The sequence below is a fragment of the Pseudomonas sp. S2_A10 genome (assembly GCF_054668465.1).
On the sequence record NZ_CP162773.1, the window covers coordinates 57672 to 115342 of the forward strand.

General features: G+C 60.7%; 47 protein-coding genes and 1 pseudogene (2 of these 48 cut by a window edge). 28 read left to right on the forward strand and 20 right to left on the reverse strand.

The window, feature by feature from the left end; translation table 11 throughout:
• On the reverse strand, positions 1-8666 hold the 5' portion of the coding sequence (locus AB4N41_RS00260; protein ID WP_460138309.1) for a non-ribosomal peptide synthetase. Its footprint begins 4333 nt before the window's first position; the window shows 8666 of its 12999 coding nt (coding positions 1-8666); the start codon lies at positions 8664-8666; its stop codon lies beyond the left edge, outside the window.
• Positions 8667-9036: 370 nt separating this feature from the next.
• On the opposite strand from AB4N41_RS00260, the gene AB4N41_RS00265 reads away from it, so the two are divergent.
• The gene (locus tag AB4N41_RS00265) at positions 9037-9591 is read left to right on the forward strand and encodes an RNA polymerase factor sigma-70 (RefSeq protein WP_008088195.1); all 555 of its coding nucleotides are present in this window, start codon (positions 9037-9039) and stop codon (positions 9589-9591) included.
• A gap of 136 nt (positions 9592-9727) precedes the next feature.
• Here the strand turns inward: AB4N41_RS00265 and AB4N41_RS00270 are convergent, their stop codons facing one another.
• The 3 genes from AB4N41_RS00270 to AB4N41_RS00280 form a co-directional block, all read right to left on the reverse strand.
• Complete coding sequence (locus AB4N41_RS00270; RefSeq protein ID WP_252876679.1) at positions 9728-10741, reverse strand: GNAT family N-acetyltransferase; 1014 nt, start codon at positions 10739-10741, stop codon at positions 9728-9730.
• A gap of 85 nt (positions 10742-10826) precedes the next feature.
• On the reverse strand, positions 10827-11624 hold the full coding sequence (locus AB4N41_RS00275; RefSeq protein WP_041478456.1) for a substrate-binding periplasmic protein: 798 nt from the start codon (positions 11622-11624) through the stop codon (positions 10827-10829).
• Between the two features lie 93 nt (positions 11625-11717).
• A complete protein-coding gene (locus AB4N41_RS00280; protein ID WP_125926324.1) occupies positions 11718-12341 on the reverse strand; it encodes a TetR/AcrR family transcriptional regulator in 624 nt (207 codons plus the stop codon).
• Between the two features lie 184 nt (positions 12342-12525).
• Here AB4N41_RS00280 and AB4N41_RS00285 point away from each other — a divergent pair.
• From AB4N41_RS00285 to ppnP, 8 genes and pseudogenes are all read left to right on the forward strand, one after another.
• Positions 12526-14308 (forward strand): annotated as a pseudogene (locus AB4N41_RS00285) (acyclic terpene utilization AtuA family protein).
• Between the two features lie 12 nt (positions 14309-14320).
• On the forward strand, positions 14321-15205 hold the full coding sequence (locus tag AB4N41_RS00290; protein ID WP_252876681.1) for an SDR family oxidoreductase: 885 nt from the start codon (positions 14321-14323) through the stop codon (positions 15203-15205).
• Positions 15206-15208: 3 nt separating this feature from the next.
• The gene (gene atuC, locus AB4N41_RS00295; RefSeq protein WP_150742496.1) at positions 15209-16825 is read left to right on the forward strand and encodes a geranyl-CoA carboxylase subunit beta; all 1617 of its coding nucleotides are present in this window, start codon (positions 15209-15211) and stop codon (positions 16823-16825) included.
• A gap of 30 nt (positions 16826-16855) precedes the next feature.
• Entirely contained in the window at positions 16856-18013 is a 1158-nt protein-coding gene (atuD, locus tag AB4N41_RS00300) for a citronellyl-CoA dehydrogenase (RefSeq protein ID WP_056788533.1), read from the forward strand.
• Positions 18010-18807, forward strand: a complete 798-nt coding sequence (locus AB4N41_RS00305; RefSeq protein ID WP_252876682.1) for an enoyl-CoA hydratase/isomerase family protein — start codon at positions 18010-18012, stop codon at positions 18805-18807. Before atuD ends, AB4N41_RS00305 begins: the two co-directional genes overlap by 4 nt.
• Positions 18808-19010: 203 nt before the next feature.
• Positions 19011-20972 (forward strand): acetyl/propionyl/methylcrotonyl-CoA carboxylase subunit alpha, encoded by a 1962-nt coding sequence (locus AB4N41_RS00310; RefSeq protein WP_252876683.1) that lies wholly within the window; start codon positions 19011-19013, stop codon positions 20970-20972.
• A 70-nt stretch (positions 20973-21042) separates the two neighbouring features.
• Complete coding sequence (locus AB4N41_RS00315; RefSeq protein ID WP_236168512.1) at positions 21043-21585, forward strand: 3'-5' exonuclease; 543 nt, start codon at positions 21043-21045, stop codon at positions 21583-21585.
• Positions 21586-21656: 71 nt separating this feature from the next.
• Positions 21657-21941 (forward strand): pyrimidine/purine nucleoside phosphorylase, encoded by a 285-nt coding sequence (ppnP, locus tag AB4N41_RS00320; protein WP_039759849.1) that lies wholly within the window; start codon positions 21657-21659, stop codon positions 21939-21941.
• Positions 21942-22013: 72 nt separating this feature from the next.
• Here the strand turns inward: ppnP and AB4N41_RS00325 are convergent, their stop codons facing one another.
• Positions 22014-22820 (reverse strand): MOSC domain-containing protein, encoded by an 807-nt coding sequence (locus AB4N41_RS00325; RefSeq protein ID WP_150637785.1) that lies wholly within the window; start codon positions 22818-22820, stop codon positions 22014-22016.
• 191 nt (positions 22821-23011) lie between these two features.
• Positions 23012-23947: a chemotaxis protein CheV gene (locus AB4N41_RS00330; protein ID WP_016770829.1), complete on the reverse strand. Its 936-nt coding sequence runs from the start codon at positions 23945-23947 to the stop codon at positions 23012-23014.
• A gap of 454 nt (positions 23948-24401) precedes the next feature.
• Here AB4N41_RS00330 and AB4N41_RS00335 point away from each other — a divergent pair, with 454 nt between their 5' ends.
• The 3 genes from AB4N41_RS00335 to AB4N41_RS00345 all read left to right on the forward strand — a co-directional run bounded on the left by AB4N41_RS00335 (position 24402) and on the right by AB4N41_RS00345 (position 26885).
• The gene (locus AB4N41_RS00335) at positions 24402-24872 is read left to right on the forward strand and encodes a hypothetical protein (RefSeq protein WP_095182263.1); all 471 of its coding nucleotides are present in this window, start codon (positions 24402-24404) and stop codon (positions 24870-24872) included.
• A gap of 463 nt (positions 24873-25335) precedes the next feature.
• On the forward strand, positions 25336-26229 hold the full coding sequence (locus AB4N41_RS00340; RefSeq protein WP_024013690.1) for a sensor histidine kinase: 894 nt from the start codon (positions 25336-25338) through the stop codon (positions 26227-26229).
• Positions 26226-26885: a response regulator gene (locus tag AB4N41_RS00345; RefSeq protein ID WP_041478445.1), complete on the forward strand. Its 660-nt coding sequence runs from the start codon at positions 26226-26228 to the stop codon at positions 26883-26885. Before AB4N41_RS00340 ends, AB4N41_RS00345 begins: the two co-directional genes overlap by 4 nt.
• On the opposite strand, the gene yegS is transcribed toward AB4N41_RS00345, so the two are convergent.
• Entirely contained in the window at positions 26869-27786 is a 918-nt protein-coding gene (yegS, locus tag AB4N41_RS00350) for a lipid kinase YegS (protein WP_252876684.1), read from the reverse strand. The genes AB4N41_RS00345 and yegS overlap by 17 nt on opposite strands.
• A gap of 315 nt (positions 27787-28101) precedes the next feature.
• Here yegS and AB4N41_RS00355 point away from each other — a divergent pair, with 315 nt between their 5' ends.
• Positions 28102-28410, forward strand: a complete 309-nt coding sequence (locus AB4N41_RS00355) for a hypothetical protein (RefSeq protein ID WP_172834003.1) — start codon at positions 28102-28104, stop codon at positions 28408-28410.
• 59 nt (positions 28411-28469) lie between these two features.
• On the opposite strand, the gene AB4N41_RS00360 is transcribed toward AB4N41_RS00355, so the two are convergent.
• Positions 28470-29696, reverse strand: coding sequence for a molybdopterin molybdotransferase MoeA (locus AB4N41_RS00360; protein WP_252876685.1), 1227 nt, complete (start codon positions 29694-29696; stop codon positions 28470-28472).
• Positions 29680-30219, reverse strand: coding sequence for a molybdenum cofactor biosynthesis protein B (gene moaB / locus AB4N41_RS00365; protein WP_016770598.1), 540 nt, complete (start codon positions 30217-30219; stop codon positions 29680-29682). Before moaB ends, AB4N41_RS00360 begins: the two co-directional genes overlap by 17 nt.
• A gap of 81 nt (positions 30220-30300) precedes the next feature.
• Here moaB and mobA point away from each other — a divergent pair, with 81 nt between their 5' ends.
• Together mobA and AB4N41_RS00375 are read left to right on the forward strand one after the other, a co-directional pair.
• Positions 30301-30903, forward strand: a complete 603-nt coding sequence (gene mobA, locus AB4N41_RS00370) for a molybdenum cofactor guanylyltransferase MobA (RefSeq protein ID WP_041478442.1) — start codon at positions 30301-30303, stop codon at positions 30901-30903.
• Between the two features lie 78 nt (positions 30904-30981).
• A complete protein-coding gene (locus AB4N41_RS00375; RefSeq protein WP_016770600.1) occupies positions 30982-31203 on the forward strand; it encodes a YgdI/YgdR family lipoprotein in 222 nt (73 codons plus the stop codon).
• Between the two features lie 82 nt (positions 31204-31285).
• Here the strand turns inward: AB4N41_RS00375 and AB4N41_RS00380 are convergent, their stop codons facing one another.
• The 3 genes from AB4N41_RS00380 to AB4N41_RS00390 all read right to left on the reverse strand — a co-directional run bounded on the left by AB4N41_RS00380 (position 31286) and on the right by AB4N41_RS00390 (position 32913).
• Positions 31286-32176 (reverse strand): pseudouridine synthase, encoded by an 891-nt coding sequence (locus AB4N41_RS00380; RefSeq protein ID WP_236168506.1) that lies wholly within the window; start codon positions 32174-32176, stop codon positions 31286-31288.
• Positions 32177-32246: 70 nt separating this feature from the next.
• Positions 32247-32564, reverse strand: a complete 318-nt coding sequence (locus tag AB4N41_RS00385) for a hypothetical protein (RefSeq protein WP_016770837.1) — start codon at positions 32562-32564, stop codon at positions 32247-32249.
• Between the two features lie 109 nt (positions 32565-32673).
• Positions 32674-32913: a glutaredoxin family protein gene (locus tag AB4N41_RS00390; RefSeq protein ID WP_122746645.1), complete on the reverse strand. Its 240-nt coding sequence runs from the start codon at positions 32911-32913 to the stop codon at positions 32674-32676.
• Between the two features lie 198 nt (positions 32914-33111).
• Here AB4N41_RS00390 and AB4N41_RS00395 point away from each other — a divergent pair, with 198 nt between their 5' ends.
• Positions 33112-34824 (forward strand): cation:proton antiporter, encoded by a 1713-nt coding sequence (locus AB4N41_RS00395; RefSeq protein WP_236168505.1) that lies wholly within the window; start codon positions 33112-33114, stop codon positions 34822-34824.
• Here the strand turns inward: AB4N41_RS00395 and AB4N41_RS00400 are convergent.
• Positions 34821-36029 (reverse strand): ammonium transporter, encoded by a 1209-nt coding sequence (locus AB4N41_RS00400; RefSeq protein WP_041478438.1) that lies wholly within the window; start codon positions 36027-36029, stop codon positions 34821-34823. The genes AB4N41_RS00395 and AB4N41_RS00400 overlap by 4 nt on opposite strands.
• A gap of 301 nt (positions 36030-36330) precedes the next feature.
• On the opposite strand from AB4N41_RS00400, the gene AB4N41_RS00405 reads away from it, so the two are divergent.
• The 8 genes from AB4N41_RS00405 to AB4N41_RS00440 all read left to right on the forward strand — a co-directional run bounded on the left by AB4N41_RS00405 (position 36331) and on the right by AB4N41_RS00440 (position 47706).
• Entirely contained in the window at positions 36331-36645 is a 315-nt protein-coding gene (locus AB4N41_RS00405; protein ID WP_016770842.1) for an ElaB/YgaM/YqjD family protein, read from the forward strand.
• Between the two features lie 2 nt (positions 36646-36647).
• Positions 36648-37034, forward strand: a complete 387-nt coding sequence (locus AB4N41_RS00410; protein ID WP_008079909.1) for a phage holin family protein — start codon at positions 36648-36650, stop codon at positions 37032-37034.
• Positions 37031-37369 (forward strand): hypothetical protein, encoded by a 339-nt coding sequence (locus AB4N41_RS00415; protein ID WP_016770844.1) that lies wholly within the window; start codon positions 37031-37033, stop codon positions 37367-37369. Before AB4N41_RS00410 ends, AB4N41_RS00415 begins: the two co-directional genes overlap by 4 nt.
• 120 nt (positions 37370-37489) lie before the next feature.
• Positions 37490-38653 carry an EAL domain-containing protein gene (locus AB4N41_RS00420; protein ID WP_041478435.1) on the forward strand — a complete coding sequence of 388 codons (1164 nt, stop codon included), beginning with the start codon at positions 37490-37492 and terminating at the stop codon, positions 38651-38653.
• A gap of 69 nt (positions 38654-38722) precedes the next feature.
• Positions 38723-40051, forward strand: coding sequence for a deoxyguanosinetriphosphate triphosphohydrolase (locus AB4N41_RS00425; protein WP_076563711.1), 1329 nt, complete (start codon positions 38723-38725; stop codon positions 40049-40051).
• Positions 40052-40431: 380 nt separating this feature from the next.
• Complete coding sequence (locus AB4N41_RS00430) at positions 40432-41058, forward strand: response regulator transcription factor (protein WP_041478434.1); 627 nt, start codon at positions 40432-40434, stop codon at positions 41056-41058.
• An 8-nt stretch (positions 41059-41066) separates the two neighbouring features.
• Positions 41067-44711, forward strand: a complete 3645-nt coding sequence (locus AB4N41_RS00435; RefSeq protein WP_252876686.1) for a transporter substrate-binding domain-containing protein — start codon at positions 41067-41069, stop codon at positions 44709-44711.
• A gap of 49 nt (positions 44712-44760) precedes the next feature.
• Positions 44761-47706 (forward strand): HD domain-containing phosphohydrolase, encoded by a 2946-nt coding sequence (locus AB4N41_RS00440; RefSeq protein ID WP_252876687.1) that lies wholly within the window; start codon positions 44761-44763, stop codon positions 47704-47706.
• Here AB4N41_RS00440 and AB4N41_RS00445 read toward each other — a convergent pair whose 3' ends face one another.
• Both AB4N41_RS00445 and AB4N41_RS00450 read right to left on the reverse strand, forming a co-directional pair.
• A complete protein-coding gene (locus AB4N41_RS00445) occupies positions 47707-48189 on the reverse strand; it encodes a GAF domain-containing protein (RefSeq protein ID WP_016770850.1) in 483 nt (160 codons plus the stop codon). It abuts the gene before it with no gap.
• Complete coding sequence (locus AB4N41_RS00450) at positions 48186-49076, reverse strand: ATP-binding protein (protein WP_041478431.1); 891 nt, start codon at positions 49074-49076, stop codon at positions 48186-48188. Before AB4N41_RS00450 ends, AB4N41_RS00445 begins: the two co-directional genes overlap by 4 nt.
• Positions 49077-49241: 165 nt before the next feature.
• Here AB4N41_RS00450 and AB4N41_RS00455 point away from each other — a divergent pair, with 165 nt between their 5' ends.
• On the forward strand, positions 49242-51563 hold the full coding sequence (locus AB4N41_RS00455) for a hybrid sensor histidine kinase/response regulator (RefSeq protein WP_056788504.1): 2322 nt from the start codon (positions 49242-49244) through the stop codon (positions 51561-51563).
• Here the strand turns inward: AB4N41_RS00455 and AB4N41_RS00460 are convergent.
• The 3 genes from AB4N41_RS00460 to msrB form a co-directional block, all read right to left on the reverse strand.
• Positions 51550-52005, reverse strand: a complete 456-nt coding sequence (locus tag AB4N41_RS00460) for a MarR family winged helix-turn-helix transcriptional regulator (RefSeq protein WP_056788501.1) — start codon at positions 52003-52005, stop codon at positions 51550-51552. The two genes, AB4N41_RS00455 and AB4N41_RS00460, sit on opposite strands and share 14 nt — an antisense overlap.
• Positions 52002-52487, reverse strand: a complete 486-nt coding sequence (locus AB4N41_RS00465; protein WP_252876688.1) for a glutathione peroxidase — start codon at positions 52485-52487, stop codon at positions 52002-52004. The genes AB4N41_RS00460 and AB4N41_RS00465 overlap by 4 nt, the downstream gene beginning before the upstream one ends.
• 106 nt (positions 52488-52593) lie before the next feature.
• Positions 52594-52989 (reverse strand): peptide-methionine (R)-S-oxide reductase MsrB, encoded by a 396-nt coding sequence (msrB, locus tag AB4N41_RS00470; protein WP_041478500.1) that lies wholly within the window; start codon positions 52987-52989, stop codon positions 52594-52596.
• 224 nt (positions 52990-53213) lie between these two features.
• Here msrB and AB4N41_RS00475 point away from each other — a divergent pair, with 224 nt between their 5' ends.
• The gene (locus AB4N41_RS00475; RefSeq protein ID WP_016770856.1) at positions 53214-54425 is read left to right on the forward strand and encodes a pyridoxal phosphate-dependent aminotransferase; all 1212 of its coding nucleotides are present in this window, start codon (positions 53214-53216) and stop codon (positions 54423-54425) included.
• A gap of 302 nt (positions 54426-54727) precedes the next feature.
• A complete protein-coding gene (gene htpX / locus AB4N41_RS00480; RefSeq protein ID WP_007908619.1) occupies positions 54728-55615 on the forward strand; it encodes a protease HtpX in 888 nt (295 codons plus the stop codon).
• Positions 55616-55787: 172 nt separating this feature from the next.
• Here the strand turns inward: htpX and AB4N41_RS00485 are convergent, their stop codons facing one another.
• Positions 55788-56444, reverse strand: coding sequence for a thiopurine S-methyltransferase (locus AB4N41_RS00485; RefSeq protein ID WP_041478428.1), 657 nt, complete (start codon positions 56442-56444; stop codon positions 55788-55790).
• Positions 56445-56547: 103 nt separating this feature from the next.
• On the opposite strand from AB4N41_RS00485, the gene AB4N41_RS00490 reads away from it, so the two are divergent.
• Positions 56548-57315, forward strand: coding sequence for a DODA-type extradiol aromatic ring-opening family dioxygenase (locus tag AB4N41_RS00490; RefSeq protein WP_056788497.1), 768 nt, complete (start codon positions 56548-56550; stop codon positions 57313-57315).
• Between the two features lie 117 nt (positions 57316-57432).
• Here AB4N41_RS00490 and AB4N41_RS00495 read toward each other — a convergent pair whose 3' ends face one another.
• On the reverse strand, positions 57433-57671 hold the final stretch of the coding sequence (locus AB4N41_RS00495; RefSeq protein ID WP_016770859.1) for a DEAD/DEAH box helicase. The gene runs 1435 nt beyond the window's last position; the window shows 239 of its 1674 coding nt (coding positions 1436-1674); its start codon lies off the right edge, out of view — the gene reads right to left on this strand; it ends in the stop codon at positions 57433-57435.

A 57671-nucleotide genomic window follows, 5' to 3' on the forward strand; every position in this document is an offset into this window, starting at 1 on the left:
TGCAGATGCAGACTGCGTTGCGCGTCGGCGAACAGGGCTTCGCACTGATCCAGCGAATCGACGCTGACTTGCCAGAGCACATCCTCATTCGTCAGCGCTTGATGCGTCGCTTGCCATGCATCATCGGTTTCAGTGAAACGCAGACGCAGCGCATCGTGCTGCTCGATCACTGCCAGCAGAGCTTGCTGCAATCGTTGCGGTTCGAAGCGCACAGTCGGTTCCAGCAACAGCGCCTGATTCCAGTGCTGGCGCTGGGGAATGTCCGTATCGAAGAACCAGTGCTGAATCGGTGTCAGGCGCGAGTCGCCGTCCACCAGACCCTGCTCGGCCGTCACCTGCTCGGTGCGGCTGGCGACTGCGGCGAGGGTCTGCACAGTCTGGTGCTGGAACAGGTCGCGCGGGCTGAAATGAATGCCCTGCTGACGCGCGCGACTGACCACCTGAATCGACAGAATCGAGTCGCCGCCGAGTTCGAAGAAGTTGTCGTTGAGGCCGACCTGCCTGACGTTAAGCACATCGCACCAGATCTGCGCCAGGGTCTGCTCCAGCTCATTGCTTGGCGCGACATAGTCCTGACGATTGAGCTGCGGATCCGGCGCCGGCAAGGCGCGGCGGTCGAGTTTGCCGTTGGCGGTCAGCGGCATGCTTGCCAGCAGCATCAGGTGGGTCGGCACCATGTAGTCCGGCAGTTGCGCCTTGAGGTGCGACTTGAGCGCTTCGCGCAGTTCAGCCTGTTGCGCTTCGCCGTGTCCGGCGACCTCCGTAACGAGGTAACCCACCAACTGCTTGCCACTCGGCGCATCCAGCGCCAGCACCACTGCTTCGCGGATCGAAGGGTGATCGAGCAGACGCGTTTCGATTTCGCCCAGTTCGATGCGGAAACCACGGATTTTCACTTGATGGTCGATCCGCCCCAGATACTCGACCAGACCATCGGCACGCTGGCGCACCAGGTCGCCGGTGCGGTACATGCGTCCGCCATCAGCGGCAAACGGGTCAGCGACAAAACGCTCGGCGCTGATGCCCGGGCGGTCGTGATAGGCCTGAGCCAGACCGGCGCCGCCGACAAACAATTCACCGGTCGCGCCTTGCGGCACCAAGGCCAGATCGGCATCGAGAATGTAGGCGACCCGTGCGCCGATCACGCTGCCGATCGGCACACTGCCGGCGCCCTCTTCCAGTACCTGCGGCGCCAGACTGGCCAGCGGCATGACCACGGTTTCGGTCGGGCCGTAAGCATTGAAAAACTGCGCCGGTTGGAATGCCGCGCGAATGCGCTGCAGATGCTCGCCGGTCAGCGCTTCACCGCCGGTGATGATCATGCGCACCGGCAGGACTTCATTCTGCGTGGCAAGGAACTGCGCCAACTGGCTGCCGTAGCTCGGCGTGAAACCGAGGACGTTGATCCGATGCGCACGAATCAAGCCGCAGATTTCTTCCGCGTCCCACTGCCCTTGCGCCCGCAGTACCACCTGCGCACCGCTGAGCAGCGGCACCAGTAGACGTTCGGTGGCAGCGTCGAAGTTGATCGAATAGAAATGCAGTTCACAGTCGTCCGGGCGCATGCCGAAGCGTTCGATCACGGCCTGGCAGTGCATGGCGATTTCACCGTGGGAGACCACCACACCTTTCGGTTTGCCGGTCGAGCCGGAGGTGTAAATCAGATAAGCCTGATGTTGCGGCAGGCTGATAAACGGCAACTCGCTGGCCGGGTAGTCGGCCAACCCGGCGCTGTCATCTTCCAAACACCAGCGCGCCACGCTTGGCGGCAACTCACCGAGGGCTTCGAACATCGCCCGATCGCTGAGCAGCAGGCCGATACGGCTGTCTTCGATCATGTAATGCAGGCGGTCGAGCGGGTATTCCGGATCCAGCGGCACATAGGCGCCGCCCGCCTTGAGAATCGCCAGCAGGCCGATGACCATTTCCAGCGAACGCTCCAGCGCCAGACCCACCCGCACCTGCGGGCCGACCCCACGCTCACGCAGCGCCCAAGCCAGACGATTGGCCCGGGCATCGAGTTCGGCGTAGCTCAGGGTCTGCCCAGCGAAAGTCAGTGCTGGTGCGTCTTTGCGCGCCAGTGCCAGTTCGGCAAACAGATGATGGATGCACTGATCGAGACGATGCTCGCCCGGCTCGATGCCGAGGCTGTCGAGCAGCTGCTGTTGCTCGGTGTTGTCGAGCAGCGGCAGTTCACTGAGCCGTTGCTGCGGATCAGCGATCAACGCTTCAAGCAGGTTGCGCCAATGCCTGGCCATGCGCGCGATGGTCGGTTCGTCGAACAGATCGGTGCTGTAAGTCAGGCAGCAGCCGAGGCGATGGTCGAGGTCGGTGACTTCCAGATTGAGATCGAACTTGGTCGCCCGCGCATCGTTGGCCAGGTACTCGACGGTCATCCCAGCGAGCGTGCGGCTCTGCTGGAATTCCCAGCGCTGCACGTTGCACATCACCTGGAACAGCGGGTTGTAAGCCGCGCTGCGTGGCGGCTGCAAGGCTTCGACCAGATGATCGAACGGCAGATCCTGATGGGACTGGCCCTCGATCACGGTGTGGCGCACCTGCTCGAACAGTTCGCCGACCGACATCTGCCCGTCGAGCCGGCAACGCAGCACTTGGGTGTTGAGAAACGCCCCGATCAGCCCTTCGCTTTCCGGGCGAATGCGGTTCGCCACCGGCGCGCCGATGCGCAGGTCGGTCTGGCCGCTGTAGCGGTACAGCAACGTGGCGAGCGCGGCGGTCATGGTCATGAACAGGGTCAGACCGTTTTGCGCGTTGAACGCCCGCACCCGCGCGGCGAGATCGTCGCTCAGATCGAAACGGAACAGCTCGCCCTGATGGCTCTGTACCGGTGGACGCGGACGGTCGCCGGGCAGTTCGAGGAGCGGATGTTCGCGACCGAGCTGCGCGGTCCAGTAATCGAGCTGGCGCTGGCGCTCGCCGGACTCCAGCCAGTTGCGCTGCCAGACGCTGTAGTCGAGGTATTGCACCGGCAGCGGCTCGAGCGGTGATTCGCGCTCATCGACGAACGCTTCATACAGCGCGCTGAGTTCACGGGCAAAGATGTCCATCGCCCAGCCTTCGGTGACGATGTGGTGCAGGGTCAGGACGAAGTAATGCTCGTGCTCGGCGGTCTTGACCAGACAGGCGCGCAGCAGCGGACCGGTTTCCAGATCGAACGGCTGGTGCGCTTCTGCATCGGCCAGTTGCTGGACTTGTAGCTCCCGGACTTCTGCCGGCAGGCTGGAGAAATCCTTCCAGCCCATGCGCACGCCGGTCTCGGCATGCACCTGTTGGCGGGCAATGCCGTCGACACTGGGGAATGTAGTGCGCAGGGTTTCATGACGCAGGATCAGCGCCTGCAACGCCGCCTCGAAATGCTCGACGTGCAGCACGCCGCGCAAGCGCGCCATGCCGCCGACGTTGTACGCCGGGCTGTCCGGTTCCATCTGCCAGAGGAACCACATGCGCTGCTGCGAATAGGACAACGGCACCGCTTGGCTGCGGTCGACTTTGCTGATCGGCAGCTGTGGGTTGGTGCGGCCGCTGACCTGGATCAGGCGAATCTGTTCGGCGTAATCGCCCAGTTCGCTGTGCTCGAACAAGGTGCGCAGCGGCAGTTCGACGTCACAGGCCTGACGTGTGCGCGAAATGATTTGCGTGGCCAGTAGCGAGTGACCGCCGAGGGCGAAGAAATCATCACGCAGGCCAACCTGCTTCAGACCCAGCACTTCGCGCCAGATCGCGGCGATTTGTTGCTCCAGTTCGCTGACCGGCTCGATATGTTCACGCACCTGCCATTGCGGCTCGGGCAAGGCGCGGCGGTCGAGTTTGCCGCTGGGACTCAGCGGCATCGCATCCAGGCGCAGCAATTGTGCGGGCACCATGTATTCCGGCAGCTCGGCAGCGAGGGCAGCTTTCAGCCGAATGATTTGCTCATCGGCATTTTCATGCGCATCGGTCGCCGTGAAGTAGCCGATCAGTTGCGCACCGGCAGCGGTTTCCCGCACCAGTACCACGGCTTGGGCGACGCCATTTTGCGCCAGCAGTCGCGCCTGGATTTCTTCAGGTTCGACGCGAAAGCCGCGCAGCTTGACCTGCTGATCGAGGCGACCGAGGTATTCGATCACGCCATCCGAGGACCAGCGCGCACGGTCGCCGGTACGGTACAAACGGGCGCCCTGCTCGCCCAGTGGATCGACGACAAAACGCTCGGCGGTCAACGCTGGACGACCCAGGTAACCGCGAGCCAGACCAATACCGCTGATGCATAGCTCGCCCGGCACGCCCGCCGGCACTGGATTGAGATCGGCATCAAGGATGCGGCAGACCACATTGCCCAACGGCCGGCCAATCGGCGAGCGCTCGCCATCGGCAGTTGTGCAGTGCCAATGGGTGACGTTGATCGCGGTTTCAGTCGGCCCGTAACGGTTGTGCAATTGCACCGCCGGCAGTTGCGTCAGCACACGGTTGCGCAACTCGGCGGGCAAAGCTTCACCGCCGGAAAACACCCGGCGCAGGCTGGTGCACTCGGCACTCAGCGGCTCGTCGATGAATAGCGCCAGCAGCGGCGGGACGAAGTGCAGCGTGGTCACGCCGTATTGCTGGACCCGTTGCGCGATGCGATGCGGGTCGCGGTGCTCGCCGGGGGCGGCAAGCAGCAGCCGCGCGCCGCTGATCAGCGGCCAGAAGCATTCCCACACCGAGACGTCGAAACTGATTGGCGCTTTTTGCATCAGCACGTCGGTTTCGTCGAGGCGGTAAGTGTCCTGCATCCATTGCAGGCGCTCGGCCAGCGCGGCGTGAGTGTTGCCGACGCCTTTCGGTTGCCCGGTGGAACCCGAGGTGTAAATCACGTAGGCGAGGTTGTCGCCGTGCACTCGCAGTCCCGGTGCCTGGCTCGGCCATTTATCCAGGTGCAGCGCATCCATGGCGATCACGCTGACGCCATCGCTGGCCGGCAGACGCTCGAGCAATTGCGTCTGGGTCAGGAGCAGTTCGACGCCGCTGTCGCGGAGCATGTACGCGAGACGTTCGGCCGGATAATCCGGATCAAGCGGCACATAGGCGCCGCCAGCCTTGATGATCGCCAGCAGGCCGATCAGCAGTTGCGGCGATCGCTCGGCGGCAATGGCCACGCACACGTCAGGGCCGACGCCCTTGTCGCGCAGGTAATGGGCGAGCCGGTTGGACTGCGCGTGCAGCTCGGCGAAATCCAGAGTACCGCCGTCCCACACCAGCGCGGTGCGTTGCGGGTTTTTGCGCAATTGTTGCTCGAGCAGTTCCGGCAGCCATTGTTGCGCCGGGCTGCACGGGGCCACGCTCCAGTCTTTCTGCTGACTCTGCTCGCTGGCGGTCAGCAAGCGCAGATCGCCAATGGCCTGCTGTGGCTGTTGGCAAACTTCGCTGAGCAGATTGTGGAAATGCTCGGCCAGGCGCTCGATGGTCGCGGCGTCGAACAGCTCGCTGGCGTAGTCGAACGACAGGCTCAGGCGACCGTTGCGATCCTCTTCGCTGTGCAATTGCAGATCGAACTTGGCTTCGCGGCTGTGCCACGGCAGCTCTTCGGCGAGCAGACCCGGCAGGCGCTTGAGCGCACTGAGGTCGCGCTGCTGATGGTTGAACATGACCTGGAACAAGCCCTGATCGCGGGCCTGCGGGAACGCTTCGAGCAGTTGTTCGAAGGGCAGATCCTGATGGGCCTGGGCGCCGAGTGCGGCCTGGCGCGTCTGGTTCAGCAACTCGGCAAATGTCAGGCGTGAATCGATCTGCGCACGCAACACCTGGGTATTGATGAAGAAGCCGATCAGGCTTTGGGTGTCCAGGCGCGGACGGTTGGCGTTGGGCACGCCGATGCGAATGTCGCGCTGACCGCTGTAGCGGTGCAGCAAACTTTGCAAGGCAGCGAGCAGGACCATGAACGGCGTGGCCTGGTGGGCCTGCGCAGTCTGGCGGATCGCCTCGCTGAGTTCGGTACTCAAGCGCACGCTGTGGCGCGCGGCGCTGTGGTTGTGTCTGGCCGAGCGCGGGTGATCGGTGGCCAGTTCCAGTGGCGGATGTTCTTCGCCCAACTGCGCTTTCCAGTACGCCAGTTGCCGCTCGCCCTCGCCTTGCGCCAGCCATTGCCGCTGCCAGTTGCCGTAATCGGCGTATTGCGTGGGCAGCGCTGCCAGTGTCGCCGGCGTCCCTTGGGTTGCCGCCGCGTAGAGGCGCGAGAATTCGTCGAGGAGAATATTCAGCGACCAGCCGTCAGCGATGATGTGGTGCAGGGTCACCAGCAGTTGATGTTCTTCGTCATCGAGACGCACCAGTGTCACCGCCAGCAACGGGCCTTTTTCCAGATCGAACCGAGTGCGCGCCTCGTCTTCGCGAATCTGCTCGGCACGGGCTTCACGCTCGGACATTGGCAGGTCGCTGATGTCGATCAGTTGCAGGTTGAATTCGGCATCAGCGAGCACTTGCTGCAATGCCACGCCGTCGCGCTCGAAGAAACGTGTGCGCAAGGATTCGTGGCGTTCGATCAGTTGCTGGAAGCTGTTGCGCACGGCGTTTACGTCCAGCTCGCCACGCAGGCGCAGACCACCGGGAATGTTGTAGGCGCTGCTCTGTGGATCGAGTTGCCAGGTGATCCACAGACGGTTTTGTGCCAGCGATTGCGGCATCGGTTCGCTGCGCGGCAACGTGCTGATCGGACCTGGAGCGCTCCCGCCGTCCTGTTTTAGCTGCGCCACAGCGGCAGCGAAGGTGGACAGGGTTGGCGCTTCGAACAGCAGGCGCAGGCTCAGCTCCACATCGAGTGCTTCGCGAACCCGCGCAACCACTTGCGTGGCGGCGATCGAGTTGCCGCCGAGCAGGAAGAAATGGTCATCGCCACTGACCTGCTTGACGTTGAGTTGCTCGGCCCAGATTTGCCCGATCAACGCTTCAAGATCCGAAGTGCTGCTGGTCGCGGTTTCCGTTGCCGCTGTAATCGAAGGGAACTGCGCGTAACTGTCGAGGCTGCCATCAGCCAGACGATTGCGGCACGCCGAGCGCTGCAGTTTGCCACTGGAAGTTTTCGGCAACGCGCCCGGATTGAGCAGCACCACCACGCTTGGCGCCTCCTGATACGCCTCGGCCACGGCTTGGCGAATGGCTTTGATCAGCGCATCTGGCGCAAGGATTTTCTGCACGCTGCGGCTGATTTCCGCAGCGACGCCGATGCCCTCTTCGCCGTTGTGAGTGACCGCAAACGCCGCCACACGCCCCTTGCGCACCACTTCGACTTCGCGCTCGACAGTCTGCTCGATGTCCTGCGGATACAGGTTATGGCCACGGACGATGAGCATGTCTTTCAGGCGCCCGGTCACGAACAGTTCGCCGTCACGGATAAAACCCAGGTCGCCGGTGCGCAACCAGGTGCGGCCGGCGTGCTGGACAAAAGTCTTGGCGCTGGCTTCGGGGTTGCGCCAGTAACCGTGGGCGATGCTCGGGCCGGCGGCCCAGACTTCACCGACGGCATTGTCGGTCAGTTCCTCGAGCGTGTTGGGATCGACAATCAGCACCGCGTGCTCAGGCTGACTGATGCCGCAGCTCATGATCGCGCTGCCGTCGCCCGGCTCGGCGCGGTTTTGCGCCAGCGCCTGATCGTCCACGCGCAGCGCCGGGATGCCGGTGCCGCGCGGTGTGCCAGCGACAAACAGGGTGGCCTCGGCCAGACCGTACGAAGCCATGAAGCTGTTTTCGCTGAAACCGCAAGCAGCGAATTTTTCCGCGAAGCGTTCAAGGGTGTCGAGGCGAATCGGCTCGGAACCGGAATAGGCCACGCGCCATCGACTGAGATCGAGGCGCTCAAGGGCCGACTCGCTGACCCGCTCACTGCACAAACGGTAGGCGAAATCCGGGCCGCCGCTGATGGTGCCGCCGTATTCGGCAATCGCTTCCAGCCAGCGCAACGGCCGGCCGAGGAAGTACGCCGGCGACATCAGAATGCACGGTACGCCGCTGAAAATCGGTTGCAGCAGACCGCCGATCAGACCCATGTCGTGATACAGCGGCAACCAGCTGACGATGACGTCGTCCGGGTTGACGTCGATCCCGAAGCCGTGACGGATAAGCAGTTCATTGGCGACCAGATTGCCATGGCTGACTTGCACGCCCTTGGGCAGCGCGGTGGAGCCGGAAGTGTATTGCAGGAATGCGATGTGCTCGGGCGGCAGGGGCGGCTCAACCCACTGTTCGGCCAGTGCGCTGTCCAGAGTGTCGACGCACAACAGCGGCGGCGCGCCGTCTATTTGCTGCAAGGCGTCGCGTAGATCGGCGCTGGTCAGCAACAGCCTGGGCTCGGCGTCGGCGATGATCGACAGCAAACGCTCCTGATGATGACGACGGGCGGATTCCGGCGGATAGGCCGGTACCGCAATCATACCGGCATACAGGCAGCCGAAAAACGCCGCGACATAGTCCGCGCCGCTGGGAAACAGCAGTACCGCACGCTCACCGAATCCAGCCTGAGCCTGCAACGCAGCGGCGATGGTGCGCGCGCGTTGATCCAGTTCGCGATAGCTGAGCACCACGGTCTGCTCCGGGTTTTCGGCGAGAAAACGCAAGGCCAGTCGGTCCGGCGTCAGGACTGCGCGACGCTTGAGGGCATGGACCAGGGTGCTGGGGAGTTCGAACGCGTCGGTCATGAGGTTTCCTGCCTGAATTCGGCTTGCAAGTGGAATCGGGTGGCTGCGTCACACCTGTCGAGAGGCGTGCGGTGCGCGGTCTGTGCCGACCGCGCAAGGCATCGGAATGCGCTGAGGCCGGGGATCTGCACCCGGGCCATTCACCAATGAGAACGGATGGAGTGTGGAAATAATTAGTCGGCAGAGGCGACGTCCAGCGGGGCCAAGGTGCGGCGGCGTGTCGCAGTTGGCAAAACACATCGACTTACAGCACTACTTCTCTTTCTCATTTGACAATCATTATCATTCAACATAATTTGTCGCTCGATGTGTAGGACGGCGCCGTCCCCCGAGGCCCTCCCACTAACCTATTGGCAGCAAGGTGATTTCCATGACGGAACAAGTATCCACAAGCAGGTGCGATTCACCGCTACTTCAGGCATTCGTCGACAATCGACTGATTCTGGTCAAGATTGCAGCCCGTATTACCGGTTGCAGGTCTCGTGCCGAAGACGTGGTTCAGGATGCGTTTTTCCGACTGCAATCGGCCCCGCCGATCACGTCGTCGATCAAGGCTCAGCTGAGCTACCTGTTCCAGATCGTGCGCAACCTCGCCATCGATCACTACCGCAAGCAGGCGCTCGAACAGAAATACTCAGGCCCGGAAGAGGAAGGCTTGAACGTGGTGATTCAGGGCGCTTCGCCGGAAACTTCGCACATCAACTTCTCGACTCTGGAACACATCGCCGATGCGCTGACCGAGCTGCCCAGCCGCACCCGCTATGCCTTCGAGATGTACCGTCTGCACGGCGTGCCGCAGAAAGACATCGCCAAGGAACTGGGCGTATCGCCCACCCTGGTCAACTTCATGATTCGTGATGCTTTGGTGCACTGCCGCAAGGTCTCGGGCAGTCGGCGGGATGCGGTGATTGCGGGTCGTCGTTAGGATCCGGATTCTGCGTCAAGCCATTCGCGAGCAGGCTCGCTCCCACAGGGTTTGATCAACGACACAAACCCAGTGTGGGAGCGAGCCTGCTCGCGAAAGCGGCCTCAGACCCAACGAAATTCCGAGGCCGAACACATCAGGCCAATGGGCACCGATCAAAAAACCGCTCCCGGCCCAGAATCATCAGCGCCGCGCGCTTGTGCGGAAAATCGAATTCCTTCTCGCAGTGAAAGCATTGGTTGTGCATATGCCCGATCATCTTCGCGTTGTCGGCACGTGGCTCGGCGACCACGCGCTGGGTCCGTGGATCATCGAGAAACAGGTAATGCACCAGCGCCGATAACCAGCTCGCCACTTTATGCGGGCCGCGATGACTTTCTTCGCCGACCAGCATGTGAATGCCACGGTCGTAATCACCGGCATCGTAAAACGGCGCGATGCGATCTTCCTTGGCCCAGTAGGCTTCGAAATAGGCGAATGGCTGATCGTCAAAACAGCCGATCAGCGTCAGCGTGTGCGGATCGGCCTCGAGCTTGCCGAGGTATTCGCGATGCTGCTCAAGGCTGCCCTCCTCCTGCCAGAAACTCGCCACGCGCGGGCTGTTCTGCCAGCGATTGAAGCGCGACAGATCTTCTTCGATTTCCAGCGTTCGCAAGGAAATCCATGCGCCGAGCCGCGCATCGAAACGCCGATAGACTTCACCGCGCGGCTTCACCGGTCGCAGCGGATGGCGCTTGCCGTGGCTGATGACCATTTGCTGCGGATAGCTGCCGGTCAGTGAAGTGCCCAGCCACGGCTGCGGCAATTGCCAGAACAACGTGCGCTCGCAGCGATACTCACCGGCAACTTCGGTATTGATCAGCAGACCACTGCGCAAGGCCTCGGTCGGCGGCTGATCGAGTTGCCAGGTCAATTGCCGACACGCCGGATCACGGGCGAACAACCAATAACAGGCGGCCCACAAGGCTTGCCCGGGCGGCAGGGCAAAACGTTCATCAAGCTGGATCGGGCCATTGGCCTCGCGGTCCAGGCGCAGCCGAATCAACGGTTGCCCGTCCAGGCTCAGGCTCAGTCGGCTCTCGGTAGCATCAGCGATCAATCGACTGCCCGAGGGCAGAGCCAGGGCAGTCAGGTCATTCAGATTGGACATGGGTCGGGCTCACGTAATCGTCGACAGTTCAACGAAGTGACGTGAGCCGGGAGGGGAAATTTAAGCGCGAGAGGCAATTAGCGCTTCAGTGATGAGGCGCCGGCATCACGGCAATCCTGTACGGCTCGAAAATCCTCAGCAATTCGCCGTTGTCGCGCAAACGCTGCAACAGGTTGCCGAAGGCTTCGCCGGTGATAGGAGCGCTTGGCCGCAGAATCGCGTAATGGTGATAGATCTGATCGGTACGCTGCGACGCCAACAGCTCATCGCGGACCTTCTCGTTGCGCAGCAGGTAATCGAACAGATAGGAACGTGTGACCAGGGCAATGTCGGCGCGCCCGCGCAGGACCATCAGCAGGTTGCTGTCGTGGGAATAGGTCAGCGTCGCGTTGTAGTTTTTCGCGAGATATTTCGGGTCGGCGTTGAAGTCGGCGAATTCGTAGTGATAACCGCTGAACAGTGCCAGACGTTTGCCCGACAGGCTCGAGAAGTAGTTTTGCTGGCGGCCGTCTTCGCGTTGCGCGACAAAAATCTCGGCGTCTTCCAGGCCCATGTCGACGTCGTCGTGGGGAATGTCCTTCCAGCCCCACTCGGGGTTTTCGAAGATCGCCATATCGATGCGGCCTTGCTTGAAATCACCGAAGCGGCGCGGGATCGACGTCGGCACCAGGACAAATTGATAGTCGCTCTGCGAGCGGTTCAGCGCCTCGACCAATTGCGGCAACAGGCCGGTGTCGGCGCCGTTTTCCGGGCGAATCGTATAAGGCGGGAAATGCGCGGCGCCGACCCGGACCAATTGCGCTGACTGAGCGGGCAATACCCATAACGCAGCCAGCGCAGCGAGCAGCAGCCCGGCGGCTGTCCGAATTGGCGAAGACTTCAAAACACCCCACTCCCCGAAAAAAATAGCGATCAATGCATTCAAGCTAGGCGGTTTCGCCGACTTAGCCAGTTTCCCGGCCGGTCCGACAACCGTTCAACGCGCTTCGAGGACCAGAATCAACGCTTCATCGGCGAGTTGATCGAGGCTCAAACTGCCGCCGGCACGGAACCAGGTGGTGGTCCAGGACAGTGCGCCGGTAAGGAAACGTCGGGTAATAAAAACGTCGCCGCGAATATAGCCGGCGTCCTTGGCTTCGCCCAGAACCTGCAGCCAGATGTCTTCATAAACGTCACGTAAAGCAAGGACTTTAGCCTGGCCGTCTTCGGACAATGAGCGCCATTCGTACACCAGCACGGCCATCGCCTCGCCACTGCCGCCCATGATCGACTGCAACTCGCAACGAATCAGTGCCAGCACCCTTTCGCGCACATCGCTCGCCTCGGCCAGGGCTGCGCGCATCAACGCGGTGTTGTAGCGGATGGTTTCCTCCATCACCGCGCGGAGGATTTCATCCTTGCTTTTGAAGTGATGAAAAATGCTTCCCGACTGAATGCCCACAGCGCTGGCCAGATCGCGCACCGTGGTGCGCTCGTAGCCTTTGTTGCGAAACAGGTGAGCCGCCACTTGCAGCAATTTGCCGCGGGCGCTGTCCGGGTCGGTCAACTGGCCCTGGTCGACCAGTTCGCGCATGACCCGCAGGGCTTTTTGCTCGTCCACCCGTTCTCTCCTACAGTCGATCAGTGTGTTGCCCCCTGTAACCGCAGGGTTGCGCGCAATTTAAGCCGCGCGCGGGCACCAAGCAAGCGCTTGGGCAGAAGAATGTTTCGCCTGTTTACAAACCAAGCGCTTGCTTGGTAGCCTCCAGACACTTCTGTCGCAGGTCCCTGAGTCGGAGATAAAAATGCCAACCACCGTGCGAATCGGCTGCGCCAGTGCTTTTGGGGCGACACTTCCACTGCTGCCGCCCAGCTTGTCTCCGGCGGAAACCTGGATTATCTGGTGTTCGATTATCTGGCCGAGATCACCATGTCGCTGATGGCCGGCGCGCGCCTGAAAGACCCGCAGGCCGGGTTCGCGGGTGACTTCGTTGAAGTGCTGGCGCCGCTGCTGACGCAACTGGCCGAACAGAACATCCGCGTGATCAGCAATGCCGGCGGGGTCAATCCGCAGGCTTGCGCGGCGGCCCTGCAAGCGGCCTGTGACCAGGCCGGGGTCCAGCTGAAGATCGCCGTGTTGCTCGGCGACGACTTGCAAGGACAGCTCAAAAACCCCGCCGATATCCGCGAAATGTTCAGCGGCGCGCCGCTTCCGCGCATGTGCGTGTCGACCAACGCCTACCTCGGCGCGCCGGGGATTGTCGAAGCGTTGCGCCTGGGTGCCGACATCGTCATTACCGGCCGGGTGGTCGACAGCGCCGTGGTCAGTGCGGCGCTGGTTCACGAATTCGGCTGGTCGTGGCATGACTACGACAAACTCGCCCAGGCCGCGCTGGCCGGGCACATCATCGAATGCGGCGCGCAGTGCACGGGCGGTAATTTCACCGACTGGCGCGAGGTACCGGATTACGAGCACATCGGTTTTCCGATCGTCGAGGTCAGCGCCGATGGCCAGTTCCTCGTCAGCAAACCCGAAGGCTCCGGCGGACTGGTCACGCCGTTGACCGTCGGCGAGCAGATGCTCTACGAAATCGGCGATCCGCAGGCCTATCTGTTACCCGACGTGATCTGCGATTTCACTCAGGTCAAACTTCAGCAACAAGGCAAAAACGTCGTGCAGGTGCACGGGGCCAAAGGCCTGCCGCCCAGCGACAAATACAAGGTCAGCGCCACGTACCCGGACGGTTTTCGCTGCACCGCCAGTTGCCTGATGGCCGGCATCGACGCAGTGGACAAGGCGCGGCGGGTCAGTCAGGCGATCATCGACAAGACCGCCGAGATGTTCAGCCTGCGCGGCTGGGCGCCGTACAGCGAAACCCATGTCGAACTACTCGGCAGCGAAGCCACCTACGGCCCCCACGGCCAGCGCCGCGACAGCCGTGAAGTGGTGATCAAAATCGCTGTGCGCCATCCCGACAAACGCGCACTGGTACTGTTTTCCAGAGAGATCGCCCAGGCCGCGACCGGCATGGCGCCGGGTTTGACCGGCATCGTCGGCGGTCGTCCGACCGTATACCCCCTCATCCGTCTGTTCTCTTTCCTCATCGATAAAAGCGCCTGCACCCTGCAAGTCGACATCGCAGGCGAACGTCATCCGTGCGCCCTGCCCGACCCGGTGGCTCTGGACAGTGCAAATTTGCCGATCGCCCATCAGCCGCCCAGACCCCAGGGCCGCGCCGATGCCAGTGTGCCGTTGGTGAAACTGGCGGTGGCGCGCTCCGGCGACAAGGGCAACCACAGCAATATCGGCGTGATGCCGCGCCATCCCGATTACCTGCCGTGGATCGCCGAAGCGCTGACCCCTTCGGTGGTGGTCGACTGGATGCGTCACGTCCTCGATCCGCTTCTCGGGCGTGTCGAACGCTGGTATCTGCCCGGCACCCACAGCCTCAACTTTTTTTGGAAAACGCCCTCGGCGGTGGCGGTGTCGCCAGTCTGCGCATCGACCCGCAAGGCAAAGCCTTCGCCCAGCAACTATTGGAAATCCAGATCCCGGTGCCGCAGAGCATCGCCGAACAGCTCGACTAGAGGATGGTGTGCATGGCTTACGCGTCGATTTTCCGCGCCGATCTGTTCAGCGGCCAGAACCTGATTGTCACCGGTGGCGGCAGCGGCATCGGTCGCTGCACCGCCCATGAACTGGCGGCCCTCGGCGCCAATGTGCTGCTGGTCGGGCGCAAGCCGGAAAAGCTCGAAAAAGTCGCCGCCGAAATCACCGAGGACGGTGGCCGCGCGCACTGGAAGGCCAGCGATATCCGCGATGAAGAAGCGGTCAAGCAACTGGTCAAAGAGCTGATCGCCGAACACGGGCCGATCCACGGCCTGGTCAACAACGCCGGCGGCCAATACCCGTCGCCCTTGGCTTCGATCAATCAGAAGGGCTTTGAAACGGTGCTGCGGACCAATCTGGTCGGCGGATTTCTGATGGCCCGCGAAGTGTTCAACCAGTCGATGAGCAAACATGGCGGCAGCATCGTCAACATGCTCGCTGACATGTGGGGCGGCATGCCCGGCATGGGCCACTCGGGCGCCGCGCGTTCAGGCATGGACAACTTCACCAAGACTGCTGCGTTCGAGTGGGGTTACGCCGGGGTCCGGGTCAACGCGGTGGCGCCGGGCTGGATTGCGTCCAGCGGCATGGACACTTACGAAGGCGCATTCAAAGCGGTGATTCCGACCCTGCGCGAGCATGTGCCGCTCAAGCGTATCGGCACCGAATCGGAAGTCAGTGCGGCGATCGTGTTTCTGCTCAGCCCGGCGGCGGCATTCATCAGCGGCACCACAGTGAAAATCGACGGCGCCGCCAGCCTCGGCAGTCGCGCCTGGCCGCTGCACAAGGCCAGCCACAGCGAATCGTTCAATGGTTTTCACCGCGCGTTTTTACCAGAAGTGTTGCGTCCCGACGCGCTCAAGGACAAGGAATAAGCCATGGCGCAGATTCAGTCGCAACTCGATCCGCACAGCGAAGCGTTCGCGCGCAACCGCGCGGCCATGCTCGCCGCCATCGAGCAGGTGCAGCAGCTCGAACAGAACCTGCTGAACAAGGCCGCCGAAGCCAAAGAAAAATTCAGCAAACGCGGGCAACTGTTGCCCCGCGAGCGCTTGAACCTTTTGCTCGACCCCGGCGCGCCGTTCCTCGAACTGGCCAGCCTCGCCGGCTACAAGTTGCACGACGACAAGGACGGCAGTTCGGCCGGTGGCGGGCTGATTGCCGGCATCGGTTATGTCTGCGGCATCCGCGCGATGGTGGTCGCCAACAACAGCGCGATCAAGGGTGGCACGATCTCGCCGAGCGGCCTGAAAAAATCCCTGCGCCTGCAACAGATCGCTCGGGAAAACAAACTGCCGATGATCACCCTCGCCGAAAGCGGCGGTGCCAATCTCAACTACGCGGCGGAGATTTTTGTCGAAGGCGCGCGCAGTTTCGCCAATCAGGCGCGCATGTCAGCGATGGGTTTGCCGCAGATCACCGTGGTGCACGGCTCGGCCACCGCAGGCGGCGCCTATCAACCGGGGTTGTCGGATTACGTGGTGGTGGTGCGCGGCAAGGCCAAGCTGTTTCTCGCCGGCCCACCGTTGCTCAAAGCGGCGACCGGCGAAGTGGCCACCGATGAAGAACTCGGAGGCGCCGAAATGCACGCGCAAGTCGCCGGCACTGCCGAATATCTCGCTGAAAACGACGCTGACGGCATACGCCAAGTCCGCGACATCATGCGCATGCTGCCATGGAACGAGCAGTTGCCGTGGCTGCCGGAGCCGCAATTCAAAGAACCGCTCTACCCCATCGACGAACTGCTCGGGCTGATCCCGGATGATGCAAAAAAACCCTACGACGTGCGCGAAATCATCGCGCGGATTGCTGACGAGTCGGACTTTCTCGAATTCAAAGGCGAGTTCGATCAGCAAACCCTTTGCGGCCAACTGAAAATCCAGGGCCGCGCCTGCGGCTTCATCGGCAACAACGGCCCGATCACCCCGCAAGGTGCGAGCAAGGCGGCGCAGTTCATCCAGTTGTGCGACCAGAGCCAGACGCCGCTGCTGTTTTTCCACAACACCACGGGTTTCATGGTCGGCACCGAATCGGAACAGCAAGGGGTGATCAAGCACGGCTCGAAACTGATTCAAGCGGTGGCCAACGCACGGGTGCCTAAACTGACCATTGTCGTCGGCGGTTCCTACGGCGCCGGCAACTACGCCATGTGCGGGCGCGGGCTCGATCCGCGCTTCATCTTCGCCTGGCCCAACAGCCGCACGGCAGTGATGGGCGGCGCACAGGCCGGCAAGGTCTTGCGCATCGTTACCGAAGCCAAACAGCTCAAGGACGGCATCGAGCCCGATCCGAAAATGCTCGACATGCTCGAACAGATGACCGCGCAGAAACTCGACAGCCAGTCCACCGCACTGTACGGCAGCGCCAACCTGTGGGACGACGGCCTGATCGACCCGCGCGACACCCGCACCCTGCTCGGTTACTTGCTGGATATCTGCCACGAAGCCGACACGCGCAAGCTGCAACCCAACAGCTTCGGCGTCAGCCGCTTCTGACCGCCACGGATCCTACGGAGAACAACAACAATGATCTTCACCCCGGAACACGAAGCCCTGCGCCGCACCGTCCGCCAGTTCGTCACGCACGAGATCAACCCGCACGTCGAAGAATGGGAAAAGGCCGGGCGCTTTCCCATTCACGAAATCTTCCGCAAGGCCGGTGAGCTGGGCCTGCTGGGCATTTCCAAGCCGGAAAAATTCGGCGGCATGGGCCTTGATTACAGCTATTCGATCGTCGCCGCTGAAGAGTTCGGCACCATTCATTGCGGCGGGATTCCGATGTCGATCGGCGTGCAGACCGACATGTGCACACCCGCCCTCGCCCGCTTCGGCTCCGATGAATTGCGCGAAGAATTCCTGCGCCCGGCCATCACGGGCGAACAGGTCGGTTGCATCGGCGTTTCCGAAGTCGGCGCCGGCTCCGATGTCGCCGGGCTGAAAACCACGGCGCGCAAGGACGGCGATGACTACGTGATCAACGGCAGCAAAATGTGGATCACCAACTCGCCGAGCGCCGATTTCATCTGCCTGCTGGCCAACACTTCGGACGACAAGCCGCACATCAACAAGTCGCTGATCATGGTGCCGATGAACACCCCGGGGATCAGCCTCAGTTCGCACCTGGACAAGCTCGGCATGCGCAGCTCGGAAACCGCGCAGGTGTTCTTCGACAACGTGCGCGTGCCCCAGCGCAACCGCATCGGCCATGAAGGCGCGGGGTTCATGATGCAGATGCTGCAGTTCCAGGAAGAACGGCTGTTCGGCGCGGCGAACATGATCAAGGGCCTGGAATATTGCATCGACAGCACCATCGAGTACTGCAAGGAGCGCAAGACCTTCGGCAACGCGCTGATCGATAACCAGGTGATCCACTTCCGCCTCGCCGAATTGCAGACCGAAATCGAATGCCTGCGCGCCCTGGTCTATCAGGCCACCGAGCAATACATCAAAGGTCAGGACGTAACGCGCCTGGCGTCGATGGCCAAGCTAAAGGCCGGACGCCTCGGCCGTGAAGTCAGCGACAGCTGCCTGCAATATTGGGGCGGCATGGGCTTCATGTGGGACAACCCGGTGGCCCGTGCTTATCGCGATGTGCGTCTGGTATCGATTGGCGGCGGCGCCGACGAAATCATGCTGGGGATCATCTGCAAACTGATGGGCATCCTGCCGGGGAAAAAGAAATGAGCCGCCTGCCCGATTGCCAGACGCTGTTGCTGGAACTGCATGGTGGCGTGCTGCACATCACCCTCAACCGCCCGGACAGCCGCAACGCGATGAGCCTGCAAATGGTCGCCGAACTGCGCGCGGTGCTGGCGGCGGTGCGTGATGACCGCACAGTGCGGGCCTTGGTGCTCAGCGGTGCCGGCGGGCATTTCTGCGCCGGTGGCGACATCAAGGACATGGCCAATGCCCGGGCTCAGGGCGCGGACGCTTACCGCGAGTTGAACCGGGCGTTTGGCGCGCTGCTGGAACAAGCCCAACATGCGCCGCAAGTGCTGATCACTGTGCTGCAAGGCGCCGTGCTCGGCGGCGGCTTCGGCCTGGCTTGCGTCAGCGATGTTGCGATTAGCGATCACAAGGCGCAGTTCGGCTTGCCGGAAACCAGCCTTGGCCTGATCCCGGCGCAAATCGCACCGTTTGTGGTGCAACGGATAGGCCTGACCGAAACCCGCCGACTCGCGCTGACGGCGGCGCGTTTCGATGGCGCTGAGGCACAGCGTCTGGGCTTGGTGCATTTCGTTGAACAGGATGCGCAGGCGTTGGCCGAGCGACTGGATGAGGTGTTGCAACAGGTGGTGCGCTGCGCACCGGAAGCGAATGCGATGACGAAAAAATTGTTGCTGGCGAGTGCCGGACAGCCGTCGAGTGCATTGCTCGATGAGGCGGCGCAGTGGTTCAGCGCGGCGGTGACTGGAGACGAGGGAATCGAGGGGACCATGGCATTTATGCAGAAACGCAAACCTCGGTGGGTCAGCTAAAAGCTTCGCGAGCAGGCTCGCTCCCACAGGTCGAAATGCATTCCAAATGTGGGAGCGAGCCTGCTCGCGAAGAGGCCCGCACCTTCGCCGCCCAAAACTCAGGAGCGCCCGAATTCGCGGTTGAAATGCGTTCCAAATGTGGGAGCGAGCCTGCTCGCGATGAGGCCATTCCCATTCACCGCTATCATTTCAGGAACCCCACCATGCCCACCCTCCACAAAATCCTGATCGCCAACCGCGGTGAAATCGCCTGCCGCATCCAGCGCACGGCCCAGGCGCTGGGCTATCGCACCGTCGCCGTGTTCAGCGACGCCGACGCCGATGCGCTACACGTGCAAATGGCCGACCAAGCCGTGCACATCGGCCCGGCGCCGGTGCAGCAGTCCTACCTCAACATTGCGGCGATCATCGACGCCGCCCGCCGCTGCGGCGCCGACGCGATTCACCCGGGCTACGGTTTTCTCTCGGAAAACGCCGATTTCGCCCGCGCCTGCGCCGAGGCAGGGCTGATTTTCATCGGCCCCAGCGTCGAAGCGATCGAACTGATGGGCAGCAAACGCCTGTCGAAAATTGCCATGCTCGACGCGGGCGTGCCATGCATTGCCGGCTATCAAGGCGCAGCGCAGGACGACGCGACCCTATTGGCCGAAGCCGAGCGCATCGGCTATCCGCTGATGATCAAGGCCAGTGCCGGTGGTGGTGGACGTGGCATGCGTCTGGTGCACGAGGCCAGCGAACTGGCGGCGCAACTGCGCACCGCGCGGTCCGAAGCAATGAACGGTTTCGGTAGCGACGAGTTGATTCTTGAGCAGGCGTTGATCGAACCGCGCCATGTCGAAGTACAGCTGTTCGGCGACCAGCACGGCAATCTGGTCTACCTCGGCGAACGTGATTGCTCGATCCAGCGCCGCCATCAGAAAGTCATCGAAGAAGCGCCGTGCCCGGTGATGACCGCCGAGCTGCGCCAGGCCATGGGCGAAGCGGCGCTCAAGGCCGGGCGCGCGGTGGATTACGTCGGCGCTGGCACCGTGGAGTTCCTCCTCGACGCGCGCGGGCAGTTCTACTTTCTGGAGATGAACACCCGTCTGCAGGTCGAACATCCAGTGACGGAAATGATCACCGGCCTCGATCTGGTCGCGTGGCAACTGCTGGTTGCCGAGGGCCAGCCGCTGCCGCTGACCCAGGAGCAGATCCGTCTCGACGGTCACGCCATGGAAGTGCGCCTCTACGCCGAAGATCCCGCTGCGGATTTTCTCCCGCAAACCGGCCGAATTGCCGCATGGCAACCGGCGTCGGGCCACGGTGCACGGATCGATCACGGTCTGCTTGAGGGCCAGTCGGTCAGCCCGTTCTACGACCCGATGCTGGGCAAACTGATCGCCCACGGTGCAACCCGCGAAGAGGCGCGGCGCAAGCTGTTGCGTGCGGTGCAGGACACCGTGCTGCTCGGTGTGCAAAGCAATCAACGTTTGCTCGAGGGCCTGTTGCAACATCCGCAGTTCATCAGCGGCGATTTCAGCACCGCCTTCATCCAGCACCATTTTTCCAGCCATGCCAGCCTCAACACTTATGTGCCGACGACGGAGCAACTGGCGATTGCTGTGGTGTTGTTCTATCAGGCCAGCGCCCTGCCCCATCGCGCCCCGCTGAACGGCTGGCGCAACAACGCGAGCGTGCCGTTGCACTATCGACTCGGCAGTGACGAGCAGGACTGGACGCTGTCGGTGCTGGCGCGCAAATCCGGCGAATGTGTCGTGCAGCTGGGCGAACGCACGCTGGAGTTGAAAATCATCAAGCACACCGCGCAATCGGTAACCATGGAAATCGACGGCCTGCGCCAACGTCACGCCTATCGTCTGCACGATGGGCAGCTATGGCTGTTCACCCATCCGGGCAGCCTGCGCCTGGAGGATCGAACTCATGCGCCGATCGACAGTCAGACCAGCGTCGCCTCCGGCACCCTCAAAGCGCCGATGGACGGTGCCATTGTCGACGTGCTGGTCAGCGAGGGCAGTACGGTCAGCAAGGGTCAATTGCTGGTGGTGCTGGAGGCAATGAAAATGGAGCATCCGCTGAAGGCCGGCATCGATGGCGTGCTCAAACGGGTGCAAGTGAAGGTTGGCGATCAGGTAAAAAATCGTCAGGTTCTGTTGCAGGTCGAGTAGTCGCCCGGGCACAAGCGCGGGGTTTGACTACGCTCTGATAAATCAGAACGCGGAAATCAGGAACCCTGCGATGCCCCATTGGCTGGTCATAGATCTGGAAGCCACCACAGACGAGGGTGGCTGGCCGGTCACGGAAATGGAAATTATCGAGATCGGTGCGACCCTGGTCGACCGCGCCGGGCGCGAGCAGGATCACTTCCAGCGCTTCGTCAAACCGACCCGCCGGCCATTGCTGACGCCGTTCTGTCGGGAGCTGACACACATCACCCAAGCCAACATCGATTCGGCGCAACCGCTGAGCGAGGTCTGGCCGGCCTTTGAGCGTTGGCTGGCGCAGCATCAGGCTCGCCTTGAAGGCTGGGCCAGTTGGGGCGGTTACGATCGCCAGCAATTGCTGCAGGAGTGGCAGCGCCTGAACATCGACAGCGGCCTGAGCAAAGTCCCGCACATGAACCTCAAACAGCGCTTCGCCAAGGCCCGCCGCCTGGAACGACCGCTGGGGCTCAACGCCGCGTTGCAGCTGGCGGGCATGCAGTTCAACGGCCAACAACATCGCGCGCTGGAAGATGCCCGCAATACTGCACGGTTATTGCCGCTGGTCCTGCCGCTCTAGACGCGTGACGGCGCGAAAAGCCTTGTGCATACTGGCCGCCCCCTTTTAAGCCCTTTTCGAGGAATCCGCCCATGTTTAAAGTCAACGAGTACTTCGACGGCACCGTCAAGTCGATCGCCTTTGGCACCGCTGAAGGTCCGGCGACCATTGGCGTCATGGCCCCGGGCGAATACGAATTCGGCACCAGCCAGCGCGAGATCATGCATGTGGTGTCCGGCGCGCTGAGCGTGAAACTGCCAGACAGCAGCGACTGGGAAACCTTCGCCGCCGGCAGCCAGTTCAACGTCCCGGCCAACAGCAAGTTCCAACTGAAAGTCGCCGTTGATACCGCTTACCTGTGCGAATACCGCGGCTGATCCCGCCGGTTTCACAGCGCAAAAAAATGCCCGCGTCCAAAAGACCCGGGCATTTTTCGTTTTAGCGACAACCTATTCGAGGATTTCCACCGGCATGCCGACTTCCAGGCGGCCGTTGCCGTCGTTGACCAGATTCTGCCCGAACATCGCGCCATCGGCGGTTGAGCGATGTTTCTGTAACGTCGCGAACGGCTCGCGATCGGCGCTACGCTCACCGGTTTGCGGGTCGACAGTGGTCATGATGCAACGCGCGCACGGCTTGACCACGCGAAATTCGATGTCGCCAATGCGAATACGCTTCCAGTTGTCCTCGGCGTAAGGCGCGCTGCCTTCGATGACCAGATTCGGACGGAAGCGCAGCATCTCCAGCTCTCGCCCTACCGTTTCCGAGAGTGCCAGCCGCGAGGCTTCGCCAATGAGCAGCAACGGATAACCGTCGGCGAACGCCACTTGATCGTCATCCTTGCCGAAACCCGACTGCGTGGTGCGCGCCCGCTCGAGTGGCATTTGCACCAGACGTGTCGGCTTGCCGAGGAAGTCGCTGACAAAACGCGCGGCTAGATCACCGGCGTCCGGCACACGCAGGGTGTCACGCCAGATCGTCACACCGCGCTGCTCGGCGTCGGCCGCGGGCAGCGCGACTTCGATAGAACCCTGCTCGGGAGCGCTCAGAGTCAGACCGCCGCCGGCATTCCATAACGCGGACAGCTGACTCATCTTCGCTTCGGCACGCTGGGTCAGAAAGCGCCCGCTGGCCTCGTCCACCAGCATCCAGCGTCGGTCGCCCACCAGCCCGAGCTTGTCCAGCTCAATGCTTTGCAGCATTTCGCCCTTGCCGGATTTCAACGGGTAACGATAAAGCGCGCTCAGACGCAGCATGGCCAGCTTCCTTGGAGGAAAAACGCCACCCTATACGAGCTTCAATACCGAATCAAAGCCGTCATTAATGTAAATACACTTCTGTGGGAGCGAGCCTGCTCGCGAAGAGGCCGGCACATTCACCATCAATGTGTCAGACCCTGCGCTTTCGCGAGCAGGCTCGCTCCCACTGGAAGCAAGATGTGCGTGTTTCAGGCCGGCACGGCGTCGAGCATCAGACGCTGGCGCACCACGTCGACCAGTTTGTCCGGCTGGAATTTGGAGAGGAAGTTGTCGCAACCGACCTTCTTCACCATCGAGTCATTGAAACTGCCGGAAAGCGAGGTGTGCAGCACGACGTACAGGCCACGCAGGCGAGGGTCGTTGCGGATCTCCGTGGTCAGGCGATAACCGTCCATTTCCGGCATTTCCGCATCGGTGAAGATCATCAGCAGTTTGTCAGTCATATGCACGCCGGTATCGGCCCAGGCCTTGAGCATGTTCAAGGCTTTCAGACCGTCGCTGGCAATGTGCATTTTCACCCCGAGCTGGCCGAGGGTGTCGCGCAGTTGCGAAAGCGCTACGTTGGAATCATCCACCAGCAACACTTCGCGGCCACGGGCGCGCTCCAGTACCGGATCGTCGAGTTTCTCGCGCGAGACCTTGGCGTTGTACGGGACGATTTCAGCGAGGACTTTCTCGACGTCGATGATCTCCACCAGTTGATCGTCGACCTTGCTGATCGCGGTCAGATAATGCTGGCGGCCGGCACTGGTCGGCGGTGGCAGAATGGCTTCCCAGTTCATGTTGACGATGCGGTCGACACCGCCGACGAGGAAGGCCTGCACCGAACGGTTGTATTCGGTGACGATGATCGTGCTGTTCGGGCCCGGCACCAGTGGGCGCATACCGATTGCCTGGGACAGGTCGATCACCGGCAATGTCTGCCCACGCAGATTGACCACGCCGCAGACGAAGGGATGACGCTGCGGCATCAGGGTCAGCTTGGGCAGTTGCAGCACTTCCTGAACCTTGAACACGTTGATCGCGAACAGCTGGCGTCCGGCCAGGCGAAACATGAGGATTTCCAGGCGATTCTCACCCACCAGTTGCGTGCGTTGGTCTACCGTGTCGAGAATGCCGGCCATCAATGACTCCTGGGCTTGTTCTGATGAATTCACTATGGGGGTTTATCGGCTGCATTCAGCTAATCTTGATTGCTGTAAAGCACGTCGCTAAAAATGCCACAAACGGCCATTGATGTCACACTGACATCATGCTTTACTGGCATTCGTGATTTCATCTGCTAGATTCATTGCGGCGCGACCTCGGTTTGCACGTTAGGTTCCCGCGCCTAAGGGATTCCCCTAGGATCAATCAGGCCCAACCTGATATTCGCCATTTCCAATAGCCATTACTGTGACGCCATTCTCATTGCATGAACGGAGTCAGGCTATTGTGTGCGATCGCAATTCAGTGGCAACCCACCCTCTGGAACCCCTCGGTCCGTGCACCTGCACCGCCGGGCGCGATCTGCCGACGATTCACGATCGTCGCCACACACGGCCATCCGTCAACCAACACGACGTGGTGGAGATGAACATGCCAATCGACCGTAAAGACTGGGCGCAACGCTTCCCCGAATTTCTGGTCGAGGCTGAAACGCTTCTCGCCAAGTCCGAAGAATGCCTGAGCCATCTGCAACTGATCAGCAATGACAAGGATGCCATCGACTGCATGCTCGGCACTCTGCTGAAGCTGGCCGGCCGTGCCGAAGCCTTGGCACTGGAAGCGATCTCCGAGTTTTCCCTGCACATCTACAGCCTGCTCAATTTGCAGCAGGACCACGTCGATCTGCACGAGCAGGCCCTCGATGCGTTACGCGACTGCCTGACCTTGATGGCGTGGCAGCTCGAGCTGGTCGATCCCAAGACCGGGCAACTGACCCTGGATAAAAGCGAACAGACTGATCTGCTCGAGGCCTTCGCGGCACAAATGGGCCAAACCTCGTTCGAGCCCAAGAGGGTGAGCAAACGTTTGCTCTCTTCATCCTTTACCGCGCGCCAGGCTTGAGCCGGTAAGTCGCGATATTGTCGTAAATGAATACTTCGTGCCTGAAAGCGACAATCCGGGGCAAATAATCAGCCCGACCAACGGCTAATTTTCAGGTGCCGCCATCAGGGTTTTCCCTGTGTGCACCCAGCGACACTTCCAGCCAAATGGAAGTGGCCCAAATACAACAACTCCAGCTTTTTCCAATATGGAACTTGCGTCCACGATCCGATATTTCCTGACTGAATAGACATATATAGCAACCGCGACCAACGGTATGTTAAGTGGTATTATGCCGCCGGTTAGTTGCCTGCCGGTTAATGGCATACTGACTTCAGTGTTACCTTTTCGATGTTATTGCCGGTCAATGATCGCTTAATGAATGCGGTTTGAATCAATAACATAATTGACAGTATTTCCACACAGAGATCCGCCAGTCACCGGTCGGTCTGCCCGCAGCGAACATCCATTGGCTCCATCCGTTATGTACGCCAGTCTCAAGTCACTCATTACATGGCCACCTTCTCGGGAAAACGCCCGGCGCTTCACACTTGTCCTGTGTGTTCTGGCGACCTTGGGCAGTCTGCTGGCGTATGTTGTTTCCGCACGCCTTCCTTTGGGATTGCTGGCGCTCGACATCGCCGCCACCGCGTGCGTCTGGGTGCAATATCGCTTGTCACGCAAATCGATCAAGTTTCAACCACAAGAGCTGGCTGATCGACTTCTGCAAGTCCAGGAAAACGAGCGTCATCGCCTCAGCCGTGAATTGCACGACGATATCGGCCAGTTGCTCACTGCCGCCAAGCTGCAAAGTGACTGGCTCAAACGCCGCCTGCCGGAGGATCTGCAGGAACAATGCAAGGTGCTCTGCGACACACTGGATGAAACCCTGACCAAGGTGCGTGACGTCTCGGCGATTCTCAATCCACGTCAATTGACCAGTCTGGGCCTCGAAGCCAGCCTGCGTGCGCACTTGCTCAAGACACTGGCCAACACGCCGGTCAACTGGAGTCTCGATTGCCAGCAGCGGCTCAACGGCATCCCCGAGGAAATGGCCGTCGCCGCGTTTCGCATTGCCCAGGAAGCCGTGACCAACATCCTCCGGCACGCACAGGCAAAAAACCTGTTGATTCGGGTACAGCGATTGCCGCAAGGTCTGACGCTATTGATCAGTGATGACGGCCTGGGTTTTGCCCCGGCGGCCGACCCGGCCAGAGAAGGTCAACGCGGCATGGCCGGAATGGCCGAGCGCATCGAACAGTTGGGCGGCACATTGAGCGTTATCAGCGAGCCGGGCAAAGGCACTCGAATCGAAGCACTTTTCCCGTGGGCGCCGCGAGCGCTCGAACGGGCCAGTACGAATAAGGTTATGCGTTGACTTGTAACTTACTTCTGGTGGATGACCACTCGCTGATCAGAGCCGGCGTGCGTGCTCTGGTTCTGGATATTCCCGGTTACGCGGTAATCGGCGAAGCCAGTGATGGTTCGCAATTGCTCGAAATGGTCGAGCAACTGAGCCCCGACATCGTATTGCTGGACATCTCGATGCGGGAAACCGGTGGCCTGGAAGCGCTGCAACGCCTCAAGCGTGTGCGGCCGCAGAGCAAAGTGCTGATTCTGTCGATGCACACCGACCCGGCGCTGATCATGCAAGCGCTGGAGTCCGGTGCCCATGGCTACCTGCTCAAGGACACCACGGCCACCGAGCTCGAGCACGCGCTGGAAGCCCTGCGCAACAACGAACGCTATCTCAGCCCGGCCATCGCTCACACCGTTATCAATCAGGCACTGACCCGCAACCAGAAAAGCCAGCCGGACATCGCCGATTCGCACAATCTGACCGCGCGCCAGCTGGAAATCCTTCGCCTGATCGTGCGCGGCAAATCGACCCGGGAAATCGCCAACGGCCTGGGCTTGAGCGTCAAGACCGTGGAAACCCACCGCGCACAGATCATGAAGCGCCTGCAGATCTATGACGTGGCGGGCCTGGTGCTGTTCGCCGTGCGCGAGCAGATCATCAGTCTTGATGACTGACTGGCGTCAGTTGACTCAATAGCGGCGAGTCCTTTGGCAAGTGCACCTGCAACGCTGCGGGTTTCGCAACAAAACGCAGACTGTCGCCTTCCAGCGGCTCGCCGTCGAGATTGATGCTCAGCCCTTCGGCGACCTTGATCTCGACCCACGGCAATCGCGCCCGCATGAACATGTTGTCGAGGCCGAAGCCCTCGCTCAGCAGATTCTTCAGCGTGCCGACCAGTTCTTGCGGTGCCGGCAGGATACTGATGTCCAGCAAACCATCATCGACCTGTGCCTCGGGGCACAGCACATGGCCGCCACCCGCCTGCCGACCGTTACCGATACCCAGCGCCAGCAGCTCACCCTGCCAATGGAAATCCGGGCCTTGCAACTCGCCGTAAGCGGCATGCAGTTCGCTGAACCGGGTCAGGCCGGTAAACAGATACGCGGCGCCGCCCAAGACCTTCTTCAGATCTTCCGAAGTATTGGCGGTCACCTGGCTGCCGAATCCGCCGGTAGCCATGTTGAGGAAAATCTGCCCGCCCACTTCGCCCAGATCGATATCCGAGGGCTGAACATCCAGTAGCTCAAGGGCTTCGGCAGGCTCCAGGGAAATACCGGCGGCGCGGGAGAAATCGTTGGCGGTTCCCAGCGGCAGCAACACAAGACTGGCTTTTTGCGGATGCTGAGCCAGCGCCTCGGCAATATCGCGCAACGTGCCATCACCGCCACCGGCGATGATTTTGCTGTAGCCGGCCGCCAACGCTTCCTCGACCAGACGCTGGGCGTCGCCGGCCTCCCAGGTCACTCGCACAGCCAGTTCCCAGCCTTGCTCACGCTTGGCTTCGACGGCAGCGCGGACATCCTCGTTGAGTGCCTGTTTGCCATGCAAGATCAGCAGTGCCCGGCGTTCACTCATAACGTCACTCCAAGAATTGAAATCGATTGAAACATCTTGACCACTGTGCGCCTTAAAAAAGCCACCGCGCTGGCAATTAATTCTTCGTCCAACTGCTGGCGTCCTACACAGCGGTATTTTTTCTTACGAAACAAGAGGAATCGGCTTAATTGACCCCGTCCGACCATTGGGTCACCGTGTGCCAGCAGCATCAACCTTCAACCCAATAACACAAGGATGTGCCGGTAATGAACGGATACCCCCCGATTTATTTCCATGAATCGAGCAATGGCGAAACCAGCAAGCGTGCAGTTGATACGATCGGCGAGAACTTCCATGCACAACCATGAAACCAAGGCACCGGTGAGCCCGGTCGCCGCTCTCGCCGAAAGTCGTGCCAGCAAGAAACCAGACTTCTGTAACAGCGCCAAGACCCCTGGAGAGTTTGATATGGAACCCCGAGTCAGCGAGCTGGAGACTCACTTCAAATACATGCGCCGCGATATGGACGAAGTGCTCAATGATGTCCGGACGATCAAACACCGCCTGGCGTATTCGGCGGGTGCCACCGCTGTCATCCTCGGACTGCTGGGCTGGGTGGCCAACAGCCGATTCGACCAGTTGGTGACATTGATCAGCAACTGACCGAATCATTCGTTGCACGCGCCGTGCGTATCAGCCGACGCGTGCATGGGCGAGATGCTCTACCCCAGAAGGTCACTGAGGGGAATGAAGCTCACTGCATCACCCTCGCTCAGCGTGCGGCCTTCTCGGACTTCCACCAATCCGTCGGCCCACGCCGCGCTACGCAGCACACCCGAACTCTGGTTGCGGTAAATGATCGCCCGCCCCTGCTCCAAGCGCCCGCGCAGATATTCACGACGGTTGCCGGCCACCGGCCAGACAAAGCCTGCTGGCACTGCAAACTTGAGCGGCTCGACATCTTGCACACCCACGCGTCGCAACAGATAAGGCCGCGTCAGCAAGGCGAACGTCACCAGCGTAGAGGCGGGATTGCCGGGCAGGCCAATCACCGGCACGTTGCGGAAATGGCCGAACGTCAACGGTTTTCCAGGCTTGATGGCCAGCTTCCACAAGGCCAGTTCGCCTTCCTCTCGCAAGGCAATGCCGAGAAAATCCGCTTCACCGACCGAGACACCGCCAGTAGACAGAATCAGATCGACATTTTGCAGTTCGCCCAGCCGCGCCCGCGTCGCGGGTAGATCGTCCGGAAGAATTCCGCCATCGATGACTTCGCAGCCCAGACGCTGCAGCCAGCTGCACAGAAGTACGCGATTGCTGTTGTAGATCTGGCCCGGCCCCAATGCCTGACCGGGTTCAACCAGTTCGTCCCCAGTGGACAGAACCGCGACCCGCGGCTTGCGCACGACGTTAACCCCGGCACAGCCAAGCGAAGCAGCCAGGCCTTGCTCAATCGGTCCGAGCCGGGTTCCAGCTTGCAGTATCAATTCGCCGACCGTGGTTTCCTGCCCTTGCGGACGAATGTTCTGCCCGGCTTTCATAGGTTCAAGAAAGCGCACTCGGCCGTCGGCCTGAACTTCGGCGTTTTCCTGCATCTCGACACAGTCAGCGCCCGCCGGCAGCGGTGCCCCGGTAAAGATGCGTGCGCAGCTGCCTGGTTCCAACGGCTGCGGAGACTGCCCGGCAAAAACTTTTTGGCTGACTGGCAGCGGCTCGCCCTGCCAATCCGCCAGGTTCAAGGCGTAGCCGTCCATGGCGCTGTTCGGCCACGGCGGCAGATCCAGCGTCGAGATCAGATCTTCAGCTAGCACCCGCCCTTCGACTTGAGCCAGCGGCAAGTGCTCGCGCTCGACAATGCGCGACGCATCGGCCATGGCCAGCAAACGCTCGAGCGCCGTTTCGACAGGCAGCAGACTGCCGGTCTTGCCCGGCTTACCCACGGGATTCACAAGGCGCCGCCTGCTTCAGATGGGTGACGAAGTTGCACGGACGATGACGGGCGTCCAGTTGCTCAGCAAGAATGCCATCCCAGCCAGTGCGCACCGCATTGGTCGAACCCGGCAGGCAGCACACCAGCGTGCCGTTGGCCAAGCCTGCCAAGGCCCGGGACTGCACGGTCGAAGTGCCGATATCGGCCACGGAGATCTGGCGGAACAGTTCGCCGAATCCGTCGACCTGCTTGTCGAGCAGGCACGCCACCGCTTCCGGTGTGCTGTCACGCCCGGTGAAGCCGGTGCCGCCGGTAATCAGCACGACCTGAACCACATCGTCGGCAATCCAGTTGGCGACTTGCGCGCGAATTTTGTAGAGATCATCTTTAAGCAAAACACGCTCGGCCAGCGCGTGACCGGCCGCGATCAAGCGATCGACGAAGACCTGGCCGGAGGTATCGGTTTCCAGGGTTCGGGTGTCGCTGACAGTCAGCACCGCAATATTGAGCGGCACGAAAGGTACATCAGCCTTGGCTTTCATAGGCTCTTCCAGTTGTAGGGGAAACAGCCCGGTGTTATATCACAGCGGCTCATTTTTCCGCCGCCCCTCTGGAGAGTCGTCATGCCCTCGAACAACCCGTTGCCACCCTGCTCCGTCCTGCTTCTGGCCGGTGGACGCGGTCAACGCATGGGCGGTCAGGACAAGGGCCTCATCGAGTGGCTGGGCGAGCCGTTGATCGCGCATCTGCAGCGCAAGGTGCGGCCGCTGACCGACGATCTGATCATCTCGTGCAACCGCAATCGCGAGCGTTATGCCGGGTTTGCCGATCAGTTGGTAATGGATGATGAAGGCGATTTCCCCGGGCCGCTGGCCGGTATTCGTGCTGGACTGAAAGCGGCGCGCCATGCGCATTTGCTGGTGTTGCCATGCGATGTGCCGCGAATCGACACGGCGTTGCTGGAAGCCATGCTGACCACTGCCGATCTGCAACGTGAAAAACCTTTAATGCTGCGCCACGGCGAGCACTGGGAACCGCTGTTGTGCGTGATTCCGGTGGCGCTGTTGCCAGCGTTCGAAGCAGCCTGGAATGCAGGCGAGCGCAGCCCGGGCAGGGTGATGCGCAGTCTCGGCGCCGTCGCATTGCAATGCCCTGACAACGACCCGCGACTGGCCAACCTCAACACCCCCGAATTGTTACATCTGCACAACACTGTGTCAGACTGACACTATCCAAGGAACTCTCACGCCTTGTTTACGTCTCAAGCTCAGTAACCAGAAGATTTCCCATTCGGAGACACACTCATGACTCAACGGACCCTCGCCACTTTCATGCTCGCACTGGGCCTGGCAACCCTCGCCGGTTGCTCCTCGCCGACAGTGATCACCTTGAATGACGGTCGCGAAATCCAGGCCGTCGACACCCCGAAATACGATGATGATTCGGGCTTCTACGAGTTCCAGCAGCTGGACGGCAAAGAGACCCGCATCAACAAGGATCAGGTTCGTACCGTTAAAGAGCTGTAAGGCTCCGCGTCGTTACCGGATACAGAAAAGCCCGCATTGTCATGCGGGCTTTTTCATGGGCGCTCGGAAAGCAGTTTCAGCATTACCACTGCAAGGTGATTCGACTCTCGAACTCCCGCAATTCCCCGGTCACCGGGTCAATGAAGCGCAGGCCCTGCGCAAGCAGCTTCAACGGATTGGCGTAGTCGTCCTCGACATCTTTCAACACAGTCGGATAAAACGGATCGTTGCAAATACTCGCTCCCAGCGACGTCATGTGCACCCGCAACTGATGCTTCTTGCCCGTCACGGGATAGAGGCCATAGCGCCACAGATCACCATTTTTCTCACGCACCTCGACCGCCGTTTCGGTGTTGCTGACGCCAGGCCCTTCTTGCATGCGGAAGAACGGCTCGCCATCGACCAAACGGCTCTTGTGCACCAACGGGAAATTCAGCTCGGGCAGCGCCGGGGCGATCGCTTCATAGCGCTTGTCGATCTGCCGCGTCGGGAACAACGACTGATAGGCCGAGCGGGTTTGCGGGTTGGCCGAGAAGATCACCAAACCTGCCGTGTGCCGGTCGATGCGGTGCAGCGGCACCAGATGCGGATTGTCCAGCCGACGGATCAGCCGGCGCAGCAGGGTTTGTTCGACATATTCCCCGGCCGGGGTGACTGGCAGAAAATGAGGTTTGTCGGCCACTACCAGATGTTCGTCAGCGTAGAGAATCGACTCGAGCACCGGGATCGGCTTCTCGTCCGGCACTTCGCGAAAGTAGTGAATGCGCAGACCTTCCTTGTACGGCAAGTCCAGCGCAATCGGCTGGCCCTGCGCATCCAGCACCCGCCCGCGAGCAATCCGGTCAAGCCATTGCTCGCGGCCGATGGCACTGAAGTGCTCGCACAGGCAATCGAGCACTGTCAGCCAAGGACCGGGCGGCAAATACAAGGTGCTGGCCTGATTGTGCGCAGCGGAAAATACGGGGCTGGTCATACGAAACAGAAATCCTCAATGCAGGCCGGCATTATCCAACAGTGAGGCAAAGCCACCTAGCGCAGTTTCATCAGGCCGGAATCGACTTGAGTGCCGCCGCTTCGGTGAACTCCTTCAGCCAGCGCAAGACATCGACCGCCTCCCAGCGACCCGGATCGTACAAGGCATACAGCAGGCCCTGATAACCGACCACATCCAGTTGCTTGTGATACCCGGCGCGTTGAAACAGGGCTTCGATTTCGGCAAAGCAGGTGTTGAAATGCAGCTTGTTGAACGGCGTCTTGCCTTCCGTGACCAGCCCGTCCAGGCGCAATTCGAGGACGGCCTCGCGCACCACGTCGACCGACATCCGGTTAACGCTGCTCTTCAACTGTTCGACATTGACCACGGTTCATCCCTCTGACTCGATTGCTGTATGGACATACAGTAACCGAAGAAGTCAGCGAGCGCCAATGCAAGGATGTATCGCTGCGACCAGCGGAAGGATCAAGGCAAAATCAACAGCCTAAAAATGCCACCACCTGGTCGGCGCTGAACGGCCAATCCAGCTCCGCGCCAGTGTCAACGCGCCGCAGTACCGGGATGCGCAAGCTGTATTTTTCGAACCACGATTCGTCTTCGGCAATGTCCACCAGTTCAACCAGCAGACCATGCTCGACGAAGGGCATCAGCTCGGCTTCGGCGACTTCACACAGGTGACACCCGAGGGTGCCGAACAGCTGACATTCAGGAGGCATGACGGCATTACCGGAAAACAAGTGAGCCCATTCTAGGACGCCACTAAACCCTCGTCGACCCGGCGGCGCCCAAAGGCCCCAACGCTCCCGGCGCAAAATCCTGACGCAAATCATTCAGCGCAAATTGCAAATGCGTCATCCTCGCGGACTTTTTGCCTCTACGCTTCAGAGGCCAACGCCCTGACAGCGGAGTGTCCCGTGTTTGCAAATCTGTTGATCATCCTCGCCTCATCCCTGGTGGTGATTGCCCTGTTCCGGCGCCTGCGACTGCCGCCGGTACTGGGTTACCTGTGCGTGGGATTACTGGTCGGGCCGAACGCATTCGACTGGGTCAACGAGAGCGAACATCTGCCGGATGTCGCCGAGCTGGGCGTGGTGTTTCTGCTGTTTTCGCTAGGCCTGGAGTTCTCCCTGTCGAAGATGATTGCGCTGCGTCAGGTGGTGTTTCGCCTCGGCAGTCAGCAAGTGCTGATCAGCGCAGCGCTGCTCGGCACCCTGTTGATGGGCCTGGGCATGCCGCTGATGCCGGCGCTGTTGCTCGGTGCCGGATTATCGCTGTCATCCACGGCGATCGTGACCAAGGAGCTGGGCAGTCTTGGTGAAGTGTTCAGCAGCCACGGCCAGAACGCGGTCGGCGTGTTGCTGTTTCAGGACGTTGTCGCGGTATTGCTGCTGACACTGGTTCCGGTGTTCGCCGGCACCAGCGAGCAGGCCTGGTATTGGGCCTTGCCGTTGACCCTGGGCAAAACCTTGGTGCTGTTCTTCGGCCTGCTGCTCGCCAGTCGCTGGTTATTGCCACGGCTGTTTCATGAAGTGGCGGCCTCGCGTTCGGCGGAGCTGTTCGTCCTGCTGGCGCTGGTGATCGTGCTGCTGACTGCCTGGCTCACGCACTTGCTGGGGCTGTCGCCTGCACTCGGCGCTTTCCTTGCCGGCATGTTGCTCGGGGAAAGCCATTACCGGCACCAGATCGAAGCTGACATCCGGCCCTTTCGCGACATTCTGCTCGGCGTGTTCTTCGTCAGCATCGGCATGCTCATCGACCTGCAACTGTTCGTCAGTCACAGCCTGTTGATCATCGGCCTGACGCTTGGCCTGATGCTGATCAAGGGCACCGTGGTCGCGCTGCTGGTGAAGTGGCGCGGCAGCGACAGCGAAACCGCATGGCGCAGCGGCCTGGCCCTGGCCCAGGGTGGCGAATTCTGTTTTGCCTTGATGGCGCAGATGCAGCAAAACAGCCTGTTGCCGGCCGAACCGGGCGCCCTGCTGCTCGCGGCGACGTTCTGTTCGATGCTGCTCACGCCACTGCTGTTGCGTGCGGCGCCGCGCATTGCCGCCGTGCTGCACCGCAAGCCCAATCAGGAAGCGCAGATCGAACAAATCAGCGCGCTCAACGCCGACCTCGACCAGCACGTGGTGATCTGCGGCTACGGTCGCGTCGGCCAGTCCATCGGCCGCTTCATGGGCAATGCCGGGCAAGCCTATGTTGCGCTGGACAACGATCCGGTGCGGGTGCAGGAAGCCGCATCTGCGGAAAGCGACGTGCATTACGGCGACTCGGCGCGTGGCGATCTGCTTACTGCGGTTGGCCTGTTGCGCGCCAGGCTGCTGGTGATTGCCGTGGATCAAAGTGACGTGGCGTTGCGCATTCTGCGCGAAGCCCGGCGACTCAACCGACAGGTGCCGATTCTGGTACGCACCCGTGACGACAGCCAATCGGCGGAACTCAGAGCCGCCGGCGCCACCGAGGTGGTGCCGGAGCTTCTGGAGTCAAGCCTGATGCTCGCTTCACACGCGCTGATCATGCTTGGCCTGCCCGCGCACAAAGTGCAGGAGAAGGTCGATCAAGTGCGTATCGATCGCTATCGCCTGCTCCACGGTTTCTATCCCGGAGCCAATGATGAGGAAATCTAGTCCTGACTCACCGCGCCGATCTTGTGCAGCGACAGGTCGGCGCCGTAATACTCTTGTTCCTGACTCAGGCGCAGCCCATGCAATGCCTTGATCGCGCCGTAGACGACGAAGCCGCCGACCAGCGCTACCGCGACGCCAAGCGCAGTGCCGATCAACTGACTGATCAGGCTGACGCCGCCCAGGCCACCCAGCGCAGACTGACCGAAGATGCCGCAGGCAATCCCGCCCCACACGCCACACAAACCATGCAACGGCCAGACACCCAAGACATCATCGATACGCCATTTGACTTGCGCAGCGGTAAAGCACCAGACAAACAAGGCTCCGGCAATCGCGCCCGTTACCAGCGCACCGACCGGATGCATCAGGTCGGATCCGGCGCAAATCGCCACCAGCCCGGCCAGTGGGCCGTTGTGCAGAAAGCCAGGGTCGTTGCGCCCAACGATCAACGCCGCGACGGTACCGCCGACCATGGCCATCAGCGAGTTGACCGCGACCAGGCCACTGACGCCTTGCAGCGTCTGCGCGCTCATCACGTTGAAGCCGAACCAGCCGACAATCAGGATCCACGAGCCCAGTGCGAGAAACGGAATGCTCGACGGCGCGAACGCGACCAGGCGTCCATCGCGATAGCGACCATTGCGCGGGCCGAGCAGCAGAACAGCGGCCAACGCCAGCCAACCGCCCACGGCATGCACCACCACCGAGCCGGCGAAATCATGGAATGCCGCGCCAAACTGCGCCGCCAGCCAGCCTTGCAAACCGAAGTTACCGTTCCAGATCAGCCCTTCGAAGAACGGATAGATAAACGCCACGATCAGCGCCGTCGCGCACAACTGCGGGACAAACCGCGCGCGTTCGGCAATGCCGCCGGAAATGATCGCCGGGATCGCGGCAGCGAAGGTCAGCAGAAAGAAAAACTTCACCAGTCCATAGCCATGGTCAGCCGTGAGCACCGCCGCCGGTTGCATGAAGGTGACGCCATAGGAGATCCAATAGCCTATAAAGAAATAGGCCAGGGTCGAGACGGCGAAATCGCTGAGGATTTTCGCCAGCGCGTTGACCTGGTTCTTCTGCCGGACCGTGCCGACCTCCAGAAAGGCGAAACCGGCGTGCATCGCCAGTACCATCACCGCACCGATCAGAATGAACAACGTGTTGGAGCTGTGAACCAGCGTGTCCACAGCGCTTTGCAGATTTTCCATGAGGAGGCAGACCCAAGGCTAAAAGGCACCAAAGCGGTTCATGTGTGCATTTCATGCACCAAATTACGACTCATCAAATATCCAACGGCAGGGTTGATGAACTGATTTGGCGCATTTATCGATGTCCGATCACGAACTGCTAGTAAATTAATTAGAGTTTTTCTGCTGGGACGCCCGGCAACAGCGCACATACGCCGAGCGACGCACCACGACACAGCAAAAGTTGTACCAGGCATTTGCACTGAACCTTCGCGCAGGGCTCATACTCGAACGCTTCAAAGCCACCTACGGAGATCCACCCATGGCCAGCATCAAGGCAAAGACTGCTCAAGAAATCCTGATGAACGACTTCCAGACTCTGGTCGCCGACACCGAACGCTTGCTCGAACACACCAAGACCCTCGCGGGTGATCAGGCCGATGAGCTGCGTGCCCAGATTCATGACAGCCTGCTGCGTGCCCGGGAAACCCTGAAGGTGACCGAAGACACGCTGCGTGAGCGCGGTCAGGCGGCCGTAACCGCTACTGAAGACTATGTGTCGGCCAACCCATGGCAGTCGGTGGGCATCGCTGCCGGCGTCGGCTTTCTGATCGGCTTGCTGGCAACTCGGCGCTGATCATGTCGATCGGTGAATCCGGCCCGACTGCGGGCACCGCCTCCTCCACGCGTCGCCTCGGCGCTGCCGTTCTGGGCCTGCTGCACAGTCATGTTGAACTGTTCGGCATCGAACTGCAGGAGCAGAAATCACGCACTGTCAGCCTGCTGCTGTTCGCCGGCCTGGCGCTGGTTTTTGCCCTGCTGTTGCTGGTAGGTCTGTCGACGCTGGTGATGATCATCTTCTGGGACACCTACCGCCTGGCGGCGATCATCGGCCTGTGCGTGTTTTACACGCTGGCGTCGATCTTCTGCGGTCTGCGCCTCAAAGCGGCGATTTTCGATGAGTCCTCGCCTTTCCACGGCACGCTCGAAGAGCTGGCCAACGACCGGGAGCGTCTGCTGCCATGAGCCTGCCTGAACTTCCGCACAACAGCTCCCGCCGGGAAATGCGCAAGGCGCTGATCCGCCTGCGCATGGAAATGCACCGTCAGGAAATCCGCCACGAAACCGCGCAAGTGCTGCAACCGTTGCAGCGCATGCGTGGCATGAAGCAGAACGTGCAGGATGGTTTCGGCATCAAGCATGCGCCGTTGTGGGGCGTGGCGGCGGTGACGCTGCTGGGTTTCCTCACCGGCAAAGGCTCGAAACGCAGCAGTGGTGGCGGCTTGACGCGACTGCTGCGTCTGGGCACGACGCTTGGGCCGCTGATCAGACTGGTCATGCACAGCTCAGGCAAACGCTGAATCGCCCTTTTGGCTACATTCTTGCAGTAGCGCCGGGATGAATCTCCTTATCGGGAGATTCCATCCCGCGTGCCTATCCGGCAAGCGCGGCCAAACCAAAAACAAGATTAAGGACTTGCCGTGATCGACGGGCAACCGCTCGCCTGTTTTCAGCCTTTCATCGATACCGCCACCGGCCGCATTGCAGGCGTCGAAGCATTGGGCCGCCTGCGTCAGAGCGATGGTCAACTGACCTCGGTAGGACCGTTGTTCGCCGATCCGCGCACGCCGGCCACTGCCTTGCGCCGTCTCGACCGGCAAATCCGTGATCACGCCCTCAGCCGCCTGCATGAAGCGCCGGCCGAGTGGTTTCTCAGTCTGAACATGTCGCCACGCTGGATCAGCCGGCTACGCGCCGATCAAGCGCTGCCAAGTCTCAAACAACTGGCGCGACACGAGGTTGATCCGCAGCGCATCGTTTTCGAGATCACCGAACTGGGTGGTAACAGCGAACGCCTGGCCCACGTGGTCGGGCGCTACCGTGACGCAGGGGCGAGAATCGCCATTGATGATTTCGGCGCAGGCTATTCGCAGCTGGATCGGGTGCTGGCCCTGCAACCGGACATTCTCAAGCTCGATATGCGCCTGTTTCAGGCTGCGGCCCTCGGCGGACCGAGCAGCGATGTGGTCAAGGCTCTCGCCCAGATGGCCGAGAAAACCGGCTGCTGGATCATCGCCGAAGGCGTCGAAACCGAAGCGCAGCTGAATTTCGCGCTGGAGTGCGGCTCGCGCTATGTGCAGGGATTTCTCTTCGCCCGAGCACAAGAAGAATTCTTCGCTACCGATGCCTTCGTCGCGCATTTCGCGCAATTGCGGCAACGCTACGTGAAGCAGAAACTCAGCGAGCGCGGGCGGCTGATGCAAATGCGTCAGCAGCTCAGCGAGCTGATGGCGATTCTGCAGCAATGGGCGCAGGCCCGCGCCCCGCTCAGTGCATTGCCGCAATTGCAGGCGTTTCCCTGGCTGCTGCGCTTTTATCAGTGCGATCGCCACGGCACGCAACTGACGCCCAACCTCGAATGGCGCCATGACGGCTGGTTTGCCGATGATCGCTATCTGGGGCACAACTGGTCGTGGCGACCGTACTTCTATCATCTGCTGGCCGAAGGCTGGGAAGAACGCCGCCTGACCCTGTCCAACACCTATCGCGACGCCACCAGCAACCAGTATTGCCTGACTGCCGGACAGTTCTTCGATAACGGTGAACGGCTGCTGCTGATCGATATCGATGCGGCGGGTCTGTAGTTCCGCTTGCAGGCGCGGGGCCGAACCGGGAAGCTAGGGCGATCAGTCACCAGACGGAGAGATTCAGCCTTGGATTGGCCAACCCTGCTCAACCGCGAACGCCTCGGCAAGCCGCTGCACAGCCCGCAAGAACTCGGCCGCAGCCCTTTTCACAAAGACCATGACCGCATCATTTTCTCCGGGGCCTTCCGCCGCCTCGGGCGCAAGACCCAAGTGCACCCGGTCACCAGCAACGATCACATTCACACGCGCCTGACCCATTCGCTGGAAGTCAGTTGTGTCGGCCGTTCGCTGGGCATGCGTGTCGGTGAAACCTTGCGCAGCGCGCTGCCAGACTGGTGCGACCCGGCCGACCTCGGCATGGTCGTGCAATCGGCTTGCCTGGCGCATGACATCGGCAATCCGCCATTCGGCCATTCCGGCGAAGACGCGATTCGCCACTGGTTTCAACAAGCCGCCGGGCGCGGCTGGCTCGATGGCATGAGCGACGCCGAGCGTGGTGACTTCCTCAATTTCGAGGGCAATGCTCAAGGCTTTCGCGTGCTGACGCAGCTGGAATATCACCAGTTCGATGGCGGCACGCGCCTGACTTACGCGACGCTGGGCACCTATCTGAAGTACCCGTGGACCGCGCGCCACGCCGACTCCCTCGGCTACAAGAAACACAAATTCGGCTGCTACCAAAGCGAGCTGCCATTGCTCGAACAGATCGCGCACAAACTCGGTCTGCCGCAAATCGAAGACCAGCGCTGGGCACGCCATCCACTGGTCTACCTGATGGAAGCCGCCGATGACATCTGCTATGCGCTGATCGATCTCGAAGACGGTCTGGAAATGGAGCTGCTCGAATACGCCGAAGTCGAGTCACTGCTGCTCGGTCTGGTCGGCGACGATTTGCCGGAAACCTATCGCCAGCTCGGCCCGCAGGATTCCCGGCGGCGTAAACTGGCGATCCTGCGCGGCAAGGCCATCGAGCACCTGACCAACGCGGCAGCGCGAGCATTTGTCGAACAGCAGGATGCTCTGCTCGCCGGCACACTGCACGGCGATCTGGTCGAACACATGCACGGGCCGGCAAAGCGCTGCGTGTTGAACGCCAAGGACATCGCGCGCAAAAAAATCTTTCAGGACAAACGCAAGACCCTGCATGAGATCGGCGCGTACACGACACTGGAGATTCTGCTCAATTCGTTCTGCGGTGCCGCGCTGGAGCAGCACAACGGCCGCACGCCGTCGTTCAAGAGCCGGCGTATTCTCGATTTGCTCGGCAACAATGCGCCGGACCCTCAAGGTTCGCTGCACAGTTCGTTTCTGCGCATGATCGATTTCATCGCCGGCATGACCGACAGTTACGCCAGTGACATGGCACTGGAAATGACCGGCCGCTCAAGTCATTGATCGTCCCGCATCAGCCGGCCATTGGTCTGGCCGGCTGATGCCCGGTGAGTTTTCGCCACGAACGTTATACGCGTTCTTTAAACTGGTCAGACTGGATCGCACTGACCCTGGCAACCAAACAAAACGAACCGCACTTGTTAAACACAACTTTAAACACCAGTAAATAATTGGAGATCAATATTGGCTCTCGGATAATTTCCATCTTCGGCGAATTGAACGCTCGTGCTTCCTTACGCCTATCCTAATTTCAACGTAGTCCATTTCTTCATTACGCGTAGGATTAATCCGATAACGTAGTCGCGACACTACCAGTCCATGCGAGTGCTCATGCATCTGAGCTAAGGTGCGCGCTTTATTCATGCTTGCATGGGACTCTATTTATGAACTCCGTTTTTATTGTGGACGATCATCCGGTCATCCGCCTCGCCGTGCGAATGCTCCTGGAACATGAAGGCTACAAGGTCGTCGGTGAGACCGATAACGGTGTCGATGCCATGCAGATGGTCCGTGAATGCATGCCCGACCTGGTCATTCTCGATATCAGCATTCCCAAGCTGGACGGCCTCGAAGTGCTGGCCCGCTTCAACACCATGGGTTCCAATTTCAAGATTCTGATTCTGACGGCGCAGTGTCCTACGCTGTTCGGCATTCGCTGCATGCAATCCGGCGCATCGGGATATGTCTGCAAGCAGGAAGACTTGAGCGAATTGGTCAGCGCAATCAAAGCGGTACTTTCCGGTTACAACTACTTCCCCAGTCAGGCACTTAATCCGGTGCGCAGCGATGACACTCGATATGCAGAACTTGAACTATTCAAATCCGTTAATGATCGCGAGCTGATGGTATTGCAGTTATTTGCACAAGGACGCACCAACAAGGAAATTGCCAAGGGCATGTTTCTAAGCAACAAAACCGTCAGCACCTACAAAAAGCGCCTGATGCAAAAACTCAAAGCCAGATCCCTTGTAGAACTTATCGAGATGGCCAAACGCAACGCACTCGTGTGAGACCCCACATGCCCAGCCGTCTGAAGGACTACCTGATCACCTTGAGCGCCGTTCTGTATCTGAGCGCCAATGCCTTCGCCTCGCCAAGCCCCTCACCCGACTATGCGTTGCTCAGCCGCTCGGCCACCGAGGCCGTTCAAACTGTCCTGCAACCGTCACAACGGCAATGGCTACAGACTCGCAGCGAACTGAAACTGGGTACCTCCGCACCTGATTACCCGCCATTCGACATGACCGTCAGTGGCCAGGACTACGAGGGACTGACCGCCGATTACGCAGGGATTCTCGGTCAGGCCACCGGTTTGCCGATTCGCGTGCAACGCTTTCCCTCGCGCGAGGCTGCAATTCGCGCCTTGATCGATGGCCAGATCGACCTGCTTGGCACAGCCAACGGCTACGAAGCAGGCAATGCCAACCTCGCGCTCTCCACACCTTACGCGGTCGATCAGCCGGTACTGGTGACCCGCGAAGATGAAACCCGCTCGCTGACCGAAGGCCTCGCCGGCCTGCGCCTGAGCATGGTGTATCACTATTTGCCGCTGCCGGAGATCAAGGCGCTGTATCCCAAAGCGCTGATCACCTGCTATCCGTCCTATCAGAACGCAATCAACGCGGTAGCCTTCGACCAGGCCGATGTGTTTCTCGGCGACACCCTCTCCACCCATTACATGATCAACAAGGGCTATCTCAACAACGTCCGTATGGCCAATTTCGGCAAACAGGAAGCCCAAGGCTTCAGCTTCGCCGTGCGGCGCAGCAATCCGCAATTACTGAGCATCATCGACACAGTGCTCGCTGCGATCCCGCGCAGCCAGCGCGATGACATCGCCAAGCGCTGGAGCGCCGGCAGCGACCTGCTGCTCACCGACAGCAAACTCCAGCTGACGGATCGTGAGGAAAAGTGGCTCAAGCAGCATCCCGTCGTCAGCGTAGTGGTCAATGAGGCGTACGCACCGCTGACCTTCTTCGACAGCGCCGGAAATTTTCGCGGCATCAGCGCCGATCTTCTCGAACTGATTCGCTTGCGTACCGGCCTGCGTTTCGAAATCCAGCGCAGTCGCAACGATGCGGAAATGATCAGGCAGATCGACAATCACAAGGCCGATCTGATTGCCGCCCTGCTGCCCAGCGCCGATCGTGAAAAAAACCTGAGTTTCAGTCGTCCCTATCTGGAAAATTCCTACGTGCTGCTGACCCGCAAAAGCGCCGACAGCCCGACCAACCTGGCCCAACTCAAAGGCAAGCGTCTGGCGATCGCCCAGGGCAACCCGCTGGTCGCCTACTTGCATGAGAATTTTCCGGGCATCGAACTGATCGAAACCCCCGACACCTTCAGCGCCGTGTCGATGCTGGCCGACAACCATGTCGACGGCGCGGTGAACTCGCTGGTGATCGCCAACTATTTCATCTCATCGCGCATCTTTGACCGGCCACTGCAAATCACCACCACCATCGGCACCAGTCAGGCGGCCTTTTCGCTGGCGACCGCCCGTGACAACACCGAACTGGCCTCGATCATCAACAAGGCGCTGCTGAGCATCGCTCCCGAGGAGCTCGGCGTGATCAACGGCCGCTGGCGCGGTTACTCCACCGCCTCCCAGAACATCTGGCAAAACTACCAGCGGCTGTTCTATCAAGTAGTCGCGGCCGCCGGCCTGATCCTGCTGCTGTTGTTGACCTGGAACGCCTACATGCGCCACCAGATCAAGCAACGTCAGGCTGCCGAACGCGCGCTGAACGATCAACTGGAGTTCATGCGCTCGCTGGTTAACGGCACACCACACCCGATTTACGTGCGAGATCGCCAGGGTCTGCTGCAAAGTTGCAACGACAGTTATCTCGAAGCGTTCAACGCCAGACGCGAGGACATCATCGGCAAAGGCGTCGTGCAAGGCACCCTGAGCAACGCGTTCGAGGCCGAGGCGTTCCAGGCCGATTACCAGAGAGTCATTGCCGAAGGCATTCCCTTGATACTCGACCGGCCTCTGCACATCGGCAGCCGCCGCCTGACGATTTACCACTGGATACTTCCCTACCGCGACTCCAGCGGTGCCGTCCAGGGCATCATTGGCGGCTGGATCGATATCAGTGAACGCCGCCAATTGTTTGAAAAACTGCGTGCGGCCAAAGAACAGGCAGACGAGGCGAACCGGGCCAAAAGTACCTTCCTGGCAACTATGAGCCACGAGATTCGTACACCGATGAACGCCGTGATCGGCATGCTCGAACTGACCCTGCGACGCATCGATCCGCAGCACCCCGATCGCGCTTCGATCGACACGGCCTACCATTCGGCCAAGGATCTGCTCGGGCTGATCGGCGATATCCTCGACATCGCCCGTATCGAATCCGGGCGCCTGAGCCTGTCTCCGGAGTGGATCAATCTGGTCGACACGGTGACCTCCGTTGCGCGCATCTTCGACGGCCTAGCGCGGCAGAAAAACCTTGCCTTGCAAGTCGTCTTCAACCCGCCGAACCCGGCTGTGGATGTGCATCTGGATCCGCTGCGCTTCAAGCAGGTGCTGTCCAACCTGGTCAGCAACGCTATCAAGTTCACCGAAAGCGGCCACGTGCGGATCACCCTCGACCTGATCCCGGCAGACGCTGCTGGGCGAACATTGATGCAGCTGACCGTGCAGGACAGCGGCTCAGGCATCAGCGCCGAAGATCAACAGCGCTTGTTCGAACCTTTCTCGCAGGCGGATAACGGCAGTAGGCAGGCAAAAAACGGCGCTGGCCTGGGGCTGGTCATTAGTCGCAACCTGTGCGAAATGATGGGCGGACAACTGCAGTTGAGCAGCCAGCCCGGCATCGGCACTCAGGTTTGCATATCGCTGCCGCTGGACAGCCTGCCGGCAAAGGCGAATCCGCCGAAAAGCGAACCGTTGATCAAGCCTGCGACAACGCCGTTACATGTCCTGGTTGTCGACGACCATCCGGCCAACCGTTTGCTCATGTGTCAGCAACTGGAGTTTCTCGGTCATCGCTTCAGCATTGCCGAAGATGGCTGCAGCGGCCTCGAGCGGTGGAAGGCCGATCATTTCGATCTGGTGATCGTCGACTGCAACATGCCCTTGATGAACGGCTATGACATGACCCGTGGGATTCGCCAGCTTGAACTGCAAAACCACCGCCCGCCGTGCACCGTGCTGGGTTTCACCGCCAATGCCCAGCCCGAAGAAGTCCAGCGCTGCAAGCTCGCCGGCATGGACGACTGCCTGTTCAAACCGTTGAGTCTGACCTTGCTCGGACAATGGATCGACGGCATCACGCCGGCATCACCGGCCTCGGTCTTCGACCTGCAAAGTCTGAGCCTGCTGACCGGCAACAACCCCGGGCAAACCCGGCGCATGCTGGTGGAACTGCTCAAGAGCAGCCGTCTCGACCGCGAAGAACTGCTGAGGCTGTCGCCCGAGGATGATCGCGAAGCGCTGGCAGTGGTTGCGCACAAGATCAAGGGCGCAGCACGCATCGCGCAGGCCTCGCGGTTGATCGAATGTTGCGATGAGCTCGAGGACGCCTGCCAGCAAGCGCTCGCGTCACAGGAGATTGCCCGTCGCTGGGCGGCAACCAGCCAAGCGATGCTCGAACTGGCGCAGGCCCTGCAACAGCAATTGACCCTGGCCGATCAAGGCACAGTGAGCGAGTCTTAACTATGCTTGGACGCTGAGCAGTGAGTTAAACATTCATGGAGAGCCTGCAATGCACAGCCCACTGCGCCCCGAGCAACGCCGGTTGCCGCTGCACGTGCACATCAGCGTCATGTTCACCTTTCTTTTATTGCTCACCGGCGTGGTGCTGGGCCTGTTCAATTACCACCAGACCACGCAGATCATCCTGTCGAGCAGCGAAAAGCTGTTTGACCGCATCGAGCAGGATGTACGCCTCGATCTGCAGGCAACCTATCAGCCGATCCGCAACCTGTTGAGCCTGCTGGCGGATACCCCGGCAGCCCAGGCTAGTGATCTGGAACAACGCCTGCCCTTGCTCAAACCCTTCAGCCAGTCGCTCACCGACAACCCGGCGCTGGCGTCGCTGTATCTGGGTTACGCCAATGGCGATTTCTTCATGGTGCGCGCGCTGCGTACTCCGGCTCTGAAGGCACAGCTTCAGGCGCCGGAAGCGGCGGCCTATCAAGTCTGGAGCATCGAGCATGCTCCACAAGGCGCCATACGCTCGCAATCATTGTTCTTTGATCAGGCCCTGACACCGATCAACCGCCGCGAGCATCCCCAAGAGCCGTACGATCCGCGCAGCCGGACCTGGTTCAGCGACGCCCTGCAACAGGCCGGGCAAATCACCACCGAGCCCTATGTATTTTTCTCGACCCACAATGTCGGCACCACGCTGGCCCGGCGCAGCGGCGAGAACGCGGTGATCGGCGCCGACCTGACCCTCGCTTCGCTGTCGACCGCCCTGGGCAAGCACCAGGTCACGCCTTCGACAGAGATCGCGCTGTACGACACCGACGGCAACGCCGTGGCTTACCCCGACAGCCATCGCCTGATCGTCGATGACCGCACTGCGCGGCTGGCCAGAGCGGCCGATCTCAGCCCTGAGCTGAACGCGCTGCTCAGCTCCGACAATATCGGCAAGCGTCTGCAAGTAAACGACCGGCAATGGATCGTCGCACGCACCGGCATCGAGGAAGGCGGGCCGAAAGGTCTGCAACTGGCGCTGCTGGTGCCGGAAGACGAATTACTGGTGGATGCGTTCCGGATGCGCTGGCAAGGCGCGCTGATCACCCTGGCCATCCTGTTGCTGTGCCTGCCATTGGGCTGGGTGATTTCGCGGATTCTGGTCAAGCCGCTGCATGCCCTGGTCAAGGAAGCCGACGCGATCCGCAGCTTCGACTTCAGTTCTCCGCTGGCGCGCCGCTCTCCTGTACTGGAAGTCGATCAATTGAGCCTGTCGATGGCGCGGATGAAAGAAACCCTGGGCAGTTTCTTCCGCATCACCGACAGCCTGTGCGCCGAAACCCGGTTTGCCCCGCTGCTCGAACGTGTGCTGTTCGAAACCGTACAGATCGCTCAGGCGCAGGCCGGTCTGATCTACCTGCGCGAAGCTGACGGCGCGCGCATGGAGCCTTATGGATTGGTCATCGATGGCGTGCCGCAGAAGCTGGAGGCGTTCGACATTGAGGGACGCGAGCTGCATAAGAACACCGGCCCGGCGTGGTTCGAGCAACTGGCCAGCGCCAACAATACCGTCAGCCATCTGGGCTTCGATCAGGCCGGCGACTTGCAGAAAATCCTCCTCGCCATGGAATCACCGCGCATTCACCTGATCGGCATCCGCCTGCACAACCAGCACGATGAAACCATCGGCCTGCTGATTCTGCTGGTCAATGACAGTGGTGAGCCGAGTGATCTGGAAAAGCTGCGGCCTGACCGAATTGCCTTCTTGCAGGCGGTGTCCGGCGCGGCGGCGGTGAGCATCGAAAGTCAGCGTCTGCAAGCGCGGCAGAAACAACTGCTCGACGCCTTCATCCAACTGCTGGCCAGCGCGATCGACGCCAAGAGCCCCTACACCGGCGGCCATTGCCAGCGGGTGCCGGAACTGACGTTGATGCTCGCCCAGGCTGCTGCGGCAAGCCAGGACCCGGCGTTCAGCGCTTACCAACCGAGCGAGGATGAATGGGAGGCGTTGCACATCGCAGCGTGGTTGCACGATTGCGGCAAGGTCACGACGCCGGAATACGTGGTCGACAAAGCCACCAAGCTCGAGACCATCAACGACCGCATCCATGAAATCCGCACCCGCTTCGAAGTGCTCAAGCGTGACGTGTGGATCAACTACTGGCAGACCCTGGCAAGCGGTGCAGACGAAGCGGCGCTGGCCCGCGCCCGTGATAGTGAGTTGCTGATGCTCGACGACGACTTCGCCTTTGTCGCCCGCAGCAATCTCGGTGGCGAGGCCATGGTCGAGGCTGATCTGCAACGCCTCGAGCGAGTGGCGCAACGCAGATGGCTGCGCACACTTGATGATCGCGTCGGTGTGTCCTGGGAAGAAAACCGCCGCCAGGCGAAAACCCCTGCGCCGCTGCTGCCCGTCAGTGAAAGTCTGCTGGCCGACAAACCCGAGCATCTGATCGAACGCGACAAGAGCGAACTGATCCCCGAGGACAATCCCTGGGGCTTCAAACTCGATGTACCCGAGTACAAGTACAATCGCGGCGAGTTGTACAACCTGAAGATCGGCCGCGGCACGCTGACCCGCGAAGAGCGCTACATCATCAACCATCACATGGTGCAGACGATCATGATGCTCAGCCACCTGCCCTTCCCCGGTCACCTGGACAGCATTGCCGAGATCGCCGGCGGCCATCACGAAAAAATGGACGGCACCGGGTATCCGAAACGGCTGAAACGCGAGGAGATGAGCCTGCCGGCCAGGATGATGGCGATTGCCGATATTTTCGAAGCGCTGACCGCCGCCGATCGCCCTTACAAGAAAGCCAAGTCGCTGAGTGAAGCGCTGGGGATCATGGCGACCATGTGCCGTGAAGCGCACATCGATGCGCCGCTGTTCGGCCTGTTCATCAACGAAGGGGTGTACATGCAGTACGCGACGCGGTTTCTCGATCCCGCGCAAATCGACAGCGTGGATACGGCCAGCCTGTTGCACAAAGCTGGCCTCGGCGGTTGATCAGCAGTCGGTCAGGCGCAGGAAAATCGCCGCCAGTTGCTCGATGCCGGCCTGATCTTCGGCGCCGAAACGCGCCAGCTTCGGGCTGTCGAGGTCGAGCACGCCGATCAGGCGACCGTCCTTGACCAAGGGCACTACCAGTTCGCTGTTGGAAGCGCTGTCGCAGGCAATGTGGCCCGGGAAGGCATGTACATCCTCGACGCGCTGGGTTTGCAGACTGGCAGCAGCGGCGCCGCAAACACCGCGCCCGAACGGGATGCGCACGCAAGCGATCTGGCCCTGAAACGGGCCGAGCACCAGCTCTTCGTTACGATTGAGGTAGAAACCGGCCCAGTTCAAATCATCGAGCTGGTTGAACAGGAATGCGGAAAACTGCGCGGCATTGGCGATGAAATCGCGCTCGTCCGCCAGTAGCGATTCCAGTTGCGCGGCCAACATACCGTAGCCTTCGAGGCCCTGGCCGCTTTGTTGCAAATCAATCATGCCTTGTGCTCCAGCAATTTCAGTCCCACCCAGTAGCGGGCGAATTGATACGCGCAACGTCCGTTGCGATTACCGCGGCCGGTGGCCCAGCGCACGGCGAGGATGTCGAGTGCTTCGTCGCGCTGCCAGCTCAGGCCGGCCTTGGCGGCCAACTGGCCGATCCAGTGCTCGACGACGTTGAGAAAATGTTCCTGGGTAAACGGGTAGAACGACAGCCACAGGCCGAAACGGTCGGACAGGGCGATCTTGTCTTCCACCGCTTCGCTCGGGTGCAGTTCGCCGTCGACGCGCTTCCAGTTTTCGTTGTCGCTTTCCTTTTCCGGCACCAGGTGGCGGCGGTTGGAAGTGGCGTACAACAAGACATTGTCGGGGGCCTGCTCGAGCGAACCGTCGAGCACGCTTTTCAGCACGCGGTAGTCGCCTTCGCCGGATTCGAACGACAGGTCATCGCAGAACAGCACGAATCGTTGCGGCAATTTGGCGACTTGCTCGACCACGCGTGGCAGGTCAGCCAAGTGATCGCGTTCGATCTCGATCAGACGCAGGCCGGCACCGGCGTGCTCGGCCAGCAACGCACGCACCAGCGAAGACTTGCCGGTACCGCGTGAACCCCAGAGCAAGGCGTGGTTGGCCGGCATGCCATCAAGAAATTGTTGTGTGTTGCGCCCCAACTGCTCCAACTGCCGGTCGACGCCGATCAGGTCGGACAGACGCATGTCGAGGCTGACTTCCAGCGGCAACAGGTAGCCGCTGCGACCGTCACGCTGCCAGCGCGCTGCCAGGCATGTGTTCCAGTCAATGACGGGGCGCGGTGCCGGCAACAGTGGTTCGATTCGCGCCAGAACCGACTCGGCGCGTTCAAGAAAAGCATTCAATCGGGAATCCACGTCTTCTCCTCGGGCACTTTCACAGTGATGATGACGATCCAGCGACGACACACAGATAAAATCGCCTCAGCAAGCCTTGTTACAAGGCGATTCGGGAACCTCGGTATCCCTGCATGATCGACTATGCTTGAGCAGCGAAGGGAAACGGAAGTGGTTCAACAACCCATGGATATCAAATTCACCCACCGGCTGTCTTACAAGCAAGCCAGGCTTACCGTGCTGGTCGGGTTCATTCTGGGCACCCTGCTCAGTCTGCTGCAGATCGGCATCGATTATGCCAGCGAAGACGCTTCCATCAACCGTGAAATCCTCGCGCTGCTGGAAATCAGCCACAATCCGGCCTCGCGCATCGCCTATAACATCGACGCCGAGCTCGCGCAGGAGCTCACCCTGGGCCTGCTGCGCTCGCCCGCGATCATCGCCGCGCAACTGATCGACAACAACGAGACCGTGCTGGCCAGCGTCAAACGCCCGGAACTGCAGAGCAGCTATCGGCTGATCAGCGACTTCCTGTTCGGCGCCAAGCGTCATTTCGAAGATCGTCTGTACCTCGACCACTTGCCCAACGAATCCCTCGGCGTTCTCAAGCTTGAAGTCGACACTTATGCCTTCGGCAGCCGCTTCCTGCGCCGTGCGGAAGTCACCCTGCTCAACGGTTTTGCCCGCAGCCTGCTGCTGACCGGGATCCTCCTGGCGCTGTTCTACGTGATGCTGACCAAGCCGTTGGTGCGGGTCATCCGTGAACTCAGCGGCCGCGACCCGCGCAGCGCCGAGCCGACCACGCTCGAGTGCCCGGCCGGCCACGGCAACGATGAAATCGGCGTGCTGGTCAAAGTCGCCAATCAGCAGTTCGAGAACATCGCCACCGAAATCCAGCAACGGCGCACCGCGGAAAATCGCCTGACCGAATACCTCGCGCAACTGGAAGACATCGTCTCGGCGCGCACCGCCGAACTCAAGGCAATCAACGCCCGCCTCAGCCAGTCCAACGAAGAACTGGAAGTGGCACGCCGTACTGCACTGGACATGGCCGAAGCGCGTTCGGCGTTTCTGGCCAACATGAGCCATGAAATCCGTACACCACTCAACGGTCTGCTGGGGATGATCGCGCTGTCACTGGACGGCCCGCTCAACGCCGAGCAGCAGCAACAACTGTCGATCGCCCACGACTCGGGCAAGGTGCTGGTGGAACTGCTCAACGATATTCTCGACCTGTCGAAATTCGACGCCGGGCAACTGGAGCTGGAAAACATCCCGTTCGACCTCGGCTCGCTGATCGAAGACACCGCCAACCTGCTCTCGCAGAACGCCGCGCCAAGCGTCGAGCTGACCTGTCTGATCGAGCCGCACTTCCCGGCGCTGGTGCTGGGCGACCCGACTCGGGTGCGGCAGATCGTCAGCAACCTGCTGTCCAACGCGCTGAAATTCACCCGCTTCGGTCGGGTCGATGTGCGTCTGTCGGCGTACAAGGGTGGCGTGCGCATCGAAGTCTGCGACACCGGCATAGGCATCGCCCAGGAAGCGCAGGTGAAAATCTTCCAGCCGTTCACCCAGGCCGGCGCCGGTATCACCCGTCAGTACGGCGGCACCGGGCTGGGACTGGCGCTGACGTACAACCTGTGCGAAGCGATGCAGGGTCGGCTGACCATCAGTTCCGAAAGCGGCTTCGGCAGCCAGTTCTGCGCCGAACTGCCACTGCCCTCTCACACCCGCGCGCTGCCGCCGATACCGTTACGCGGCAAGGTTCTCGCCATCACCGCTGCCAGCAGTGGTCTGGCGGAATTGCTGAAAAGCCTGTTGCCGGTGTGGGGCCTGGAATACACGCAGCGCACTATTGATGATTCGCTGCTGGGCCTGAGTCCGGATGTGCTGATCACCGATTGCCCGGAATGCCTGTTCGGTCTGCGCCCTAGCATCACCGCGCCGATTCTGCTGGTGACTGCTTACGGCAGTTTTCTGCCCAGCGAAGAAGCCGCCGCCCTCGCCCCCTTGCAGCAGCAAGCCCGGCCGCTGGCGCGCAACGCGCTGTACCAGCATCTGCGACGGATTCTGCAACCGGACGCAGCCACCCTCAACGAAGCACAAGCGGATGCCTTGCCGTCCGCGCGCCGGGGCAAGGTGCTGCTGGTCGAGGACAACCCGGTCAATCAACTGGTCGCCAAAGGCATGCTCGGCAAGCTTGGCTGCGATGTAGTGGTGGCGGGCCATGGTGCCGAGGCGCTGGATCAACTGGAGTTTGCCGATTTCGATCTGGTGCTGATGGATTGCAACATGCCGGTGATGGATGGCTATGAAGCCAGTCGGCAGATTCGCCAGAGCGGGCGCTGGCCGAGTCTGCCGATTGTCGCGCTGACCGCCAATGCCATGTCCGAGGAACGCGAACGTTGCCGCGCGGCCGGCATGAGCGACTATCTGGCCAAACCGTTTCGCCGCGAAGAACTCGCCGCGTTGCTTGATCAGTGGATGCCGACTACTAAAGCCCTTTGATCTGCCCGAGCAAGTGATCGAGGCCGGCGCGCAAATCATTGAGCCGGTCGAGATCTACGCCACTGTCGCAGAGCAGGCGCGCCTTGAGTGGCCCGACCTGCTCGCGCAGTGCTGTTCCGGCAGGCGTCAGGCTCAGGTGCATCTCACGTTCGTCGCGCGCCGAGCGCCGACGCTGGACCAGATCGCTCTGCTCCAGACGTTTGAGCAAAGGCGTCAACGTCCCCGAGTCCAGGGCCAGGCGTTCGCCCAAGGCCTTGACCGTCGGTTGCTCCGGCGCAGCATCCTGCCATTCCCACAGCACTAGCATCGCCAGGTACTGCGGGTACGTCAGGCCCAACTGATCGAGCATCGGCTTGTAGGCGCGAATCACCGCCCGCGAGGCCGCGTACAGCTTGAAGCACAACTGGCTGTCGAGCTTCAGCGAATCAACCGCCAGGCTCATTTCAGCAGAGCTTCGATCTCGCCGCTCAGGTCCTGCGGTTTGGTCGTCGGGGCGAAACGCTTGACCAACTGGCCGTCCTTGCCGATCAGGAACTTGGTGAAATTCCACTTGATGCCCTGCGAGCCGAGCAGGCCCGGGGCGCGCTTCTTCAACTGCACGAACAGCGGGTGAGCATCGGCGCCGTTGACGTCGATCTTCTTGAACAGCGGGAAGCTGACGCCGAAATTCAGTTCGCAGAATTCACTGATGGCGCCGTCATTGCCCGGCTCCTGTTTGCCGAACTGGTTGCAGGGGAAACCCAATACCACCAGCCCCTGGTCCTTGTAGGTCTGCCAGAGTTCTTCGAGACCCTTGTATTGCGGAGTGAAGCCACACTTGCTCGCGGTATTGACCACCAGCACGGCTTTGCCGGCGAAATCGGCCAAGGTCTTATGCTCACCCTTGATGGTGGTGCACGGGATATTCAGCAGGTTGTTGCTCATGGGTCGGCTCCGCAATGGTGAGGAAGGCGCAAACATAACGAGCAATTGAATTGTGTGCAATCTAATTGCTCGATAAAAAGGCGACACAATGTCGCCTCTTTATCGGTTATTCGCGCGGCTCGAGATTCAGGCACACCGAGTTGATGCAATAACGCAGGCCGGTCGGTGGTGGGCCATCCGGGAACACGTGGCCCAAGTGCGCATCACAGCGCGCGCATTTCACTTCGGTGCGGATCATGCCGTGGCTGGTGTCGCGGATCTCAGTCATCGCGCTATCGCCGATCGGCGCGTAAAAGCTCGGCCAGCCGCAGCCGGAGTCGAATTTGGTCTTGGAGTCGAACAGCGGCTCGTTGCAGCAGACACAGTGGTAGACACCGTCGGTTTTGGTGTTGTTGTATTTGCCCGAAAACGGACGCTCGGTGGCACTCAGACGGCAGACGTTGTACTGCTCGGGGTCGAGCATGGCACGCCATTCTTCCAGGGTTTTCTGCAACTTTTCCATCATAACACCTCAGCGGCTGAAAAAGCCCGATCTGTACCTTTTCCACGGATCGGGCGGCACGTATGATTGCGCCTCGTCACGCGCCAGTCTGGCAGCCAGACCGGGCGCATTCAAACGGATTCTGAGCGCTAAAGCGCCAGACCTCCGCCTGTGCGAAGACGCAGCAATCCCAGTACGGTTGTCCATTTGCCGCCTGGATCGTTCATTTTCGGGATCACATCGCCATGCAGTTCAGCAAATCGAACAAGCTCGCCAACGTCTGCTATGACATTCGCGGCCCGGTGCTCAAGCACGCCAAACGACTGGAAGAGGAAGGCCAGCGCATCCTCAAGCTGAACATCGGCAACCCGGCGCCGTTTGGTTTCGAAGCGCCGGACGAAATCCTCCAGGACGTGATCCGCAACCTGCCGACCGCGCAAGGTTACAGCGACTCCAAAGGCCTGTTCAGCGCGCGCAAGGCGGTGATGCAGTACTACCAGCAGAAGCAGGTTGAAGGTGTCGGCATCGAAGACATCTACTTGGGCAACGGCGTTTCCGAGCTGATCGTGATGTCGCTGCAGGCGCTGCTCAATAATGGCGACGAAGTGCTGGTGCCAGCCCCGGACTATCCGCTGTGGACCGCTGCCGTCAGCCTCGCTGGCGGTAACGCCGTGCATTATCTGTGCGACGAAGGCGCCGACTGGTTTCCGGATCTGGCCGACATCAAGGCCAAGATCACCCCGAACACCAAGGCCATGGTGATCATCAACCCGAACAACCCGACCGGTGCGGTGTACTCGAAGGAAGTGTTGCTGGGCATGCTGGAAATCGCCCGCGCGCACAACCTGGTGGTGTTCTCGGACGAGATCTACGACAAGATTCTTTATGACGACGCCGTGCATATCTGCACTGCCTCGCTGGCGCCGGATCTGCTCTGCCTGACGTTCAACGGCCTGTCGAAATCCTACCGCGTGGCCGGTTTCCGCTCCGGCTGGATCGCCATCTCCGGGCCGAAACACAACGCGCAGAGCTACATCGAAGGCATCGACATGCTGGCCAACATGCGCCTGTGCGCCAACGTGCCGAGCCAGCACGCAATCCAGACCGCGCTGGGCGGCTACCAGAGCATCAACGATCTGGTGCTGCCGCAGGGTCGCCTGCTGGAGCAGCGCAATCGCACTTGGGAGTTGCTCAACGATATTCCCGGCGTCAGCTGCGTGAAGCCGATGGGCGCGTTGTACGCGTTCCCGAAAATCGACCCGAAGGTCTGCCCGATCCACAACGACGAGAAGTTCGTGCTTGATCTGCTGCTTTCCGAGAAGCTGCTGGTGGTGCAGGGCACGGCATTCAACTGGCCGTGGCCGGATCACTTCCGCGTGGTCACCCTGCCCCGCGTCGATGATCTGGAAATGGCCATCGGCCGCATCGGCAACTTCCTCAAGTCCTACCGCCAGTAATGGCCAGCAGTGCGCAACGGATTGACTGTTGCGCACTGTCTGATTCAGCAACACATCTTTGTTCCGCGCCTTTGCAGCCCTTCTACACTTGCGATGCGAGCCGTACAGACGTGTCTGACCTAATGGCGGCGGGGCGAAAGGCTGTGTCATCCGTGTCGGAATCGAGGGTGGGAATTTTCTTTTTCCTCAAGAAACCGCTGTAGGACACAGTTTGAAATAGTCACTCGGTTGAATAGCCCGGTGCCGCACCTTATATACCCCGCAGTACGCTACATCTTTAGCTTGAGGAGAGTTCTACAACCATGATGCGCATCCTGCTGTTTTTGGCCACTAACCTGGCGGTCGTGCTGATAGCCAGCATCACCCTGAGCCTGTTCGGCTTCAACGGGTTCATGGCGGCCAACGGGGTCGACCTCGACCTCAGTCAGCTGCTGGTCTTCTGTGCGGTCTTTGGTTTCGCCGGCTCGCTGTTCTCGCTGTTCATCTCCAAGTGGATGGCGAAGATGAGCACCGGTACGCAAATCATCAGCCAGCCACGCACTCGTCATGAGCAATGGCTGCTGCAAACGGTCGAGCAATTGTCCCGCGAAGCCGGGATCAAGATGCCTGAAGTCGGGATTTTCCCGGCCTACGAAGCGAATGCTTTCGCTACCGGCTGGAACAAGAACGACGCGCTGGTCGCGGTCAGCCAGGGCCTGCTCGAGCGATTCTCGCCCGATGAAGTGAAAGCCGTACTGGCCCACGAAATCGGTCACGTCGCCAACGGCGACATGGTCACGCTGGCTCTGATCCAGGGCGTGGTGAACACCTTCGTGATGTTCTTCGCGCGGATCATCGGCAACTTCGTCGACAAGGTCATCTTCAAGAACGAAGAAGGCCAGGGCATCGCCTATTACGTGGCGACCATCTTCGCCGAACTGGTGCTGGGCATCCTCGCCAGCGCAATCGTCATGTGGTTCTCGCGCAAGCGCGAATTCCGTGCCGACGAAGCCGGCGCCCGCCTGGCCGGTACCAGCGCGATGATTGGTGCTCTGCAACGTCTGCGCGCCGAACAGGGCCTGCCGGTGCATATGCCCGACACCCTGAACGCCTTCGGCATCAACGGTGGCATCAAACAGGGCTTCGCCCGCATGTTCATGAGCCACCCGCCGCTGGAAGAGCGTATTGACGCACTGCGTCGTCGCGGTTGATTTGATCGCAATAAAAAAGAAGGCCCGCAGTGATGCGGGCCTTTTTTTGTATCTTCAGATCATGCGTTGTCAGCAAAGTCCCATTCGCGAGCAGGCTCGCTCCCACCTTTGAAACGCATTCCCCTGTGGGAGCGAGCCTGCTCGCGAAGACGCCGGAGCTGCTAATAAAAAACTATCTGGAAGAAACCCGATAAACCCGCTCCACCAACCACTCAACCCCGCCCTGTAGAAACTTGGGGCTCTCAGCCAGAATATCTCGCTCTTCCAGTTTCTCCAGCTGCCAACCCTGGCCCAGCAGCCGCTGCGCCTCATCATCATTCACCGCAAACGGCGGTCCCGGGATCTGCGTCTGATCGTAATCCAGGGTAATCACCAGCCCTTTCATCTCCGGCGCCAGCAAGTGCTGCAAATGCGCCGCGTAGCGCTGGCGCATCGCGTCCGGCAAGGCAATCAGCGCGGCGCGGTCATACAGCGCAGTACAATCTGCGACGTCCTCGGCCGTCAGCGCAAAAAAATCACCGCACCACAATTCGAACGCAACACTGCGATAAACCTTGAATGCGCCCTGCTCGCTGATCTGCGGTTGCAACTGATGTTCGCTGAAAAACTCCTCGACAGCCTTTTCCGCTAGCTCAACCCCAATCACCTGGTGTCCCTGCCCGGCAAGCCAGAGCAGATCCAGACTCTTCCCGCACAGCGGCACCAGCACACGCGCCGACGGTGCAATCGCCAGCTCCGGCCAGTAGCGCTGCAAATACGGGTTGGCCTCGGGCTGATGAAAGCCGATCTGGTTCGAATCCCATTTCTTGTACCAAAACTCAGGCTGCATGGATCACTCCCGAAAAACCGATGAAAAACCGCAGAAACTTATATTGGATTCAGATCGATGATCTGACTGAAGATGGTTCATCTTAGCGCTCAGGAGCCCGTCCATGTTGCCCAGCCTGTTTATCTCCCACGGTTCACCGATGCTGGCGCTGGAGCCCGGTGCCAGCGGCCCGGCACTGGCGCGACTGGCCGCTCAACTGCCGCGCCCCAACGCCATTGTCATCGTCTCGGCGCACTGGGAAAGCCAGGAACTGCTGGTCAGCAGCCACCCGCACCCGGAAACCTGGCACGACTTCGGCGGTTTCCCCCGTGCGCTGTTTGAAGTTCAGTACCCGGCCCCGGGCAATCCGCAGCTGGCCGCCGAGGTGGCTCAACTGCTGCACGCCAATGACCTGCCGGCGCGGCTCGATCCGCAACGACCGTTCGATCATGGTGTTTGGGTGCCGCTGTCTTTGATGTATCCGCAGGCCGATATTCCGGTGGTGCAAGTCTCGTTGCCGAGTCGCGGCGGACCGGCATTGCAGACGCGAGTTGGCCGTACACTGGCGAGCCTGCGCGAACACGGCATTCTGTTGATCGGCTCCGGCAGCATCACCCACAACCTCCGGGAGCTGGATTGGCATGCCGGCCCGGAAAGCGTTGAACCGTGGGCGCGGGATTTCCGTGACTGGATGATCGACAAGCTGGCGGCCGACGATGAAACGGCGCTGCATGATTATCGCCAGGAGGCGCCGAATGCCGTGCGCAGTCACCCGAGTGATGAACATTTGTTGCCGCTGTACTTTGCTCGCGGTGCTGGCGGGGTTTTCAGCGTGGCGCATCAGGGTTTCACGATGGGGGCGCTGGGTATGGATATTTATCGCTTCGGCTGACGTCATCGCTGGCAAGCCAGCTCCCACAAGGTGTTGTGTCGCCCGATGAGCAGGCAAAAAAAATCCCCGAACCAGTCGGGGATTTTTTTATGTTCGATCAATCAGCCCAAGGGCGGATCAATCTTCGCGGTAGCGACGCAGCTTGAGCTGCTTACCGGCCACGCGAGTGTCCTTCAGTTTGGTCAGGAGTTTTTCCAGACCTTCTTCCGGCAGCTCGACGAGGCTGAAGCTGTCACGCACCTGGATGCGACCGATCGCTTCACGGGCCAGACCGCCTTCGTTGAGGATGGCGCCCAGCAGGTTTTTCGCAGCGATACCGTCACGCGCACCCAGCGCGGTACGGCAACGAGCACGGC

Coding starts and splice junctions, on each gene's coding strand:
- AB4N41_RS00310 (WP_252876683.1), top strand. CDS start 19,011: ATGCCCACCCTCCACAAAATCCTGATCGCCAACCGCGGTGAAATCGCC.
- AB4N41_RS00465 (WP_252876688.1), bottom strand. CDS start 52,487: ATGAGCAACAACCTGCTGAATATCCCGTGCACCACCATCAAGGGTGAG.
- AB4N41_RS00435 (WP_252876686.1), top strand. CDS start 41,067: ATGCCCAGCCGTCTGAAGGACTACCTGATCACCTTGAGCGCCGTTCTG.
- AB4N41_RS00405 (WP_016770842.1), top strand. CDS start 36,331: ATGGCCAGCATCAAGGCAAAGACTGCTCAAGAAATCCTGATGAACGAC.
- msrB (WP_041478500.1), bottom strand. CDS start 52,989: ATGGAAAAGTTGCAGAAAACCCTGGAAGAATGGCGTGCCATGCTCGAC.
- AB4N41_RS00335 (WP_095182263.1), top strand. CDS start 24,402: ATGCCAATCGACCGTAAAGACTGGGCGCAACGCTTCCCCGAATTTCTG.
- moaB (WP_016770598.1), bottom strand. CDS start 30,219: ATGAAAGCCAAGGCTGATGTACCTTTCGTGCCGCTCAATATTGCGGTG.
- AB4N41_RS00325 (WP_150637785.1), bottom strand. CDS start 22,820: ATGCTGCGTCTGAGCGCGCTTTATCGTTACCCGTTGAAATCCGGCAAG.
- AB4N41_RS00315 (WP_236168512.1), top strand. CDS start 21,043: ATGCCCCATTGGCTGGTCATAGATCTGGAAGCCACCACAGACGAGGGT.
- AB4N41_RS00380 (WP_236168506.1), bottom strand. CDS start 32,176: ATGACCAGCCCCGTATTTTCCGCTGCGCACAATCAGGCCAGCACCTTG.
- ppnP (WP_039759849.1), top strand. CDS start 21,657: ATGTTTAAAGTCAACGAGTACTTCGACGGCACCGTCAAGTCGATCGCC.
- AB4N41_RS00410 (WP_008079909.1), top strand. CDS start 36,648: ATGTCGATCGGTGAATCCGGCCCGACTGCGGGCACCGCCTCCTCCACG.
- AB4N41_RS00475 (WP_016770856.1), top strand. CDS start 53,214: ATGCAGTTCAGCAAATCGAACAAGCTCGCCAACGTCTGCTATGACATT.
- mobA (WP_041478442.1), top strand. CDS start 30,301: ATGCCCTCGAACAACCCGTTGCCACCCTGCTCCGTCCTGCTTCTGGCC.
- AB4N41_RS00355 (WP_172834003.1), top strand. CDS start 28,102: ATGCACAACCATGAAACCAAGGCACCGGTGAGCCCGGTCGCCGCTCTC.
- AB4N41_RS00390 (WP_122746645.1), bottom strand. CDS start 32,913: ATGCCTCCTGAATGTCAGCTGTTCGGCACCCTCGGGTGTCACCTGTGT.
- AB4N41_RS00265 (WP_008088195.1), top strand. CDS start 9,037: ATGACGGAACAAGTATCCACAAGCAGGTGCGATTCACCGCTACTTCAG.
- AB4N41_RS00375 (WP_016770600.1), top strand. CDS start 30,982: ATGACTCAACGGACCCTCGCCACTTTCATGCTCGCACTGGGCCTGGCA.
- AB4N41_RS00440 (WP_252876687.1), top strand. CDS start 44,761: ATGCACAGCCCACTGCGCCCCGAGCAACGCCGGTTGCCGCTGCACGTG.
- AB4N41_RS00415 (WP_016770844.1), top strand. CDS start 37,031: ATGAGCCTGCCTGAACTTCCGCACAACAGCTCCCGCCGGGAAATGCGC.
- AB4N41_RS00340 (WP_024013690.1), top strand. CDS start 25,336: ATGTACGCCAGTCTCAAGTCACTCATTACATGGCCACCTTCTCGGGAA.
- AB4N41_RS00455 (WP_056788504.1), top strand. CDS start 49,242: ATGGATATCAAATTCACCCACCGGCTGTCTTACAAGCAAGCCAGGCTT.
- AB4N41_RS00485 (WP_041478428.1), bottom strand. CDS start 56,444: ATGCAGCCTGAGTTTTGGTACAAGAAATGGGATTCGAACCAGATCGGC.
- AB4N41_RS00290 (WP_252876681.1), top strand. CDS start 14,321: ATGGCTTACGCGTCGATTTTCCGCGCCGATCTGTTCAGCGGCCAGAAC.
- AB4N41_RS00460 (WP_056788501.1), bottom strand. CDS start 52,005: ATGAGCCTGGCGGTTGATTCGCTGAAGCTCGACAGCCAGTTGTGCTTC.
- AB4N41_RS00445 (WP_016770850.1), bottom strand. CDS start 48,189: ATGATTGATTTGCAACAAAGCGGCCAGGGCCTCGAAGGCTACGGTATG.
- atuC (WP_150742496.1), top strand. CDS start 15,209: ATGGCGCAGATTCAGTCGCAACTCGATCCGCACAGCGAAGCGTTCGCG.
- AB4N41_RS00430 (WP_041478434.1), top strand. CDS start 40,432: ATGAACTCCGTTTTTATTGTGGACGATCATCCGGTCATCCGCCTCGCC.
- AB4N41_RS00270 (WP_252876679.1), bottom strand. CDS start 10,741: ATGTCCAATCTGAATGACCTGACTGCCCTGGCTCTGCCCTCGGGCAGT.
- AB4N41_RS00305 (WP_252876682.1), top strand. CDS start 18,010: ATGAGCCGCCTGCCCGATTGCCAGACGCTGTTGCTGGAACTGCATGGT.
- AB4N41_RS00330 (WP_016770829.1), bottom strand. CDS start 23,947: ATGGCCGGCATTCTCGACACGGTAGACCAACGCACGCAACTGGTGGGT.
- AB4N41_RS00490 (WP_056788497.1), top strand. CDS start 56,548: ATGTTGCCCAGCCTGTTTATCTCCCACGGTTCACCGATGCTGGCGCTG.
- htpX (WP_007908619.1), top strand. CDS start 54,728: ATGATGCGCATCCTGCTGTTTTTGGCCACTAACCTGGCGGTCGTGCTG.
- AB4N41_RS00400 (WP_041478438.1), bottom strand. CDS start 36,029: ATGGAAAATCTGCAAAGCGCTGTGGACACGCTGGTTCACAGCTCCAAC.
- atuD (WP_056788533.1), top strand. CDS start 16,856: ATGATCTTCACCCCGGAACACGAAGCCCTGCGCCGCACCGTCCGCCAG.
- yegS (WP_252876684.1), bottom strand. CDS start 27,786: ATGAGTGAACGCCGGGCACTGCTGATCTTGCATGGCAAACAGGCACTC.